The organism is Azospirillum sp. A26 (assembly GCF_042604635.1).
GTDB classification, from domain to species: domain Bacteria; phylum Pseudomonadota; class Alphaproteobacteria; order Azospirillales; family Azospirillaceae; genus Azospirillum; species Azospirillum palustre.
Genome location: NZ_CP170477.1, coordinates 1 through 57,671, shown reverse-complemented (window position 1 = coordinate 57,671; position 57,671 = coordinate 1). Strand labels below are relative to the sequence as shown.

General features: G+C 68.6%; 42 protein-coding genes (1 of these 42 running past the window's edge). 24 read left to right on the top strand and 18 right to left on the bottom strand.

From position 1 onward, the window contains the following. Positions 1–216, top strand: the final stretch of a protein-coding gene (locus ABNQ39_RS35230; RefSeq protein WP_376967443.1) for a UdgX family uracil-DNA binding protein. Its footprint begins 1,203 nt before the window's first position; the window shows 216 of its 1,419 coding nt (coding positions 1,204–1,419); the start codon falls outside the window, past its left edge; the stop codon is at positions 214–216. Positions 217–464: 248 nt separating this feature from the next. Here the strand turns inward: ABNQ39_RS35230 and cysN are convergent, their stop codons facing one another. The 3 genes from cysN to ABNQ39_RS35215 all read right to left on the bottom strand — a co-directional run bounded on the left by cysN (position 465) and on the right by ABNQ39_RS35215 (position 4,217). Then, entirely contained in the window at positions 465–2,396 is a 1,932-nt protein-coding gene (cysN, locus tag ABNQ39_RS35225; protein ID WP_376967441.1) for a sulfate adenylyltransferase subunit CysN, read from the bottom strand. Further along, the gene (gene cysD / locus ABNQ39_RS35220; RefSeq protein WP_376967565.1) at positions 2,396–3,247 is read right to left on the bottom strand and encodes a sulfate adenylyltransferase subunit CysD; all 852 of its coding nucleotides are present in this window, start codon (positions 3,245–3,247) and stop codon (positions 2,396–2,398) included. The genes cysN and cysD overlap by 1 nt, the downstream gene beginning before the upstream one ends. A 145-nt stretch (positions 3,248–3,392) precedes the next feature. After that, positions 3,393–4,217, bottom strand: a complete 825-nt coding sequence (locus ABNQ39_RS35215) for a sulfotransferase family protein (protein ID WP_376967439.1) — start codon at positions 4,215–4,217, stop codon at positions 3,393–3,395. Between the two features lie 30 nt (positions 4,218–4,247). On the opposite strand from ABNQ39_RS35215, the gene ABNQ39_RS35210 reads away from it, so the two are divergent. The 11 genes from ABNQ39_RS35210 (at position 4,248) to vapC (ending at position 16,219) form a co-directional block, all read left to right on the top strand. Beyond that, a complete protein-coding gene (locus ABNQ39_RS35210) occupies positions 4,248–4,592 on the top strand; it encodes a hypothetical protein (protein ID WP_376967437.1) in 345 nt (114 codons plus the stop codon). Positions 4,593–5,028: 436 nt separating this feature from the next. Continuing rightward, positions 5,029–5,877, top strand: a complete 849-nt coding sequence (locus tag ABNQ39_RS35205) for an ABC transporter permease (protein WP_376967435.1) — start codon at positions 5,029–5,031, stop codon at positions 5,875–5,877. 4 nt (positions 5,878–5,881) lie between these two features. Continuing rightward, complete coding sequence (locus ABNQ39_RS35200) at positions 5,882–7,306, top strand: ABC transporter ATP-binding protein (protein WP_376967433.1); 1,425 nt, start codon at positions 5,882–5,884, stop codon at positions 7,304–7,306. A gap of 213 nt (positions 7,307–7,519) precedes the next feature. Continuing rightward, a complete protein-coding gene (locus ABNQ39_RS35195) occupies positions 7,520–10,987 on the top strand; it encodes a glycosyltransferase (protein WP_376967431.1) in 3,468 nt (1,155 codons plus the stop codon). A gap of 3 nt (positions 10,988–10,990) precedes the next feature. Next, entirely contained in the window at positions 10,991–11,542 is a 552-nt protein-coding gene (gene rfbC, locus ABNQ39_RS35190; RefSeq protein WP_376967429.1) for a dTDP-4-dehydrorhamnose 3,5-epimerase, read from the top strand. Positions 11,543–11,639: 97 nt separating this feature from the next. Continuing rightward, complete coding sequence (gene rfbB / locus ABNQ39_RS35185; RefSeq protein ID WP_376967427.1) at positions 11,640–12,722, top strand: dTDP-glucose 4,6-dehydratase; 1,083 nt, start codon at positions 11,640–11,642, stop codon at positions 12,720–12,722. Beyond that, on the top strand, positions 12,719–13,609 hold the full coding sequence (rfbD, locus tag ABNQ39_RS35180; protein ID WP_376967425.1) for a dTDP-4-dehydrorhamnose reductase: 891 nt from the start codon (positions 12,719–12,721) through the stop codon (positions 13,607–13,609). Before rfbB ends, rfbD begins: the two co-directional genes overlap by 4 nt. An 11-nt stretch (positions 13,610–13,620) precedes the next feature. Continuing rightward, the gene (gene rfbA / locus ABNQ39_RS35175; protein WP_376967423.1) at positions 13,621–14,484 is read left to right on the top strand and encodes a glucose-1-phosphate thymidylyltransferase RfbA; all 864 of its coding nucleotides are present in this window, start codon (positions 13,621–13,623) and stop codon (positions 14,482–14,484) included. A gap of 46 nt (positions 14,485–14,530) precedes the next feature. Next, positions 14,531–15,487: a UDP-glucuronic acid decarboxylase family protein gene (locus ABNQ39_RS35170; RefSeq protein ID WP_376967421.1), complete on the top strand. Its 957-nt coding sequence runs from the start codon at positions 14,531–14,533 to the stop codon at positions 15,485–15,487. Between the two features lie 100 nt (positions 15,488–15,587). Next, positions 15,588–15,812: a type II toxin-antitoxin system VapB family antitoxin gene (gene vapB / locus ABNQ39_RS35165; protein ID WP_376967419.1), complete on the top strand. Its 225-nt coding sequence runs from the start codon at positions 15,588–15,590 to the stop codon at positions 15,810–15,812. After that, a complete protein-coding gene (gene vapC / locus ABNQ39_RS35160) occupies positions 15,812–16,219 on the top strand; it encodes a type II toxin-antitoxin system tRNA(fMet)-specific endonuclease VapC (protein WP_109047041.1) in 408 nt (135 codons plus the stop codon). The genes vapB and vapC overlap by 1 nt, the downstream gene beginning before the upstream one ends. Positions 16,220–16,324: 105 nt before the next feature. Here the strand turns inward: vapC and galE are convergent, their stop codons facing one another. From galE to ABNQ39_RS35120, 8 genes are all read right to left on the bottom strand, one after another. Next, positions 16,325–17,335, bottom strand: a complete 1,011-nt coding sequence (gene galE / locus ABNQ39_RS35155) for a UDP-glucose 4-epimerase GalE (protein WP_376967417.1) — start codon at positions 17,333–17,335, stop codon at positions 16,325–16,327. A gap of 162 nt (positions 17,336–17,497) precedes the next feature. Next, the gene (locus tag ABNQ39_RS35150; protein ID WP_376967415.1) at positions 17,498–18,898 is read right to left on the bottom strand and encodes a DUF2142 domain-containing protein; all 1,401 of its coding nucleotides are present in this window, start codon (positions 18,896–18,898) and stop codon (positions 17,498–17,500) included. A gap of 468 nt (positions 18,899–19,366) precedes the next feature. Then, the gene (locus ABNQ39_RS35145) at positions 19,367–19,810 is read right to left on the bottom strand and encodes a hypothetical protein (protein WP_376967413.1); all 444 of its coding nucleotides are present in this window, start codon (positions 19,808–19,810) and stop codon (positions 19,367–19,369) included. Positions 19,811–19,941: 131 nt separating this feature from the next. After that, positions 19,942–21,453, bottom strand: a complete 1,512-nt coding sequence (locus tag ABNQ39_RS35140; RefSeq protein WP_376967411.1) for an HlyD family type I secretion periplasmic adaptor subunit — start codon at positions 21,451–21,453, stop codon at positions 19,942–19,944. Between the two features lie 3 nt (positions 21,454–21,456). Then, the gene (locus ABNQ39_RS35135) at positions 21,457–23,661 is read right to left on the bottom strand and encodes a peptidase domain-containing ABC transporter (protein WP_376967409.1); all 2,205 of its coding nucleotides are present in this window, start codon (positions 23,659–23,661) and stop codon (positions 21,457–21,459) included. A 3-nt stretch (positions 23,662–23,664) separates the two neighbouring features. Next, the gene (locus tag ABNQ39_RS35130) at positions 23,665–24,072 is read right to left on the bottom strand and encodes a hypothetical protein (RefSeq protein WP_376967407.1); all 408 of its coding nucleotides are present in this window, start codon (positions 24,070–24,072) and stop codon (positions 23,665–23,667) included. Positions 24,073–24,276: 204 nt separating this feature from the next. Then, complete coding sequence (locus ABNQ39_RS35125) at positions 24,277–25,398, bottom strand: pre-peptidase C-terminal domain-containing protein (RefSeq protein WP_376967405.1); 1,122 nt, start codon at positions 25,396–25,398, stop codon at positions 24,277–24,279. Between the two features lie 456 nt (positions 25,399–25,854). Further along, positions 25,855–27,327: a mannose-1-phosphate guanylyltransferase/mannose-6-phosphate isomerase gene (locus ABNQ39_RS35120; RefSeq protein WP_376967403.1), complete on the bottom strand. Its 1,473-nt coding sequence runs from the start codon at positions 27,325–27,327 to the stop codon at positions 25,855–25,857. Between the two features lie 763 nt (positions 27,328–28,090). On the opposite strand from ABNQ39_RS35120, the gene ABNQ39_RS35115 reads away from it, so the two are divergent. Beyond that, positions 28,091–29,035 carry a replication protein RepA gene (locus ABNQ39_RS35115; protein WP_042695567.1) on the top strand — a complete coding sequence of 315 codons (945 nt, stop codon included), beginning with the start codon at positions 28,091–28,093 and terminating at the stop codon, positions 29,033–29,035. A 244-nt stretch (positions 29,036–29,279) separates the two neighbouring features. Here the strand turns inward: ABNQ39_RS35115 and ABNQ39_RS35110 are convergent, their stop codons facing one another. Next, the gene (locus tag ABNQ39_RS35110) at positions 29,280–29,786 is read right to left on the bottom strand and encodes a hypothetical protein (protein ID WP_376967401.1); all 507 of its coding nucleotides are present in this window, start codon (positions 29,784–29,786) and stop codon (positions 29,280–29,282) included. Beyond that, positions 29,783–31,633: an ABC transporter ATP-binding protein gene (locus tag ABNQ39_RS35105; protein WP_376967399.1), complete on the bottom strand. Its 1,851-nt coding sequence runs from the start codon at positions 31,631–31,633 to the stop codon at positions 29,783–29,785. The genes ABNQ39_RS35110 and ABNQ39_RS35105 overlap by 4 nt, the downstream gene beginning before the upstream one ends. A gap of 233 nt (positions 31,634–31,866) precedes the next feature. Between ABNQ39_RS35105 and ABNQ39_RS35100 the strand changes: the two genes are divergently transcribed. The 8 genes from ABNQ39_RS35100 to ABNQ39_RS35065 all read left to right on the top strand — a co-directional run bounded on the left by ABNQ39_RS35100 (position 31,867) and on the right by ABNQ39_RS35065 (position 41,906). Next, entirely contained in the window at positions 31,867–33,120 is a 1,254-nt protein-coding gene (locus ABNQ39_RS35100) for a glycosyltransferase family 4 protein (protein WP_376967397.1), read from the top strand. Between the two features lie 237 nt (positions 33,121–33,357). Further along, positions 33,358–34,383, top strand: a complete 1,026-nt coding sequence (gene pseB / locus ABNQ39_RS35095) for a UDP-N-acetylglucosamine 4,6-dehydratase (inverting) (RefSeq protein ID WP_376967562.1) — start codon at positions 33,358–33,360, stop codon at positions 34,381–34,383. Next, positions 34,383–35,645 carry an aminotransferase class I/II-fold pyridoxal phosphate-dependent enzyme gene (locus ABNQ39_RS35090; protein ID WP_376967395.1) on the top strand — a complete coding sequence of 421 codons (1,263 nt, stop codon included), beginning with the start codon at positions 34,383–34,385 and terminating at the stop codon, positions 35,643–35,645. The genes pseB and ABNQ39_RS35090 overlap by 1 nt, the downstream gene beginning before the upstream one ends. Before the next feature lie 231 nt (positions 35,646–35,876). Continuing rightward, on the top strand, positions 35,877–37,457 hold the full coding sequence (locus ABNQ39_RS35085) for a flippase (RefSeq protein WP_376967393.1): 1,581 nt from the start codon (positions 35,877–35,879) through the stop codon (positions 37,455–37,457). Between the two features lie 132 nt (positions 37,458–37,589). Then, complete coding sequence (locus tag ABNQ39_RS35080) at positions 37,590–37,886, top strand: hypothetical protein (protein ID WP_376967391.1); 297 nt, start codon at positions 37,590–37,592, stop codon at positions 37,884–37,886. Between the two features lie 97 nt (positions 37,887–37,983). Beyond that, a complete protein-coding gene (locus ABNQ39_RS35075) occupies positions 37,984–40,392 on the top strand; it encodes a calcium-binding protein (RefSeq protein WP_376967389.1) in 2,409 nt (802 codons plus the stop codon). A 21-nt stretch (positions 40,393–40,413) separates the two neighbouring features. Next, the gene (locus ABNQ39_RS35070) at positions 40,414–41,004 is read left to right on the top strand and encodes an IMPACT family protein (protein ID WP_376967560.1); all 591 of its coding nucleotides are present in this window, start codon (positions 40,414–40,416) and stop codon (positions 41,002–41,004) included. A gap of 176 nt (positions 41,005–41,180) precedes the next feature. Continuing rightward, entirely contained in the window at positions 41,181–41,906 is a 726-nt protein-coding gene (locus ABNQ39_RS35065; protein WP_376967387.1) for a hypothetical protein, read from the top strand. 27 nt (positions 41,907–41,933) lie between these two features. On the opposite strand, the gene ABNQ39_RS35060 is transcribed toward ABNQ39_RS35065, so the two are convergent. Further along, positions 41,934–42,740, bottom strand: a complete 807-nt coding sequence (locus tag ABNQ39_RS35060) for an SGNH hydrolase domain-containing protein (RefSeq protein ID WP_376967385.1) — start codon at positions 42,738–42,740, stop codon at positions 41,934–41,936. Between the two features lie 473 nt (positions 42,741–43,213). Between ABNQ39_RS35060 and ABNQ39_RS35055 the strand changes: the two genes are divergently transcribed. Next, positions 43,214–47,884, top strand: coding sequence for an Ig-like domain-containing protein (locus ABNQ39_RS35055; protein ID WP_376967383.1), 4,671 nt, complete (start codon positions 43,214–43,216; stop codon positions 47,882–47,884). 248 nt (positions 47,885–48,132) lie between these two features. On the opposite strand, the gene ABNQ39_RS35050 is transcribed toward ABNQ39_RS35055, so the two are convergent. From ABNQ39_RS35050 to ABNQ39_RS35040, 3 genes are all read right to left on the bottom strand, one after another. Continuing rightward, on the bottom strand, positions 48,133–49,371 hold the full coding sequence (locus tag ABNQ39_RS35050; protein WP_376967381.1) for a glycosyltransferase: 1,239 nt from the start codon (positions 49,369–49,371) through the stop codon (positions 48,133–48,135). Positions 49,372–49,569: 198 nt separating this feature from the next. Next, positions 49,570–50,838, bottom strand: a complete 1,269-nt coding sequence (locus ABNQ39_RS35045; RefSeq protein WP_376967379.1) for an MFS transporter — start codon at positions 50,836–50,838, stop codon at positions 49,570–49,572. 224 nt (positions 50,839–51,062) lie between these two features. After that, complete coding sequence (locus ABNQ39_RS35040) at positions 51,063–52,070, bottom strand: hypothetical protein (protein WP_376967377.1); 1,008 nt, start codon at positions 52,068–52,070, stop codon at positions 51,063–51,065. Positions 52,071–52,358: 288 nt separating this feature from the next. Between ABNQ39_RS35040 and ABNQ39_RS35035 the strand changes: the two genes are divergently transcribed. Further along, positions 52,359–54,641, top strand: coding sequence for a type I secretion system permease/ATPase (locus ABNQ39_RS35035; protein WP_376967375.1), 2,283 nt, complete (start codon positions 52,359–52,361; stop codon positions 54,639–54,641). Between the two features lie 15 nt (positions 54,642–54,656). Then, on the top strand, positions 54,657–56,165 hold the full coding sequence (locus tag ABNQ39_RS35030; protein WP_376967373.1) for an HlyD family type I secretion periplasmic adaptor subunit: 1,509 nt from the start codon (positions 54,657–54,659) through the stop codon (positions 56,163–56,165). Positions 56,166–56,210: 45 nt separating this feature from the next. Here the strand turns inward: ABNQ39_RS35030 and ABNQ39_RS35025 are convergent, their stop codons facing one another. Then, positions 56,211–57,671, bottom strand: coding sequence for a carbohydrate-binding domain-containing protein (locus tag ABNQ39_RS35025; RefSeq protein WP_376967371.1), 1,461 nt, complete (start codon positions 57,669–57,671; stop codon positions 56,211–56,213).

The window sequence follows — 57,671 nt, the reverse complement described above, 5'->3', positions numbered from 1 at the left end:
ACGCTGGGCGCCACCGCGGCCCTGGCGCTGACCGGACGCAGCGTCTCGGTGCTGCGGGAGCGCGGGCCGACGGGGTTCGGCGACTGGGAGGGGCTGGTCACCGTCCACCCGTCCTACCTGCTGCGCCTGCCGGCGGGGGAGGGGGCGGAACAGGCCTATCGCGACTTCGTCGCCGACCTGCGGCGGGCGCGGGGGATGGTGGAGGGGACGGCTTGACGACCTCTCCGATGACCACAAGGGTTTACGGCGCTGTTTTCTAGGAAAGCCGGACGGCGTCGGACAAGATCGACACGGATTTCACGGATTTGAACACGGATTTCACGGATGTTTTCAATACTTCGGTGACGTTCGCAAAAATACGGCTTCTATGAGAAAATAAAAATTCGTGAAATCCGTGTCTAAATTCGTGAAATCCGTGTCGATCTTTTCACGAAACCCACCAGGACACCAAGGATCCGCCCCCCTCAGATCACCTCGCGCCGCCGCAGCTCCTCGATCACCTGGGCGACCATCGCGTCGGTGCCGTGTTCGGCGCCCTTCAGCGTGATCTCCGGCGCTTCCGGCGGCTCGTAGGCGCTGTCGATGCCGGTGAAGTGCGGAAGCTGACCGGCGCGGGCCTTCTTGTACAGGCCCTTGGGATCGCGGGCCTCGCAGACCTCCAGCGGGGTGTCCATGAAGATCTCCAGGAACTCGCCGTCCTCCACCAGGGAGCGCGCCATCCGGCGCTCCTCGCGGAAGGGGGAGATGAAGCTGACCAGCACGATCAGCCCGGCCTCCACCATCAGCTTCGACAGCTCGGCGACGCGGCGGATGTTCTCCACCCGGTCCTCGTCGGTGAAGCCCAGATCCCGGTTCAGCCCATGGCGGACATTGTCGCCGTCGAGGATCATGGTGCGGCGGCCGAGACGGTGCAGTTCCTGCTCCAGCCGGTCGGCGACGCTGGACTTGCCGGAACCGGACAGGCCGGTGAACCACAGCACGCAGGGCTTCTGCAGGCCGCCGGCCCGCGCCGCCTTGTCCAGCTTCGAGGCGTGGCGGTGGATGTTGGAGGCCCGGCGCAGGGGGAAGCGGATCATGCCGCAGCCGGCGGTGGCGTTGGTCAGCCGGTCGATCAGGATGAAGCTGCCGGTCTCGCGGCTGTCGGCATAGGCGTCGAACGGGATCGGCCGGTCGAGCGCCAGATTGCAGAATCCGACGTCGTTGAGATCCAGATGCTTGGCGGCGGCATGCTCCTGGGTGTTGACGTTGATGGCGTGCTTCAGCTCGGTCACCTGGGCGCCGACCGTCGCCGTGCCGGCGCGCAGCAGATAGGAACGGCCGGGCAGCAGCGGCTGCTCGTCCATCCACACCACATGCGCCGCGAACTGGTCGGCCACCTCCGGCCGGCCGGCGGCGGCGACGATCATGTCGCCGCGGCTGGCGTCGACCTCGTCGGCCAGCACCAGCGTGACCGCCTGTCCGGGCAGCGCCGTCTCCAGATCGCCGTCCATGGTGACGATCCGCGCCACCCGGCTGGTCCGGCCGCCGGGCAGGATGGCGACCTCGTCGCCGGTGCGCAGCGCGCCACCGGCCACCGTGCCGCAGAAGCCGCGGAAATCCTGGTTGGGCCGGTTGACCCACTGCACCGCCATGCGGAAGGCGCCGAGCTTTTCCTCTGCGGAGGCGTCGACGCTCTCCAGATGGCCGAGCAGGGTGGGGCCGCCGTACCAGACCATCTGCTCCGACGGCTTGGTGACGTTGTCGCCGGTCAGCGCCGAGACCGGGATGCAGGTGACCTCGTCGATGCCGATACGCTGGGCGAAGACGCGGTAGTCGGCGGCGATCCGCTCGAAGGTCTCGCGGTCCCAGCCGACGGCGTCCATCTTGTTGACCGCCAGCACGACATGGCGGACGCCCAGAAGCGAGACGATGGTGCTGTGGCGCCGGGTCTGGGTCAGCACGCCCTTGCGCGCATCGACCAGCAGGACCGCGGCGTCGGCGGTCGACGCGCCGGTGACCATGTTGCGGGTGTACTGCTCGTGGCCCGGCGTGTCGGCAACGATGAACTTGCGGCGGTCGGTGGTGAAGAAGCGGTAGGCGACGTCGATGGTGATGCCCTGCTCGCGCTCCGCCGCCAGCCCGTCGACCAGCAGGGCGAGGTCGAGCTGGCCGGCGCCGGTGGTGCCGAAGCGACCCGAATCCGCCTCCAGGCTGGCCAGCTGGTCCTCGAACAGGCATTTGCAGTCGTAGAGCAGCCGGCCGATCAGCGTCGACTTGCCGTCGTCGACCGAGCCGCAGGTGATGAAGCGCAGCAGGTCCTTGCCGTTCTGGCGGGCGAGATACGCCTGCACCTCGTTCACGATGTCCGAGGGGGCGGCATCCGAGGGGGCGGTGATGGGATCGAGATCCGTCAGCATCAGAAGTAGCCTTCCTGCTTCTTCGCTTCCATCGAGGCGGCGGCGTCCTGGTCGATCACCCGGCCCTGCCGTTCCGAACTGGTGGACAGCAGCATCTCGCGGATGATCTCGGGCAGGGTGGCGGCGGTGCTGCGCACGGCCCCGGTCAGCGGATAGCAGCCGAGCGTGCGGAAGCGCACCCAGGCCATCTCCGGCACCTCGCCGGGCCTCAGCGGCAGCCGGTCGTCGTCGACCATGATCAGCGTGCCGTCGCGCTCCACCACCGGGCGCGGCTTGGCGAAATAGAGCGGCACCACCGGGATGGCCTCCTGGTGGATGTATTGCCAGATGTCCAGCTCGGTCCAGTTCGACAGCGGGAAGACGCGGATGCTCTCGCCCTTGTGGATGCGGCCCTGGTAGAGGCTCCACAGCTCCGGCCGCTGGTTCTTCGGCTCCCAGCGGTGGGAGGATGTCCGGAAGGAGAAGATGCGCTCCTTGGCGCGGCTCTTCTCCTCGTCGCGGCGCGCCCCGCCGAAGGCGGCGTCGAAGCCGTGGGCGTCGAGCGCCTGTTTCAGCGCCTGGGTCTTCATCACGTCAGTGTGGACGGCCGAGCCGTGGCTGAAAGGGCCGATGCCCTGGCGCACGCCGTCCCGGTTGATGTGGACCGTCAGGTCCAGCCCGAGATCCTGCGCCATGCGGTCGCGGAACTCGATCATCTCCCGGAACTTCCAGGTCGTGTCGACATGCAGCAGCGGGAAGGGCGGCTTCGACGGGTAGAAGGCCTTCATCGCCAGATGCAGCAGGACCGAGCTGTCCTTGCCCACCGAATAGAGCATGACCGGCTTGTGGAACTGCGCCGCCACCTCGCGCATGATGTGGATGCTCTCCGCCTCCAGCCTTTGCAGGTGGGTGAGGCGGGCAGGCGTGGTCAGGATGGCGGGCAAGCTGGCCTCGGAGCCGGTGACGGGCCCGGAGCCGGGAATCTCCCTGGCCGCGGGGCGGGTGTCGAGAAGCGGATCAAGAAGCATAGCCGGCCTTCTTCTGCATGTCTCCGGCCACGGCATCGAACACGGTCCGACGCTTGCGCGACCATTGGATCGGGCGCTTCGACGGGTCGAAGCCTTCGGGTTTGCTGACGGGGGTCCAGCTGACCTCGCCGTTGCTGCGCGAGGCGCGGGACGATCCCAGGATGGGCAGGTCGCCGATCCGCTCGAACGGATAGCGCCCCTCGTCCAGGTCCAGAAAGCGCATAAGGTCGCGGGCCGTGCCGTCGGGGGTGGCCACCGCATCCTCGAAACGGATCAGCCGGCAGGCGTCGGCGCTCATCCGGCTCTGCGCCTCCAGCGCCGCCTCGGTGCCGAAGCTCCATTCCCGGCAGACGTCGGCGAAGGTCCGGCCCAGGAAGCGCAGCGGCCAGGTGTCGATGGTGGACTGCACGGCGCGGCGGCCGTCGCGCAGCACGATCAGGCAGCGTTCCGCCGGGAACAGGTAGGGGAAATAGCGCATCATCCGGGTGTGGGGAGACTTGATCACCACCGTCTTGCCGGCCGGGAACTCGGCTTCGATCCGGCGCAGGAAGCCGTTCACCATATAGCAGAAGGTTTCCAGATCGTTGAACGACTCACTGTTGCGCCGGTAAAGACGCAGGAAGCGCCCCTCGTAGGTCCGCGCATCCTCCAGCGTGTTCAGGAAGGGAAGCTCGCGGATGCCATAGGGATTGACCAGGACGTCGGGATGCAGCTCCAGCAGGCTCTGGAGATAGTTGGTGCCGCTGCGCGGCATCACGCCGTGCAGGAAGACGATGCGGGGGGCCGGCGCCAGGGCCGGAGCGTCGGACGTCATCCCGCGGACGGACCGGGCGACCGACCGCAGATGGCGTGCGTTCTCCTCGGTGAAGCAGGGATCGAAGAAGGCCGATCTTTCGGTGCTTGGAAGTCGAAGAAGCCGTTTCCCAACGAACCCGATCTCTTTTTGAAGACGATGAACCGCACCGTCACCGAAATGATGCCTCAACGATGTGGCATAATGATCGGCTGCCAGGGTCTTTCCATTCCAAAACACAACAGCCTCCTTTTGCGTCACCGCGTCTCCGGGCGATCCGCTTTTCCCGTGGACCCGGCAATCGGTGCGTCTTTCCTGAAAATCGGCCAAGCGCCCTCTCTCAAGGCTAGTTATGGTCCTGCCGGATACGCTTTTTTAGCTCTAATCCGGATCTAACCCCATGGGCTTACAAATATACGGATGCAATCCTCAATGGTGGACCGCAGGATACGTGGAAACCACATGAGAAGGCATGTCTCTATCTTCACAATAGAGAAGTCGTGTTTGATCGATACTCGTCATTTACTGATACGCATAGAGCGACACTCTCCTGCTTTGTCTGTGGAATTAGCCCTTACAGCACGAATTACTCGAATGTTTATTTTATTGTTTTCGTTCGTGATAACGAAAATTCCTGGACTGTTTCACTACCTATCCGATCTTTCGGGTAAACGAGGGAAACCGAAGGTCCGTTCCCCCACCCGCTCTTTTTCGGCCCCAACCGCCTCTTCCGCGCTCTTCCGCCACCCCTCCGGCCGGGCCGATGCTTTCGCTTGAACGCCGCCGGAGCGGGGGTTATGGTCGGCCGGCCGCAGACGGGGAATACTCTAAATTGTTTAACTCTCAGTCGGGAAACCCTACGGTAGCGGGTTTCGGCGCCGGTCCCTTTGCCCTTTTCCAGACCGCCTGGCATCACAGGTCGCTGATCCTGCGGCTGGCCCGGCGGGAGATCGACGCCCGGTACCGCGGGTCCGTGCTGGGCATCGTCTGGGCGGTGCTGAACCCGATCCTGATGCTGGCTGTCTACACCTTCGTCTTCTCGGTGGTGTTCCAGGCGCGCTGGGGTGCGACGGGGGGAAGCAACACCGAATTCGCCCTGCTGCTGTTCTCCGGCCTGATCCTGTTCAACGTGCTGGGCGAATGCCTGAGCCGGGCGCCCGGCCTCCTGCTGGAGAATGTCAGCTACATCAAGAAGGTGGTCTTCCCGCTGGAGATCCTGCCGCTGGTGTCGCTGGCGGTGGCACTGTTCAATGCCGGCATCGGCTTCGTCATCCTGGTGGTCTTCCATCTGCTGGTGGCCGGGCTGCCGCCGCCGACGGCTCTGCTGCTGCCGCTGATCCTGGCGCCCTTGTGCCTGACCACGCTGGGGCTCAGCTGGTTCTTCGCCGCCGCCGGCGTGTTCCTGCGCGACCTGCGGCAGGTGGTGACCGTGGCCGTCACCGTGCTGATGTTCCTCAGCCCGATCTTCTATCCGATGACGGCGATCCCCGAGCGCTTCCGCGCCATCCTGCACCTCAATCCGATGACCGCGATCCTGGAGCAGTCGAAGGATCTGCTGTTCTGGGGCCGCGTCCCGTCGCCGGTCGAGTGGGGTCTGGCGACGCTGGGCGCCTGGGTGGTGGCGTGGCTCGGCTATCTCTGGTTCATGAAGACCCGCCGGGGGTTCGCCGATGTCGTCTGAGCCCATGTCGTCTGAGACCGACAGCCCCACGAAGGCCCCGGCAGCCAACACCCCCGTCGTCATCCGCGCCGAGGGGCTGGGCAAGGCCTACGCCATCTTCAAGCGCCCGCAGGACCGGCTGAAGCAGATGCTGGTGCGCGGCCGGCGCAAATATTACGACGAGTACTGGGCGCTGCGCGGCGTCGATCTGGAGGTCCGCCGCGGCGAGACGGTCGGGCTGATCGGCCGCAACGGCTCGGGCAAGTCGACCTTCCTCCAGCTGCTCTGCGGCACGTTGACGCCGACCTCCGGCCGCATCGCGGTGGACGGGCGCATCGCGGCGCTGCTGGAGCTGGGCGCCGGCTTCAACCCCGAATTCACCGGGCGCGAGAACGTCTATCTCGCCGCCTCGGTGCTGGGCCTGTCGAACGCGCAGATCGCCGAGCGCTATGAGTCCATCGCCGAGTTCGCGGGCATCGGCGACTTCATCGAACAGCCGGTGAAGCTCTATTCCAGCGGCATGTACGCCCGCCTCGCCTTCGCGGTGGCGGCCCATGTCGACGCCGACATCATGATCGTCGACGAGATCCTGGCGGTCGGCGACGCGTCCTTCACCCAGAAATGCATGCGCTTCATCCACCGCTTCAAGGAGCGCGGCACCCTGTTCTTCGTGTCGCACGACACCGGACAGGTGGTGAACCTCTGTGACCGGGTGGTGTGGCTGGACAACGGGTCGGTGCGGGCCATCGGCCCGGCACGGGAAGTCTGCCACGACTATCTGGCGGCGCTGTACAGCGACCAGGACACCTCGCGCGGCTTCCGCATCGGCGGGGCGCGTCAGGCGCTGCCCCAGGCCAGGCGCGAGGAGCCGGTGGAGGACGCCCGCGCCGAGCTGCTGAAGGGCTCGCAGCTCCGCAACGCCATCGAGCTGTTCGACTTCAACGACAGCGGTCCCTGGTTCGGCAACCGCGGCGCCACCATCACCAACGTCTCGATCCTGGATGCCGAGGAGCAGCCGCTCAACGTGCTGGAGGGCGGCGAGGTCATCGTGCTGAAGGTGGATTGCCGGGCCGACCAGCAGGTCTACCGCCCCATCGTCGGCTTCTACGTGAAGGACAAGCTGGGGCAGAACCTGTTCGGCGACAACACCTTCCTCAGCTACCAGCTCGACCCCGTCACCATCCCGGCCGGGCAGGATTTCGCCGCCCGCTTCCGCTTCCAGATGCCCTACCTGCCCAGCGGCGACTTCTCCATCACCGTGGCGCTCGCCGAGGGCACGCAGGAGGACCACGTCCAGCACCATTGGGTCGAGGACGCGCTGATCTTCAAGGTCCATGCCAGCCACGTCGTGCGCGGGCTGGTCGGCATGCCGATGCTGGCGATCACCCTGGAAGCGGAAGGGGCGTCATCCCCCCGGGCAACGTCCCAACCGGCCCCCGCGACAAAATAGCGACAGGCCGCGGATCCCCCCGGACTGAGGCAGGAAAACCGCAGTTCTGGGCATTGTTGGGCACCGCAAAGCGGGCTCCGGACAGCGGCTTGCATTCCGGCTTGGTGTCAGCGTATGTGTGTCGGCGGCTGTGACGGGACCGTCCGCCGGGCCTGAAAGGGTGTCCCGATGGACCGCTCCCCGCCGCGAAGCCAGGCAGAAGAAGAGGCACAGGTGGATTCGTTTTTGAAGGACCAGGGATCGGACGCTCTCCGTCGTATCTGCCGGCCGATCACGCTCCTGACCCCGGATCTCGTCACGGCGCCGGCCTCCTGGCTCGGCCATGTGCCCTTCGCCTTCTGGATCGTCGAGGCGCTCCGCCCGGACAGCCTGGTGGAGCTGGGAACGCACACCGGCAATTCCTACGCCGCCTTCTGCCAGGCGGTCCGCCATGTCGGGCTGCCGACCTCCTGCTACGCCGTCGACACCTGGGCCGGCGACCCGCAGGCCGGCTTCTATGGCGACGACATCTACAACAAACTCGCCGCCTATCATGACCCGCGCTATGCCGGCTTCTCGCGCCTGCTGCGGATGACCTTCGACGACGCGCTGCTCCATTTCGCCGACGGCAGCGTCGACCTGCTGCACATCGACGGGCTGCACACCTACGAGGCGGTGCGCCACGATTTCGAGACCTGGCTGCCGAAGATGAGCCGCCGCGGCGTGGTGCTGTTCCACGACGTCAACGTGCGCAAGGACGATTTCGGCGTCTGGCGCCTGTGGGACGAGATCACCCGCGACCGCCCGTCCTTCACCTTCCTGCATTCCAACGGCCTCGGCGTGCTGGGCGTCGGCGAGGATCTGCCAGAATCGGTGCGCGAGCTGTTCGCCCTGCAGCAGGCCGGCGGGGAAGGGCTGCGCGCCGTCCGCAACTGGTTCGACCGGCTGGGCGACGCCGCCATCGAGGCCGAGACCATCCAGCGCCTGGAAGAGCAGGAAAAGCACCTGCGCACCGAGGTGGCGATGGTCCGCAAGGTGCTGGACGACCAGATCGCCCACAGCGGCGAGCTGAAGGAGATGATCGAGACCCGCGACCGCGACATCGCCGTCATCCAGGGCTGGTTGCGCGACCATCAGGCCGAGATCGAGCGCCAGCACACCCTGCGCCTGGAGGAGGACGCCGCCCACGGCCGGACGATTGCCGAACGCGACCGCGACATCGCCGTCCTCCAGCAGGACATCGCCGGCATGGAGCAGACCGTCGCCGCGCTGCACCGCGAGATCGCCGGCCGTGAGCAGGCCATCGCCCACCTGCACGGCGTGGTGGCCAGCCGCGACCAGCACGTCCACAGCCTGGTCAACTCCACCTCCTGGAAGCTGTCGGCGCCGGTGCGCAAGCTGGGACGCCTGACCCAGAAGGCCGGGCGTTTCTACCGCCGCCGCCTGCACGCCATCACGCTGGAGCCGCTGCACGACGTGGTGCCGAGCCCGCAGGGCGGCTACGAGGCCACTGGCAGCGATCCCGCCTTCCTGCTGCGCTCCGACCGCGGCCGGCTGCCCGGCCACTGGTGCGTGATCTCCTACCGGGTGGTCCGCGCGTCGGCCCCGCTGGTGCCGGTGATCTATGTCGACGACGGCAACGGCTTCGACGAGCGGACGATGATCCGCCTGCCGGTCGACACGGTGGGCGAGTTCCGCCAGCTGGCATTGCTGCCGCAGACGGTCAAGGCGCTGCGCTTCGACCCGGCGACCCGGCCGTTGTCCTTCGAGATCGCCGACTTCACCATCCGCGAGATCGGCAAGACCAACATCCTGCTCGACTATGTCCAGCAGAACCCGCCGGGGCGCGTGCTGGACTATCTGCGCCGCCACGGCTGGCAGGCGACCAAGCAGCGCGTCCTGCAGGAGCTGCAGCCGAATCGCTGGTCGGCCGACTACAAGTCCTGGGTGCGGATGTACGACACCCTGACGCCGGAGGACGCGGCGGCGATCAAGGCCGACATCGCCCATCTGCCGGCGCGCCCGCGCTTCTCCGTCGTCATGCCGGTCTACAACACGCCGGAGACCTACCTGCGCGAGGCGCTGGACTCCGTGCTGGCCCAGTTCTATCCGGACTGGGAGCTGTGCATCGCCGACGATGCCTCGACCGCCCCGCACGTGCAGACGGTGCTGGCCGAGTACAAGGCGCGCGACAACCGGATCAAGATCGTCCGGCGCGAGACCAACGGCCACATCTCCGCCGCCAGCAACAGCGCGCTGGATCTGGCGACCGGCGATTTCGTGGCGTTGATGGACCATGACGACCGGCTGCCGCCGCACGCCCTCTATGCGGTCGCCGCCGAGCTGGCGCAGCATCCCGACACCGATATCCTCTATTCCGACGAGGACAAGATCGATGCGGACGGCGAGCGCTACGACCCGCATTTCAAGTCCGGCTTCAATCTGGACCTGCTGCACGGCCAGAACATGGTCAATCACCTGGGCGTCTTCCGCCGCTCGCTGATCGAGCAGGCCGGGCGCTTCCGCCTGGGCTTCGAGGGCAGCCAGGACTACGACCTGACCCTGCGCGCGGTCGAGGCGACGGAGCCGGCGCGCATCCGCCACATCCCGGCGATCCTCTACCACTGGCGCGTCTTCCCCGACTCCGCGGCCTTCTCCACGGTCGATCTGCCGCGCGCCACCGCCGCCGCCCACAAGGCGCTGACCGAGCATTTCCAGCGCCGCGGCGTCGACGCCACGGTGGAGACCTCGCCGTCGACCGCCCGCTTCACCCGCATCCGCTACGCCCTGCCGGCCAAGCTGCCGCGGGTGTCGCTGATCGTGCCGACGCGCGACAAGGTGGAGCTGCTGAAGGGCTGCGTCGACGGGCTGCTGCACCGCACCGACTACCCGGATCTGGAAATCCTGATCGTCGACAACAACAGCGAGGAAGCGGCGACCTTCGCCTATTTCGACACGCTGAAGGACGAGCCGCGGGTGCGGGTGCTGACCTACAAGGCGCCCTTCAACTACTCCTCGATCAACAACTTCGCCGCCGCCGAGGCGACCGGCGAGGTGCTGGGCCTGATCAACAACGACATCGAGGTGATGGAGCCGGGCTGGCTGGCCGAGATGGTCTCCCACGCCCTGCGGCCGGAGGTCGGCGCCGTCGGCGCCAAGCTCTATTACGCCGACGGCACCATCCAGCATGCCGGCGTCGTCACCGGCATCTGCGGCGTGGCCGGCCATGTCCACAAGGGCCTGACCCGCGACGCCTACGGCTATTTCAGCCGGGCCCAGCTGACCCAGGACCTGTCCTGCGTCACCGCCGCCTGCCTGATCCTGCGCAAGGAGATCTTCGACGAGGTCGGCGGGCTGAACGCCGAGAATCTCGCCGTCGCCTTCAACGACGTCGATTTCTGCCTGCGCATCCGCGAGGCGGGCCATCTGGTCGTCTGGACGCCCTTCGCCGAGCTTTACCATCTGGAATCGGCCTCGCGCGGGCCGGACACCGCCCCCGACAAGGTCAAGCGCTTCATGGGCGAGGTGGCCTACATGCAGGAACGCTGGGGCGACAGCCTGCTGGAAGACCCCTATTACAACCCGAACCTGACGCTGGACGCCGAGAATTTCGGGCTGGCCTTCCCGCCGCGCACGGTCAAGCCCTGGCTGCGCAAATCCTGCCCCGAGCTGCGCAAAGAGCGCCTGAAGGAAAGCATCTGAGCCATGGACGTCGTCTCCCTCGACATTCCCGACGTTAAGATCATCCGTCCGAAGAAGTTCGGCGACCATCGCGGCTTCTTCTCGGAAACCTACACCAAGAAGACGTTCGAGGCGGCCGGGCTGCACTACGACTTCGTCCAGGACAACCAGTCGCTGTCGGCCGAGGTCGGCACCATCCGCGGCCTGCATTTCCAGCTGCCGCCCTTCGCCCAGGACAAGCTGGTGCGGGTGGTGCGCGGCGCCATCCTGGACGTGGCGGTCGACATCCGGAAGGGCTCCCCCACCTTCGGCCGGCATGTCAGCGCGGTGATCAGTGCGGCGGAATGGAACCAGATCCTGGTGCCGGTCGGCTTCGCCCACGGCTTCTGCACGCTGGAGCCGGACACCGAGGTCATCTACAAGGTGACCAACTATTATTCGCCCGAGCATGACCGTGGCCTGCTGTGGAACGATCCGGAACTCGGCATCGACTGGCCGGTGTCGGCGGACAAGGCGCGGCTGTCGGACAAGGATTACAAGCATCCGACCCTGGCGCAGCTGACCGACCTGTTCTGATGGCGGGTCGGGGTTGGCGGCTCCGGGTTCGGGCGCTCAAAGCTTTTGCACAACGGGGGCCGCGAACGGCCCCGCTTTTCGGCGGTAAGGTGGTTTGATGACGCGCATTCTCGTCACCGGCGGCGCCGGTTTCATCGGCTCGGCGGTGGTCCGCCAGCTTCTCGCCGAAACCGACGCCTTCGTCGTCAATGTCGACAAGCTGACCTACGCGGCCAACCTGTCCTCCCTGCCGGGGGCCGAGGGCAATCCGCGCTATGCCTTCGAGAAGGTCGACATCTGCGACGCCGCCGAGCTGAGGCGGGTGTTCGACACCCACCAGCCCGACGCGGTGATGCATCTGGCCGCCGAATCCCATGTCGACCGCTCCATCGACGGGCCGGGCGAGTTCATCCAGACCAACGTGGTCGGCACCTTCCGCCTGCTGGAAGCGGCGCGCGGCTACTGGTCGGCCCTGCCGGCGGAGCGCAAGGCGGCCTTCCGCTTCCACCACATCTCGACCGACGAGGTGTTCGGCACGCTGGGCGACGACGGCTTCTTCACCGAGACCACCGCCTACAGCCCCAACTCGCCCTATTCGGCCAGCAAGGCGTCGAGCGACCATCTGGTCCGCGCCTGGCACGAGACCTACGGGCTGCCGGTGGTGCTGACCAACTGCTCCAACAATTACGGCCCCTACCATTTCCCGGAGAAGCTGATCCCGCTGATGATCCTGAAGGGTCTGGCCGGCGAGAAGCTGCCGGTCTACGGCAAGGGCGACAACATCCGCGACTGGCTCTATGTCGAGGACCATGCCCGCGCGCTTCGGCTGGTTCTGGAGAAGGGCAAGGTCGGCGAGAGCTACAACATCGGCGGCCACAACGAGCGCACCAACCTGGAGGTCGTCCGCGCCATCTGCGTGCATCTCGACGAGATGGACCCGGCCGGCGCCCCGCACGACCGGCTGATCAGCTTCGTCACCGACCGCCCCGGCCATGACAAGCGCTATGCCATCGACGCCGGCAAGATCGAGCGCGAGCTGGGCTGGACCCCGCAGGAGACCTTCGAGAGCGGCCTGCGCAAGACGGTCGCCTGGTATCTGGAGAACCGCGACTGGTGGCAGGCCATCCTGAACGGCTCCTACCAGGGCGAGCGGCTCGGCTTGAAGGAAGAGGGCCTGACGGACGAAGGAGCGGCGTCGTGAAGGTTCTCGTCCTTGGCAGCAACGGCCAGCTCGGCTTCGAGCTGATGCGCGCCAGCTGGGCGCCAGGCACCGATGTGGTGGGTCTGCCCTATCCCGAGTTCGACGTGACCCGGCCGGGCGACGTGGAAAAGGCGGTCGCCGCCCACGCGCCCGACCTGCTGGTCAACGCCACCGCCCACACCGCCGTCGACAAGGCCGAGAGCGAGGTGGATCTCTCCTTCGCTATCAACCGCGACGGGCCGGGCGCCATGGCGGCGGCCTGTGCCGCGCGCGGCATCCCCTTCATCCACGTGTCGACCGATTACGTGTTCGACGGGACGAAGGACGGCGTCTACAGCGAGGACGATCCGATCAACCCGCTGGGCGTCTATGGCGCCAGCAAGGCAGCCGGCGAAGAGGCGGTGCGGACGGCGACGCCTGAACACGTCATCCTGCGCACCTCCTGGGTCTACAGCGCCTACGGCAACAACTTCGTCAAGACGATGCTGCGCTTCGGCAAGGAGCGCGAGGAGATGCGGGTGGTCGCCGACCAGCACGGCTCCCCCACCGCCGCCGCCGACCTCGCCGCCGCCATCGTGCAGATCGCCGGGACGATTGAGAAGACCGGCGCCGCCGCCTGGGGCACCTATCACCTGACCGGCAGCGGCTACACCAACTGGCACGATTTCGCCGAGCACATCTTCCGGCGGCTGGAAGAGCGCACCGGCAAGCGGCCGCGCCTGACCGCCATCGGCACGGCCGACTACCCGACCCCGGCGCGGCGCCCGGCCAATTCGCGGCTGGACTGCGGGCGCGCCAGGGAGCGTCTCGGCGTCGCCTGCCCGCCGTGGCAGGAGAGCGTCGACCGCGTGATCGACGAGCTGTTCACCAACCCGCCGCAGGCGTGAGGACGAAGACCATGAAGGGCATCATCCTGGCCGGCGGGTCCGGCACCCGGCTCTACCCCGTGACGCGGGCGATCAGCAAGCAGCTGCTGCCGATCTACGACAAGCCGATGATCTATTTCCCGCTCAGCACCCTGATGCTTGCGGGCATCCGCGACATCCTGATCATCACCACGCCGCACGACCAGCCGCTGTTCCAGACGGTGCTGGGCGACGGGTCCCAGTGGGGCCTGAACCTGACTTACGCCATCCAACCCTCGCCCGACGGGCTGGCCCAGGCCTTCATCATCGGCCGCGAGTTCGTCGGCAACGATCCTTGCGCGCTGGTTCTCGGCGACAACATCTTCTACGGCCACGGCCTGACCAACATCCTGCGCGCCGCCGGCGAGAAGACCGAGGGCGCCAGCGTCTTCGCCTATGCCGTGCGCGATCCCGAGCGCTACGGCGTGGTGGAGTTCGACGGCGAAGGCCGGGCACTGAGCATCGAGGAGAAGCCGGTCGCGCCGCGCTCCAAATGGGCGGTAACCGGCCTCTATTTCTACGACAACGACGTGCTGGACATCGCCGCGGCGGTGAAGCCGTCGGCGCGCGGCGAGCTGGAGATCACCTCGGTCAACGCCGCCTATCTCGATCAGGGCCGGCTGTCGGTCGAGCAGATGGGCCGCGGCTATGGCTGGTTCGACACCGGCACCCACGACAGCCTGCTGGAGGCGGCGGAGTTCGTCCGCACCATCCAGCATCGCCAGGGCCTGCAGATCGCCTGCCCGGAGGAGATCGCCTACACCTCCGGCTGGATCGACGCCGAGCAGGTCAGCCGTCTGGCCGAGCCGCTGAAGAAGAACGACTACGGACGCTATCTGCTCGGGCTGCTGGGCTGACGCCGTTCCAGCCGGACAGAGCGGCCGACCGGACAGGATGGACGCCATGCAGGCCCTGACAAACCGCAAGCGCGTCCTCGTCACCGGCGGCGCCGGCTTCCTGGGCTCGCACCTGTGCGAGCGGCTGCTGGCGGCCGGCAACGACGTGCTGTGCGTCGACAACTTCTTCACCGGCAGCCGCGACAACGTCCTGCACCTGCTGGACAACCCGCATTTCGAGCTGATGCGCCACGACGTGACGTTTCCGCTCTATGTCGAGGTCGACGAGATCTACAACCTCGCCTGCCCGGCCTCGCCGATCCATTACCAGCACGACCCGGTCCAGACGACCAAGACCAGCGTCCACGGCGCGATCAACATGCTGGGGCTGGCCAAGCGGGTGGGGGCGCGGATCATGCAGGCCTCGACCTCGGAGGTCTACGGCGACCCGGCGGTGCATCCGCAGCCCGAGGAATATTGGGGCAACGTGAACACCATCGGCCCGCGCGCCTGCTACGACGAGGGCAAGCGCTGCGCCGAGACGCTGTTCTTCGACTATCACCGCCAGCACAAGCTGGACATCAAGGTGATCCGCATCTTCAACACCTATGGCCCGCGCATGCACCCCAACGACGGGCGCGTGGTGTCGAACTTCATCATCCAGGCGCTGAAGGGCGAGCCGATCACCATCTATGGCGACGGCCAGCAGACGCGGTCCTTCTGCTATGTCGACGACCTGATCGAAGGCTTCCTGCGCTTCATGGACACGCCGGCCGGCGTCGCCGGCCCGATCAACCTGGGCAACCCCGGCGAGTTCACCATGCTGGAGCTGGCGGAGAAGGTGATCCGCCTGACCCGCTCGGCCTCGACAATCGAGCACATGCCGCTGCCGCAGGACGACCCCAAGCAGCGCCGCCCCGACATCGCCAAGGCCCGCGCCTTGCTAAATTGGGAGCCGGCCGTACCGCTGGACGAGGGGCTGGACCGCACCATCGCCTATTTCCGCGGACGGTTCTTCGCCTGAGGAGGCGAGGGGCAGCCGGACATACGGTCTTGGATATACAATTGACATATACTTTGTTGGGATATACGGTCTGGATTTCCTGAAGCCTTGCGAGGGCGCCATGGCCGTCCGCACGACCTTGTTCCAGTCCAACCGGACCCAAGCGGTTCGCCTGCCGAAGGATGTCGCCTTCCCTGGAGATGTGCGCGAAGTGCTGATCGTCCGCGAAGGCGACCGGCGCGTCATCGTCCCCGCCGACCGTGCATGGGACGACTTCTTCGACTCTCCTGGGGTCGCGTTTCCGGATCGGGACCAGCCGGCAATGCAGGAGCGCGAAGCGCTGTGATGCTGCGGTACATGCTGGACACCAACCTGTGCATCCGCGTGCTGCGTGACCGGCCTCCTGGCCTGCGGGAGCGGTTCAACGCGGAAGCGGGCGCGCTCTGCATCTCCACCGTCACGTTGGCTGAGCTGCTGCATGGCGCAGCCAAATCGGCACGACCGGTGGAGCAGCGTCACGAGGTCGAGCGCTTGGTTGGCCGGTTGGAGGTGCTGCCGTTCGACGAGACGGCAGCGGGGCATTATGGCGAGATCCGCACGGATCTGGAACGACGTGGAACGATCATCGGCCCGTACGACTTGATGATCGCAGGGCACGCGCGCAGCCGGGGCCTGACCGTCATTACCGGCAACCTGGGTGAATTCCGACGCGTCGATGGTCTGATGTCCGAGGACTGGCTCAGCGACGCATAATCCAGAGAAAAAGATTATCGGGAAAGCACGCACTGCATCCCCTTAACCCCGCTTTCAGCGGACCGGAGGTCCGCCTGTCGCGTCAGCGCAAACTTCGTTTGCGCGTTAGCGGGAGGGAGAGGGGCTCATGAACCGCTCCTCCCAGGAAAGCGCTGAGGCGACGATGGTTTCCAGGTCGGCGTGGCGCGGGGTCCAGTCGAGCGTGCGGCCGATGCGCTCGACGCCCGCCACCAGGGCCGGGGGATCGCCGGCGCGGCGCGGGCCGATGCGCATCGGCAGCGGCTTGCCGGTCACCCGCTCCACCATCGCCAGCACCTCGCGCACCGAATAGCCGCGGCCGTAGCCGCAGTTCATCACCTCGGACGCACCGCCCGCCTCGAGATGGCGGAGTGCGGCGACATGGGCGTCGGCGAGGTCGCTGACATGGATGTAGTCGCGCACGCAGGTGCCGTCCGCCGTGTCGTAATCGTCGCCGAAGATCTGCAATTCAGCCCGCTGGCCGGTGACGGTCTGGGCGGCGATCTTGATCAGGTGGGTGGCGACCTTCGACACCTGGCCGGAGCGGCCCTGCGGATCAGCGCCGGCGACGTTGAAATAGCGCAGCGCGACATAGCGCAGATCGTGCGCCGCCGCGGTGTCGCGCAGCATCCACTCCGTCATCAGCTTGGAGGAGCCGTAGGGGTTGATCGGGTTGGTCGGCGTCTGTTCGTCGATGGGCAGCCGCTCCGGCATGCCGTAGACGGCGGCGGTGGAGGAGAAGATGAAGCGGCCGATCCCGGCCTCGACGCAGGCCTCCACCAGGGCGTGGCTCTTCACCGTGTTGTTGCGGTAGTAGGCGAGCGGCCGCTCCACCGACTCCGGCACGACGATGCTGCCGGCGAAATGCATCACGGTGCCGATGCCGTGGCGGGCGAAGGTATCGGCCAGCAGGGCCTTGTCGCCGACGTCGCCCTCGACCAGCGGCACCCCTTCGGGCAGGGCCTGGCGCCGGCCGGTGGAGAGATCGTCCAGCACCACGACGGCGCGTCCCTGGTCGCGCAGGGCCAGCACCACATGGGAGCCGATATAGCCGGCGCCGCCGGTCACCAGCACGGTCGCGTTGTCGCTCGTGGTCATGTCCGCTCTTCGTCTTCGATTGGGGTCGATGGGGCAGAGTCGGAAGATAGTCGCCCGCCCATGCTGCACTGCGGGCTTTTCCGCCGAACGGGCGACATCATTCGAACGGCCTCCAACGCCCCGTCCTGCCCCGATGGGCGGGCCGGATGGAGAGCGGGGGCGCTAGTCGAGGTAGTAGCGCAGGATGACCGTCCGCTGGACCACCAAGATGCTGACGATGGGGAAGAGCCAGACCATCCAGGTCAGGCCGCGCTCCAGCACGCCCGGAACACCAGAGGACCAGCCGGCTCCCGCGTCCTGCCGCCCGCCGGCGAAGGCCAGCGGCAGCAGGGCCGCCAGCGGCAGGAAATAGCGTCCCTGCACGCCGTCGACCCACAGCTGGCCGACCGGCGTCCACACCATGTAGAGCGCCCCGAACAGCAGCGCCCCGGTCGCCAGCACGACGGCCGCGGTCACCGCCGAGGCCCGCGCCGGCGCGCCGGAATACCAGTCCGCCGCCCGGCGGCCGAGCAGCAGCGGCAGGAAGGACAGCAGCAGGACCAGATAGGCGGCGGCGTAATAGGGCTTGGGCAGCCTTGTATCGACCCAGCCGAGGATGCCGACGAACTGCTGGTAATACTCGTCGCCCCAGACCTGGAAGGTCTTCACCGCGATGGTGAGGACGGCCAGCGGGTTGTCGAGCAGGAAGCGGAGCTGCCCCATGGCGTCGGTCGGGGCATCCTGGCGGATCAGCGGCGTCTGCACGACGAGCGCCATCCACACCGCCCAGCCGACGGCGGCGGCCAGCGAGGCGGCGACCGCGAGGCGCTTCACCGCCGCCCGCTCGGCCGGGACCGCCAGCGGCATCAGGCAGAGCAGGGCGTAGGGCTGCTTGGTCATCCCCACCAGGGCGAAGCAGACGGCACTGGCCCAGACCTCCCCGCTGCGCAGCGGCCGGCCTTCGGACAGCGCGCGGGCCAGGAAGGCGATGCCGAGCGCGGTGACGGTGATGACCAGCCCGTCCTGGCTCATCGAGGCGTAGAGCGAGACCGACATCGGCAGCAGCAGCACCGCGAACAGCGGCAGATGCGCCCGGCCGGCCAGCAGCAGGGCGAAGAAGCCGACGACGATGCAGGTCAGCGCGTTGGCCGCCCGCGCCAGATAGAGCGTCTGCACCACCGGCAGGTCGATGGCCTTGCCGAGCGCGATGGCGGCGGCCTGCGGCAGGTAGAAGAAGGGCGGGTAGGGGGCGGTGTTCTCCGCCGCGACGTTGAAGACCCGGCCGTCCCAGCGGGCGGTGAAGGACTTGGCGAAATCCTCCAGATTGGCCCTCTCGTCCGGTTTGAAGGGGACGTGGTGGAAGGGGAAATAGGCCTCGATGATCGCGACGTCGGACGGGCCGCCCGCCGCGATCCGCCCGTCGGTCTGGACCTTGGCGGCCACCCAGTAGCCATGGGTGATCATGTTGGCCCGGTAGATGTGGGCGGGCTCGTCGGCGGTCTGGAAGGGCGGCAAGCTCCAGACCAGAAAGAATGCCGAGATGGTTGCCAGAACGGCAAAGAGGAACGGACCTATCCGCTGCATCACCAGACCTGTCGCTGAAGGGGCTGGTGGGTGGGTACCCCATCCGCCGGACAGGCGCCACTTGGAAACTTTGACGCAGCCGTAAGAAGGGAAAGCGCCGGGCGCAGGTGGATGCCGCCGGCTTGGAATGCCGATTGCCTGCCGGCCCAGTTCCGGCCTTTCATTCGGATGCAGGCAGGAAATGATGGCTTTCGCCGAACAAGAAAAGATTTGCCGGAACCGGCAGTCCAGCCCCTGACCAGCGGGAAGATTGACAATCCCTATCCTTGGATCGATATTCTTCCTGTGGCCACAAGGCACGAGCCCAAGCGCCCAAAGGGTACCAGCCGCATCACCGGCGACAGCCGGTGTCTGGACCCGGAGTAAGAGGGCCGGCCGTGCGGAAGCCGGTGATTGCTGTTCGCATCAATCCTGCGTGCCTCGTGGCCACCAACCCCATCCCACCTTTCGATGCCGCTGTTCCGGGAATCATCTCTCCCAAATCAGCTTGGCGCCACGCTTGTTGAAATCGGGCAGGCGAACGAGCGGATAGCCGGTTATCACCTTGTATTGGGCAGAAGAAATCCCGGCCAAGGGTGCATGGCTGTACTCGGCAACCACCACCGTCTTGACGATGCCGTTGAATTTCAGAAGCCAGAGCCTGCCATCCCGCTCCAGGTAAAGTTTCTGGTAGCCGCTTGCCGCAATCTGCACATAGTGCTCTACCCTCATGTTCCGGTAGTAGTGCTCGATCTTCGCCTTGTGCTTCCATTCGATATGGGTGAAGCCGAACGACCTGTCGCCGACCGGCAGGATCACCGTGCCGGCTTGGCATAAAACGGTACCGCGATGATCCGCCACATATGGAATGTCCCCGAAGGAAAACGACCCGCCCGGTGCCATGACCGGGGTTTCCTTGGACGGCACCAGCATCGATTCCTGCCTTACCGAATACACCGGGACGGGGTGCGCAACCATCCCAGGGGTGGTTCCCAACCCGTCCTTATACTACCTTTCTGTGACGCAGCCCCGCCACCCGCATCCTCCGGAAATCATCGTCCCCCTTACGGCTCGCGGATGCTTTCGTCCAGTGCGCGGATGACGGGGTAGAGGAAGTAGGACAGGACCGAGCGGGTGCCGATGCGGATCTCGGCCGAGGCGACCATGCCGGGGCTGAGCAGCGTGCCGGCGGGCACCCCCTCCAGCTGGGTGTCGGTCAGGCGGATGCGGGTGCGGAAGACGGCGCCGGCGGCCGGACGGGGACCGTCCGGGTTGATGGCGGCGGCGCCCTGGGAGCCCGAGGGATCGTGGGTGAAGGCGTCGGCGCTGATGGTGCGGATTTCGCCGGGCAGGGTGCCGTGGCGCTGGAAGGGAAAGGCGTCCAGCTTCACCCGCACGAAATCGCCGACCCGGATCAGGCCGATGTCGCGCGACGGGATCTCCGCCTCCACCTCCAGCGGCACGTCGGCGGGGACCAGGGTAACCAGCGGCTCGGCCTCACGGATGACGGAGCCGACGGAGCGCTTGGCCACCTCCAGCACCACCGCATCGACCGGGGCGGTCAGGGTGACCAGCGAGCGGCGGCGCTCGGCCTTGGCGATCTGCTCCACCAGCGTCGCCCGCTGGCGGGTCTGCTCCACCAGCTCCTCCGCCGTCTTGCGCCGCCATTCGTCGACGAAGGCGGCGCGGTCGGCCTGGACGCCGCGCAGCTCGTGCGCGCTCGCCTGCTCGCGATCCTGGAGGGCGGTCAGCTCGTCGCGCATGCGCAGCCGCTCGACCCGCGCCTCCAGCCAGGTCAGGCGGGAGCCGGTCTGGCGCTCCTGAAGCTGGCGGCGGATGTCCTCGACCTCGCCCACCACGGCGAGGCGCTCGGCAAGCCCGGCCTGGGCGCGGCGGCCGGCGGCGAGGGCGCTGTCCAGCTGCCCGGCCTTCTCGTCGAGCGAGGCGAGGCGGGAGCGGTATTCGGCGCGGCGGCGCTCCAGGATGGCGGCCTGGACGGCCGCATCCGGATTGCCGGCGGCGGGGAGGAAGTCGCCGCCGTCCAGCTCGGCGCGCAGCCGGCCGATCTGCGCCTCGACGCTGGCGAGCTTGGCGGTCAGGTCGGCCAGATCCGCCGCGGCGAAGGTGGGGTCGAGCGTCGCCAGCCGGTCGCCGGCCCGCACACGGTCGCCGACCTGCACGTCGACGCCGCGCACCACCGCGGTCTCCAGCGGCTGGGCCACCACCAGCGGCGCCGTGGTCACCAGCCGGCCGCCGGCGGTGACGATGCGGTCGACCTGGGCGAAGCCGGCCCACAGCACCAGCGCCACCAGCAGCCCGGCCAGCACATAGAGGGTGGAACGCGCCGCCCGCGGCAGCGGCGCATGCTCGATGGCCGCCCCGTCCGGCAGATAGTCCAGCGCGAAGCCCGGCGGCGCCGCCGACGGGGCAGGCAGGGCGGCGCGGCGCCGGGCGGGAGCGGGAGGAGGGGCAGGTTCGGGCTTGGCCGGGACGACCTCGCGGCCGGTCTCCGCCTGCGCGGCGTCCCGGCTGTCGATTTCGGGCATCCCTGCTTCGGGCATCTGCGTGTCGGGCATGGCTCAGCGCCCCCGGTTCTGCTGCTGCCACAGATGCCGGTATTCGGCGCAGCGGTCGAGCAGGATGGGATGGGGGGCGAGGTCGAGCAGGCGGCCCTGCTCCAGCACGGCGATGGTGTCGCAGCCGGTCAGGGTGGAGAGCCGGTGGGTGACGATCAGCACGGTGCGGCCATGGGCGATACGCCGCAGGTTGGCCATGACGATGGCCTCGCTGTCGGGGTCGAGCGCCGAGGTCGCCTCGTCCAGGATCAGCAGGCGCGGCTGGGGCAGCAGGGCGCGGGCGATGGCGATGCGCTGCTTCTGGCCGCCGGACAGGTTGCTCGCCCCCTCCTCCACCAGCGTGTCGTAGCCGTCGGGCAGGCGGTGGATGAACTCGTCGGCGCCGGCCAGCCGGGCGGCCTCGACGATCTCCTCGCGGCTGGCCTCGGGCATGGTCATGGCGATGTTGTCGCGGATGGTGCCGCGGAACAGGAAATTCTCCTGAAGCACCACGCCGATGGAGCGGCGCAGATGGGCCAGATCCAGCTCGCGGATGTCGAGCCCGTCATAGCGGATGCTGCCCTCCTGCACGGGGTAGAAGCCCTGGAGCAGCCGCATCAGCGTGCTCTTGCCCGAGCCGCTGCGCCCGACCAGTCCGACGACGGAGCCGGCCGGCACGGTCAGGGTGACGCCGTCGAGCGCCGCCGGCCGGTTGCGGTCGTAGCGGAAGCCCAGCCCCTCGATCTCGATGCGGCCGATCAGGGCGGGGCAGGCGCCGCTGCCCTCGCGCCGGAGTTCGGCCGGGTGGTTCATCACCTCGCCCAGCATGCGCACCGACAGGGCGGTCTCCTGGTACTGGTGGATCAGAGAGACGATCTGGACCAGCGGCGTCACCACCCGGCCCGACAGCATCTGGAAGGCGATCAGGGCGCCGACCGACAGCTGGCGGTCGAAGACGTCGAAGGCGCCGACGGCGACCACCGCCACCATCATCGCCTTCTCCAGGAACTCCGTCACCGTGCGGGCGGCGATGGAGATGCGGCCGACCCGGTAATGGCTGGTCACCGCGCGGGCGGCCTTGCGGTCCCAGCTGCGGCGCTGCTGCGGTTCCAGCGCCGAGGATTTGACGGTGCGCATGCCGTGGATGGTCTCCACCAGCATGGCCTGCCGCTCGGCATCGGCGTTGTAGAGGTCATGCAGGCGGCTGCGGTAGACCGGCACCAATGCCACCACCACCCCGGCGATCAGACCGGCGAACAGCAGGGCCACCAGCGTCAGCTTGACCGAATAGAAGAACAGCACCGGCAGGAAGACCAGCAGCACCAGGCTGTCGAGCACGGTGGACAGCAGGTTGCCGGTCAGGAACTCGCGGATGCGCTCCACCTGCTGCATGTGGCGCACGGTGACGCCGGCCGAATGCCCGTCGAAGAAGGTGATCGGCAGGTCGAGCAGATGGCCGAAGGTGCGGTTCAGCAGGCGGATGTCGATGCGGTTGGCCGCCGCCAGCAGGATGAACTGGCGCAGGAAGCGGAAGCCCGCCTCGAACAGCAGGGCGCCCAGCACGCCGATGGTCAGCACCTGCAAGGTGGCGATGCTCTCGTTCACCAGCACCTTGTCGATCACGATCTGGAAATAGACCGGGACGACAAGGGCGAGCGCGTGCAGCACCAGGGCCGCCACCACCACGTCGCGGAAGGCGGATTTCTGACGCAGGACTTCCGGCACGAACCAGCGCAGGCCGAAGGGCTGGCGGGGATCGGACAGGCCGCGGCGCGGCTTGAGGAAGACCAGCTCGCCGTCCCAGCGCTCCAGGAAGCGGTCGCGCGGCACGTCGATCGGTTCCAGCCGGTCGGCCAGCGGGTCGACGACGCCGACCATCGGCTCTTCGTCGGGACGGGTCGGACGCGACAGGCCGATCAGGATGACGGTGTTGCCGTTGGACAGCCGCGCCAGCAGCGGGAAGACGGGGGGGAGGGACTGCAACCCCTTCCAGTCCAGCCGGCGGACGGTCGCCTTGAAGCCGGTGGCGGCGGCAATGCGCAGCAGATCGGCGGTGGACGGTTCGCCACGGCCAGGAGCGACGCGGGCGCGCAGGGCCGATGGCGAGGCCGACAGGCCGTGATGGCGCGCCACCAGCGTCAGGCAGCGCAGCGCGGTGCTCTCGTCGTGGGTCGGCGCAGCCTCGGGGCCGGGGGGCGGGGCCGGGACGGTGGTGCTGGCGTCCGGCATCGGTCAGCCGAAATTCGGCGAGCGGGGCCGGGTGGGCGGAGCGGCCGGTGCCGCCTGGGAGGGGGCCTGCGAGGGGGAAGCCGGCTGAACCGGGGCCTGCGCCGGGCTCTGGAAGGCCGGAGCGGCGGACGGGGCGAGAGGAGGAACCGGCGCGGCACCGGGCGGCAGCACGCCGGCCGCCTCAAGCCGCTGGCGCATGCCCTCCAGGGCGGAGAGGCTGGCGAGGAAGCCGGGCAGGCTCATCACCACCCGCTGGCGGATGGCGGGCAGCGGCTGGCCGTTGCCGTCCTTGCGCAGGGCCGACAGGCTGAACAGGTCGATGCGGACCATGCCGTTGCCGAAGCCGATGTCGAAGACCCCGTCGGCATAAAGTTCGGGGATACGGTCGTCCGGCGGCGGATCGATGGTCATGCGTGTCTCGGCAAGGAGTGAAGTCAAAGGAAAAGGCTGGGTAAGGCAAAAGCCTGGAGGCGCCCCGACCGTTTTACCCGAAAGACGGGAAAACCACCAAGTCGGAGCGCCTGCAGGACATTTCCGGCACGCAGAAGTCACAACACTATCAAAGCCCGCTCTCGAAAGGCGGGATGAACGATGCCCAACCGACGGGAAGGGCGATCAGCCGAGCTGCGTCACCGCCAGCGTGTAGGTGCCATAGCGGGAACCGACGCCCGCCACCTGGAGGGTATAGTTGCCGGTCGTGGTCGGGGTGAAGGTCAGCTGCGAGTTGAGGCCGGTGCCCGAATCGTCGTCGTAGCGGAGCAGCGTGCCGCTGCTGTCGAAGACACGCAGATAGGGATCGGTCAGGGTGCCGCGGTTGGTGTCCGCGCCTTCCACGTCGATCTGGTAGCGGGTGCCGCGGGTCAGGGCCACGTTGAAGCTGTCGCGCTCATACGGGAACGACAGGACGTCGGACACCGCCGGGAACACCTCGGTCTGGCTGGACTGGCTGACGCTGACCTGATAGGTGCCCGTGCCGCCGCTGGCGAAGCTGCCGGCGGACAGGTAATAGGTCCCGGTCTGGGTCGGGCGGAACTGGATCAGCGCATCGCGTCCGGTGCCGCTGTCGTCGTCCTGGGCCACCACGTTCCGGTTGCTGTCGAACAGACGCAGATAAGGGTCGCTCAGCGTGCCGCTGTTGGAGCTGGCACCGCTCTCGCGCAGCGTATAGAGCACACCCCGCTGCAGGGTCACGGCATACATATCCGTTTCACCGACAATGCTGAGCGCGTCGGTGACCGGGGTGCCGGTGGTCGGGAGCGTCGGGATCCCGGTGGCCGGGTTCGCTGACTGGATCGGAACGATGCGGCGCCCTTCGTAAATGCCGAAGTTCCGGTAATGGTCCAGGGCCGCGCGATACCGGTCGCTGCTGCTGCTGCCGAAAGCCGCCTGCAGGTCGGTGTTGGTCGTCAAGTAGGACGAGATGTCGACGCTGGAGAAGTCGTATGTGGTGCTGCGGGTCTCGCGATAGCCGAAGGTGATGTAGTGCTGAACCGCCAGCGAGGACGAGGAGAAGCTGAGATCGGTGTTCGCGGCCATGTAGCTCGACGCGTCGAAGGTCGTCGTCCGGGTTTCGCGATAACCGACGGAGATGTAGTGCTGGACCGCAGTGCTCGTGCTCACCCCGGCCCGGAGCAGGTCGGTGTTCGCAGCGAGATAGCTCGACGAGTCGAAGGTCGTGGAGCGATTTTCGGTGCGACCCGCAACGAGATAATGGCTCTCGGCATTGCTCAGGGTCACACCAGCCTGAATAAGATCAGGATTGGCAGCCAAATAGCTTGCAGCATCAAATCCGGCGATAGGCATTCTTCTACCCCCCTTAAAGAGTCCTGCCGCGATCCTTTCGGACCCACAGCACATAAAGCTTATTTTTAGATAATTCGATAATATCAATCTTATATTATGACGCATCTATCTATGAATAAATCCTAGATCTATATTTTTTAAAGGAATTCTTTGGAAACTCACTCATTTGTATTTCAAAAAATCTTTGGCTTTGACTGCTTTTGTGTGTATTTTATCGCTTGGCGATACTATGATTTCAGGCTTTTCCCTTTGGAAAAGACTTGGGAAATGGAATTTTGAGATATCTCCCGAATCATTTGCATTGAAAAGAAAACAGCCCTTGATGAACGAGCATCAAGGGCTGTGGACCAGAAGAGCCGGGCAGAATGTCGGAAGTCCGGGTGCCGCCGCTCAGTTGCGGCCGTAGACGTCCTCGAGCCGGACGATGTCGTCCTCGCCCAGATAGGAGCCGGACTGCACCTCGATGATGGTCAGCGGCACCTTGCCGGGGTTCTCCAGCCGGTGGACCGTGCCGATCGGGATGTAGATCGACTGGTTCTCGTAGACCATCACCTGCTCCTCGCCGCGGGTGACGAGCGCGGTGCCGTTGACCACCACCCAATGCTCGGCGCGGTGATGGTGCTTCTGGAGCGACAGGCGCGAGCCGGGGGCGATGGTCAGGCTCTTCACCTGGAAGCGGTCGCCGGTGTGCAGCGACTGGTAGGACCCCCAGGGGCGGTGGACCCGGCGGTGGCTGACCGACTCGCTGCGCCCCTCGGCCTTCAGCCGGTCGACGATGCGCTTGACGTCCTGGGCCTGGGAGCGGTCGGCGACCAGCACGGCGTCGTCGACCACCACCACCACGGCGTTCTCCACCCCGACCACCGCGGTCAAGTGGTTCTCGCTGCGGACGTAGCAGTCACGGGCGCCCTCCAGCAGCACGTCGCCGACGATGACGTTGCCCTCGCCGTCCTTGTTGCCGACGTCCCACAGCGCCGACCAGGCGCCGACGTCGGTCCAGCCGATCTCGCAGGGGACGACGGCGGCGCGGTCGGTGCGCTCCATCACCGCATAGTCGATGGAGATGCTGGGCGCCTTGGCGAAGGCGGCGGCGTCCAGACGGAAGAAGTCGAGATCCTTCGAGCCCTGCTCCAGCGCCTCGCGGCAGGCGGCCAGCACCGCCGGGGCGTGGCGCTCCAGCTCGGCCAGCAGGCGGGAGGCCGGGAACAGGAACATGCCGCTGTTCCAGGCATAGGTGCCTTCGGCGAGGTAGCGCTCCGCCACCTCCAGCGACGGCTTCTCGACGAAGGCGGCAACATTGTAGGCGCCGTCGGCCTCGTCCATCGAATGGCCGCGGCGGATATAGCCGTAGCCGGTCTCCGGCCGGGTCGGGGTGATGCCGAAGGTGACCAGCCGGCCGGCCTGGGCGGCGCGGGCGGCAATGCCGACGGCGCGGCGGAAGGCCTCGGCGTCGCGGATCTCGTGGTCGGCCGGCAGGATCAGCAGCAGAGCGTCCGGATCGTCCGCCGCGACCGCCAGGGCGGCGAGCGCGCAGGCGGCGGCGGTGTTGCGGCCGGCCGGCTCCAGCACGATGCCGCGCGGCGTGCAGCGCGACTGGCGCAGCTGCTCGGCGGCGAGGAAGCGGTGTTCCTGGTTGCAGATCACCAGGGGAGCCGCGAAGACGGCCTCTGCGGCCGCCCCGGCAGCAGCCTGGGAGCCAGATTGCGCGCTGACCCGCAGGGCGGTGTCCTGGAGCATCGTCCGGTCGGAGCAGAGCGGCAGAAACTGCTTGGGATACAGTTCGCGCGACAAGGGCCACAAACGGGACCCCGTACCGCCGGACAGCAGCACCGGGACGATCTTCTGCGCGGAATTGCCGTTCATCCTGCCGCCATCTGTTGTGTGAGCATGTGGTCGGGCGCCGGAAACCCCTGCAGGGCAAAAGCTGAGGGCCGGCGCCATGGCGGTTCGTTATAGACCGTGCTTTCCGCCCTTCACAAGCACCCCTCCGAGACCCACCCGACCGGAGCGCCTCTTCCGGGAGGGGGCGGGCAGGGGGCTGGGCAGGGGACTGGGAGGGGGGCGAGACAAGACTCCAAACATCTCCCCCTCCGGCCTCTGTCCGCGGGGACCGGTCAACGTTGAGGCCAGGGCCAAGGTTGGAGTCTTGTCGCGCCCCCCTGCCGTCCGGCCCCCGCGGACAGGGGCGGAAGGCGGCCGGAGGCGGATCGGACAGGCAATCGGGGGAAAGTCGGGCAGGGCGGGGCGCGACAGAACTCCAAATCCGGGTCCGAACGGCATAGGCGCAGAGGGCGAATCACCGGCGAGTCGGGGTCGATTTGCCTCCGCGACTCGGAAATAAGCGAATCGGAAGCGATTCGGGGTCGAATCGAAATGTCCCGGCTGGAGTCTTGTCGCGTCTGCCGAAAAATCCACAGGCAACACGGACTATCCGCTGGAGTCTTGTCGCGGGAGTTCTGGAGTTTTGTCGCGCGACTCGCGATTCTCTACTGGAGTCTTGTCGCGCAAACTATTAACTGAATCAAATAACCGTACAAATAGTTTGAGCGACAAGACTCCAAATTGCTGGGCACCAACCGACCGTGATATAGCGTTGACCGCAAAGTCGTGCCAAGGTCAGCTCGATATGGGACAGATACACACCCTGATTACCCAGCTGGGACGCGACCAGGCAAAGGCGCTCCAGACGGATCCGGATCAGCGTTCGCTAGTCGATGTGGCTGCTGCCGTCCTCGAAGAGGAGCGGCAGGAGCTTGGCATCACCTATTCGGGTTTTGCTCTGACGGCTCTGCCGCATCGTCGTCTTCCCGATGACCAGCCGTGGGAGCGGCGCGGACATAAGATCCGCTTGCTGATCGAGCCTGGACGACTGCCGATCCGCAACGGTGGCTTTAAGCTTTACGGGGTTCCGTACGGCAGCCGCGCGCGGATGATCCTGCTGTATCTGCAAACCCGGGCGATCCAGACCGACAGCCGCGAGGTCGAGCTGGGCCGCAGCATGCACGAATGGCTCGACCGCATGGGCCTGTCGGTGGGCGGCCAGACCTACCGCGACATCCGCGAGCAGGCCTCGCGCATCGCCGCCTGCAACCTGACCTTCGCCTGGGAGGATGCCCACAGCATCGGCTTCGAAAAGGGGTCGATTGTCAAGGGCGGCATCCATTTCTCGACCAATGCCGGGGCGGAACCGGGCCAGGGGTCGCTGTGGGAAGACCGCGTCCTGCTGTCCGAGGCCTTCTTCCGCGAGCTGAAGGCCCATCCGGTGCCGATCTGGGAGCCGGCGCTGCGCCACATCCAGAACAACAGCACCAGCATCGACATCTATATCTGGCTGGCCTACCGGCTGCACAGCCTGAACCGCTCCACGCCGATCACCTGGCCGGCGGTGTTCGAGCAGTTCGGCGCCGGATACAGCCGCCTGCGCGATTTCAGGAAGCGGTTCATCGAAGCGCTCCAACTGGCGCTTGCGGTTTATCCGGACGCACGGGTCGATGTGGAAGAGCAGGGGCTGATGCTTCATCCCTCGCCGCCGCCGATCCCGGAGCGCAAGTTCGCGCAGCTTTGCCGGTAATTTCGCGGGTGAATTTCGAAGATCGGGCGCTGACGCAAAACACGTTCAGCGCCCGATCCACGTCTGCATCCTATCCGTGCAGCCGTCACCGCCCATGCAGGCGGGGATCCAAGTCTCCTGTTCAAGTATCTGATATGGCTGGATTCCCGCCTTTGAGGGACTGACGGCTTCCAAATATTCTGGACTGGAACGAGAGCCCCACCCCCCTGCGACAAGACTCCAAACTCCTCCGCCCCCCAACCGCTCAGGGATTGGCGCGCAGCGCTCCGCCCAACGGGGTCAGCAGGCGGCGAAGCGCTGCATCCAGAAGGCTTTCATCGAGGCTGCCGGACAGGGCCAATGCCTGGGGCGGCATCATGAAGAACGGGGCATCGCCGGTAGTCCCGCTGCGCTGAAGGGTCGCGGCGAGCGCCAGCAGACGGCGCCCCTCCTCATGCCGCAGCGTGGCATGGACCAGCACCAGCAGGGTGCCCGGCTCGGCGATGCGGGCATCGTTGGGGACGAGCGCCGTGACCGCCGGACCGGAGGCCAGCAGCCCCGACAGCACCGCGGCGGCGCGCCCGCACAGCGCATCGTCTCCGACGACATCCATGGCCGGGCCGCCGTCGGCATCCACCGCGCAGAGCAGGCCGACGCGCTCGATCCGCTGGAAGAAGGGCAAGGGCGACATCGCAGTGGCCTCCATGGGGAGTGTAAGCAGGCCGGCGGCGATCAGCAGCGCCAGGCGTAACCGGCTCAGGAGCGGCCTCATCGCGCCTCCTCCATATCGGCTGTGGAGCCGGCATCGTCCGGCAGGAAGCCGCCGACCTGACGGCGCCACAGCCGGGCATAGGGGCCGTCGCGGCGCAGCAGGGTGGCGTGGTCGCCGTCCTCCAGGATCCGGCCCTTCTCTATATAGAGGATGCGGTCCATGCCGGTGACGGTCGACAGACGGTGAGCGATGGCGATCACCGTGCGGCCCTCGAACAGGCCGAGCAGCGCGTCCTGGATCAGATGCTCCGTCTCGGAGTCGAGCGAGGAGGTCGCCTCGTCCAGCACCAGGACCGGCGCGTCCTTCAGGAAGGCGCGGGCGATGGCGACCCGCTGGCGCTCGCCGCCCGACAGCTGGATGCCGCGCTCCCCCACCACGGTGTCATAGCCGGCGGCGCGCCCCTCGATGAAGCGGTCGCAATGGGCGCGGGCGGCGGCGGCGCGGATCGCCTCGTCGCTGGCCCCCTCGCTGCCATAGGCGATGTTGTCGCGGATGGAGCGGTGGAACAGGCTGGGCAGCTGCGGCACCTCGGCCACCGCGCGGTTGAGCGAGGCGAGGCTGACCGTGGCGATGTCCTGCCCATCGATCAGGATGCGGCCCCCCTGCAGCGGGAACTGCCGGCGCAGCAGGCGGACCAGCGTGCTCTTGCCCGCCCCCGAAGGGCCGACCAGCGCCACCCGCTCTCCCGGCCGGATGGTCAGGGACAGGCCGTCGAAGACGGCCCCCCCTGTCCCGGGCTCGGAACCGGGATGGGCGAAACGGATGTCTTCGAAACGGATAGAGCCGTTGCCGACGGTCAGGTCGGGGCGGCCGGGCGGATCCGGGATCTCGTGCGGGCGGACGATCAGGTCCAGGGCGCCGGACAGGACGCCCAGCTGTTCGAAGAAGCCAAGCATGCGCGTCGACAGGCCCCAGACATTGGCGCCGACGATGCTGGCCAGCGAGAAGATCATGGCGAAGTCGCCGATGCTCATGCGGCCGGCCATCGCCTCCGACACGGCGAGGCCGATCAGGATGATCTGGAAGACCAGCAGGGCGTTGAACAGCCAGAACCACATCTTGGTCAGGAACCAGCGCAGCTCCTTCGACCGGTCGATCTCGCCGGTCAGCGCGTCGGACAGGCCGGCCAGCTCCTGGCGGCGGCGGGCGAAGGCGCGCACCAGCTCGGCATTGGCGATGATGTCGACCATGCGGCCGGTGGTCGACGACACCTCCTCCGAGAAGGCGTGCGACAGCCGCAGGCAGCGCCGGGCCAGCAGGGCCGACAGGCCCAGATGCGCCACGGTCCAGCCGACCAGCAGCCCGGCGAACAGGGTCTGCGCCGAGGCCAGCAGAGTCAGGCCGATGGCCAGGATGACGACGATGCGGATGATGTCGTTGGTCAGGATCTCCAGGATCTGGATGGCGCTCTGCCCGGCCTGCTTGACCTTCTGGCCCAGGTTGCCGGCGAAATTGTCCTGGAAGTAGCGCGGCGAGTGGTCGATCAAATGGTCGAACAGCCGGACCTGGATGGCATGGCGCAAAGCCGGCGAGGTGTGCAGGTCGACCAGCTCGCGCAGGCGGTTGAACAGGGCCGACGCGATCCACAGCCCGCCCAGCAGCAGGAACCAGCGCATCACCTCCGCCGTCCAGGCGGGGGAGCCGGAGGGATGGGTCCCCGATATCCCGGCCCCCGATATCCCGGTGAGCGCATCGACCAGACCGCGCATCGCCACCGGCTCCATCCCCATCAGCCCGATCCCACCGGCGGCGGCGAGGTTCAGCAGGATGGCGCGGCCGAGGAAGCCGTCGCGCACGAACATCCACAGAAAGCGCCAGGGCGAAGAGGGCAGGGGGGAAGAGGACAAGGGGCGTCGGCGCTCCGTCGCGCGATGGGCCGGACGCTGCCGGCGGACAAAGACTTATAGGCGCAAGGCGGCGGGGGCGGAACGGATCCTTCCATGCCGGCCGGCTCTCTCATGGGGAGCCGGACCGGGCGGAGGACGGGCAAGGAGCCGGCGCTGCTCTTAGGCATCGACAGCCGTGACGGATGGTTGCAGGCTGTCGCCCCGTTCCTCCGTTTTCCGGGCATTGTCTTTCCATGCGTATCCTGTTCGTCCACCAGAACACCCCCGGCCAGTACAAGCATCTCGTCCGTCATTTCGCGGCGGATCCGGCCCACCGGGTCGCCTTCATCGGCAAGGTCCGGCGCGAACTGCCGGGCGGCGTGCAGATGGCGCTCTACCGGCCGACCCGCGAGCCGGGGGAAAACACCCACCCCTATATCCGCATGTTCGAAGGGCAGGTCCTGCATGGGCAGGGCGCGGTGCGCGCCGGGCTGGCTCTGCAGAAGGAGGGCTTCACCCCCGATGTGATCTGCGCCCATCCCGGCTGGGGCGAGGCCCTGTTCCTGAAGGACCTGTTCCCGGACGCCCGGCTGCTGCTCTATTGCGAGTTCTTCTATCGGGCCGACGGGTCGGATGTCGGCTTTGACCCGGAGCGGCCGGTGACGCTGGAGACGCGCTGCCGCATCCGCACCAAGAACACCTCCCTGCTGACCGGGCTGGACGCGATGGACTGGGGCGTCAGCCCGACCCTGTGGCAGCGGCAGCAGCATCCCGAGGCCTTCCGCCCGCGCATCTCGGTGATCCATGACGGGGTCGATACCGCGGTCTGCCGGCCGGATCCGGCCGCCACCGTCACCCTGCCCGACGGCCGCACCCTGTCGCGCGAGGACGAGGTGGTGACCTATGTCGCCCGCAACCTGGAACCCTACCGCGGCTTTCCCACCTTCATGCGGGCGGCGGCGGAGTTGCTGCGGCGCCGGCCGAAGCTGCACATCCTGATGGTGGGCGGCGACGAGGTCAGCTATGGCGCGCCGCCGGAGGGGGGCGGCACTTGGCGCGAAACCATGTGGCGGGAGACGATGCTGGACGCCGCCGGCACTCCCAGGCCGGAATCGGCGCGGCTGCATGTGCTGGGCAAGCTGCCCTATGACAGCTACCTGTCGGTCCTGCGCATCTCGCGCGCCCACATCTACCTGACCTTCCCCTTCGTCCTGTCCTGGTCGATGCTGGAGGCGATGGCCTGCGGCGCCGTCATCGTCGGGTCCGACACGCCGCCGGTCGCCGAGGTGATCGAGGACGGGGTGAACGGGCTGCTGACCGGTTTCCACGATCCCATGGCGCTCGCCGACCGGGTGGAGACGGCTCTCGACGATCCGGAGCTGCGCGCCGCCCTGTCGGCCGCCGCAAGGAGGACGGCGGTGGAGCGCTTCGACCTCGCCACCGTCTGCCTGCCGGCGCAGATCCGCCTGCTGGAGGATGTGCAGGCCGGCCGGGTGCCGACGGCCTGATCCGCGTCCCAACAGACCTTGCGCCGGGGGGCGGAGTGAATTAACCCGATCATCAGAAAGCACCGGTTACGGTCGGGGTTCATTTCGATCCCGACGCAGCACCTGTCCCGGATCGGGCCGGTGGGCACCGGGTGCGGCGTTCGAGCGATGCGGCTTTAAAGGACGGAACCGGCGGTGACCACACACTCCAGCAAGGCGGGCGCGACGAAGCCGGAACTTCCTGCGGATGGGTCCGACATGTCGGGCACCGGGCTCGAGGCGGGCTTGCGCATGCTGGACGGCCGGTCGGTGCTGGTGACGGGGGGAACCGGCTCCTTCGGGCGCCGCTTCGTCGAGACGGTGCTGCGCCACGCCAAGCCGCGCCGGGTCATCATCTTCTCCCGCGACGAGTTCAAGCAGTACGAGATGCAGCAGCGCATGCCGGCGGAGTGGGCGCCGACGCTGCGCTATTTCATCGGCGACGTGCGCGACCGCGAGCGGCTGGAGCTGGCGATGCGCGGCGTCGATTTCTGCGTCCATGCCGCGGCGCTGAAGCATGTGCCGGCCGCCGAATACAACCCGATGGAATGCATCCACACCAACGTCTACGGGGCGGAGAACGTGGTGCGGGCGGCGCTGTCGATGGGGGTGCGGCGCGTTGTCGCGCTGTCGACCGACAAGGCGGCCAACCCGATCAACCTCTATGGCGCCAGCAAGCTGGCGTCGGACAAGATCTTCATCGCCGCCAACAACCTGTCTGGCGCGCTCGACACCCGCTTCGCGGTGGTGCGCTACGGCAACGTCGTGGGGTCGCGCGGCAGTGTCGTGCCGCTGTTCCGCAAGATGATCGCCGAGGGCGCCGACCATCTGCCGGTCACCGACGAGCGGATGACCCGCTTCTGGATCACGTTGCAGCACGGCGTCGATTTCGTGCTGTCCTGCTTCGCCATGATGCAGGGCGGCGAGATCTTCGTGCCGAAGATCCCCAGCCTGCGCATTGCCGACCTCGCCCGCGCCATGGCGCCGGACCTGCCGCAGAGGATCGTCGGCATCCGGCCGGGCGAGAAGCTGCACGAGGTGATGATCACCGAGGACGATTCCCGCCAGACCTACGAGCTGGATGACCGCTATGTCATCGAGCCGGCCTTCACCTTCTGGCAGCATGCGCCGTACGAGCGGCTGAACGCCCGCCCGGTGGCCGACGGCTTCCGCTATGCCAGCGACGGCAACGACGACTGGCTCGATGGTGAGCGGCTGCGCACCCTGCTTACGGAAGCGCCCTGATGGCGGGCCCCTCGATGGGGGATTTGCCTTTCCTCCCCTATGGCCGCCAGTCGGTGGAGGAGGAGGACATCGCCGCGGTAGCGGCGGTGCTGCGCGGCGACTGGCTGACCCAGGGACCGGCGGTGACCGGGTTCGAGCGGGCGCTCGCCGCGAGGGTGGGGGCGGCGGACGCGGTGGCCTGCGCCAACGGCACCGCGGCGCTGCGGTTGGCCTATGCGGCGCTGGGCATCGGGCCGGGCGACGCGGTGGTGGTGCCGTCCAACACCTTCCTCGCCACGGCGTCGGCCGCCCGCCATGCCGGGGCCGAGGTCGCCTTCGCCGACGTCGATCCCGACAGCGGCCTGATGGGCGTCGCCGAGGCCGAGGCCGCCATCGCCCGCGCCCGCAACGCCGGCTGGCGCGTCCGCGCGCTTGCCCCCGTCCATTATGCCGGACAGACGGCGCCGATGGACGGGCTGGCGGCGCTCGCGCAGGCGGAGGGGCTGGCGCTGGTCGAGGATGCCGCCCATGCCATCGGCACGGCCTGTTTATCGGGGGGGGGGTTGCCCGGCAGCCGTGAGGTGCCGGTCGGCGCCGGCCGGCCGGAGGTGGAGGCGGGATCGCTGACCGTCTTCTCCTTCCATCCGGTCAAGACCATCGCGGCCGGCGAGGGCGGGGCTGTCACCGGCGGTGACCCGGCGCTGATGGCGCGGGTGCGGCGCCTGTGCAACCACGGCATGACGCGCACGCCCGATCCGGGGGAGGGCTTCGCCGATCCCGACGCCGCCCTGGACGCGGAGGGGAACGCCAACCCCTGGTACTATGAGATGGCGGAGCCGGGCTTCAACCACCGCCTGTCCGACATCCATGCGGCACTGGTGCTGAGCCAGCTCGGCCGGCTCGACCGTTTCGTCGAACGGCGGGCGCGGCTGATGGCGCTCTATGCCGAACGGCTGGCGCCGCTGGCCCCGCTGGTGCGGCCGCCGGCCCTGGTGCCCTGGTGCCGGCCGGCCTGGCACCTGTGCGCCGCGCGCATCGATTTCGCAGCGGCGGGGCGGACCCGTGCGGCCGTGATGGCGGCCTTGCGCGCCCTGGGCGTCGGCACCCAGGTGCACTATATCCCGGTCCATCGCCAACCCTACTGGCGCCGCCGCTACGGCGACTTCGCCCTGCCCGGCGTCATGAGCCATTACGCCCAGACGCTGTCGCTGCCGCTGTTCCCGGCCATGGCCGACACAGACGTCGACCGGGTCGCCGCGGCGCTGGAGCGGGTCCTGTCCTGACGGGTGCCGGCCCGGAACCCCATCGGTCTTCCAGGCGGTCGTCCAGGCGGCCATTCAGGGTCCGGACCGTTTCGCCCAAGCGATTCCGTTAGCGTTTTGGACAGGATGGACCGATAACAATGGCGTCGTCAGGAGGGCATAGACCTAGGTCGAACGGCTGGAAAGCCGGATGACCGGGGTCGGGTCGTCCCGAACGCCTCTTCACAGTGTTTCGCGTACGGACCTCCGAATTTGCTTCGCAACACGCTCTGGAATCTGCTCGGCGAGGGGCTGCCCATGGCGGCGGCCCTGCTGTCGATTCCGTTGCTCATCTCCGCCGTCGGGATGGAGCGTTTCGGCGCGCTGACCCTGATCTGGGCGCTGCTCGGCTATCTGGGCGTGCTCGACCTCGGGCTGGGACGGTCGCTGGTGCAGGTCGTCGCCGACCGGATCGGCCATGCGGGCGGGTCCGGTGAGACGCCGGAGGAGACGCAGGCGGGGCAGGGCTCGGCCAATACGGCAGGGATCGCCGGGCCGGCCATCGCCCTGATGGGCGCCATCGGCATCCTGACCGGCGGGGCGGTGGCGGTGGGCGCCGGGCTGCTGGCCGACCGCTTCCAGCTGGAGACCGGCACCTCGCCGGACGAGATCCGGTTCAGCCTGCTGGTGGCGGCGGCCATCGTGCCGGTCGCGCTGATCTCCGCCGGCCTGCGCGGCGTGCTGGAGGCGCACCAGCGCTTCCGCCCGATCAGCCTGGTGCGGATGACGGTGGGGGTACTGAACTATCTGAGCCCGCTCTTCGTGCTGCCCTTCAGCCAGAGCCTGGTGCCGGTGATCGCCGCCATCGCGGTCGGGCGCTTCATCGGGCTGGTCGGCTATGGCGTGCTGGCGGTGCGGCAGGAGCCGGATCTGCTGCGCCCCGCCCGCTGGGGACGCCCGTCCCTGCGCGGGCTGTTCACCATGAGCGCCTGGATGATGCTGAACAATCTGGTCGGCCCGGCGATGCTCTATGCCGACCGCTTCATCCTGCTCAGCCTGGTGCCGGCGGCGATGGTCGCCTTCTACACCACCCCGTTCGAGCTGCTGTCGCGGCTGATGGTGATCCCCGGCGCCCTGTCGCTGGCGCTGTTCCCGCTGGCCTCCAGCCTGTTCCGGCGCGATCCGCCGGCGCTGGGCCGCATCCTGGATGCCGGCGGCCATCTGACGCTCGCGGTGTTCCTGGTCATGCAGGCCGCCACCATCGTCGGCGGCGAGACGGCGCTGGAGCTTTGGCTGGGGCCGGCCTTCGCCGCCAACAGCGCCTCGGTGCTGTCGATCCTGATGCTGGGCGTCTTCTTCAACGCCACCGCCTATGTGCCCAACACGCTGATCCAGAGCGTCGGCCGCGTCGACGTCACGGCGCGCCTGCAGCTGGCCGAGCTGCCGGTCTATCTCGGCGTGCTGTGGCTGCTGGCCGAGCGCTATGGCGCGGTCGGCGCCGCCGCGGCCTGGAGCCTGCGCACGGCGGTCGATTGCGGGCTTCTGCTGGTCCTGCTGCCGCGGCTGGCGCCGGGAACCGGGACGGTGGCGCTGACCATCGGCCTGCGCGCCCTGCTGGCCGGGGTCGCCGGGCTGGCCGGCCTTCTGGTCGGCGGACCGGTCGGGGCGGCGATCAGCCTGACCGGCCTGCTGGCGGTCGGGCTGGGGGTCGCCGGCCGGCTGCTGCGCACCCGGTCCTGGGAAAAGCTGGCCGCCCCGCTGCGCAAGAACCGGGCCGTCCCGCTGCCCGCCGCGCTGCCGGCGCCGCGGATGAACGGGCAGGCCATCGACGGAGCGGCGGCCGACCGCTCGTAACATCCTGATCGGGGCATCGCCGGCCGGGTCCGGCCATGCCCGGCCGCTGCGGCGCGCAGGTGGTTCCTTTGCCGCCGAAAATGCGCTATGTGAGCGGAAACTCTGTGCAACGCTGGTTGGAGTTCGAAGGCCATGGCCGAGGGTACTGTGGACTATTACGCGATGGTCGAAGAGGCTTGGCAGCTCAGCGACACCGCGCGCGATTACGTGAAGAACGCCGGCCGCGAGGTGGACAACACCGAGCTGTGGGAAAAGCTGTTCGCCTCGTCGCCGCTGATCGACCTGGAGCGCACCCGCGCCGAAGGCGGCCAGCCGCTGCAAAAGATCTTCTTCAAGAACCCCTACGGCCTGCAGTACCGCGCCGACCACAAGGACTGGATCCCGTTCCGTCACGGCGCGCTCGACCCGGCCTATCTCCAGGTCATCTGATCGCGTCATTTGATCGCGTCATCCGGTTGACGTTGCCTGATCGGCCCTGACCCGGCGGCCGGTGCCGTCCTGCGGCAGGGGTTTTGGGGGAGCGTGCATGGCACGGCTGGTGGCGGGGCAGGGCTTCGCCCTCGATCTGGATGAGGCCCGGCTGGCGAACGGCTTCGTCGCCGATGCCTTCACCACCGTGCCGGATGCCTCCTTCATCGCCGCCGGCGCCGGCAGCCAGACCGTCGCGCGCACGGTCGCCGGCCGGGCGCATGCCGCCACGCTCGACTATGCCGCCGCCGGCAGCGGGGCGGAGGCGTCCGTCCGCTTCACCGGCCTGACCGACCGCGATGCGGCCGGGCTCCTGCGCTACCGCATCGAAGGGCTGGATGTCGCCCTGACCGGCGGGACGCTCGACCGGCTCGGCGCCCGCATCTTCCAGCAGATCGACGGCTTCGTCGGGGCGGACGGCAACGACAGCGTCTATCTGGGAACCCCGAGCGGGCGCAGCTTCGACGGCGGCGCCGGCACCGACCGCGCCATCTACACCGCCGACCCGCGCCGCTATGCCGCCCAGGGCGGCAGCTACCGTGCGGAGACGCCGGTGGTGGTGGCGCTGGACAGCCGGCGCTATGCCGTGGTGTCGAGCCGCAACACGGATATCCTGACCGATGTCGAGCTGCTGACCGTCGACGGCCGCACCGCCGCACCGGCGGCCTTCGCCTTCGATGCGCGCAGCTATCTGGCGGCCAACCGCGACCTTGCCGCCGCCTTCGGCGACAACGCGATTGCCGCGGCGGCCCATTACGCCTGGAACGGCCGGAACGAGGGGCGCAGCCTGGGCGGTTTCGACGCGCTGGGCTATCTGGGCGCCAATCCGGATGTGCTGGCGGCGGTCGGCCTCGATGCCGGGGCCGCCATCCGGCATTACTTGGCCTATGGCGCCCGCGAAGGGCGGACAGCCGGCTTCGACCCCTACGGCTATCTCGCCTCCAACCCGGACGTGCTGGCCGCCGTCGGCATCGATCCGGCGGCGGCGGTGGTCCATTACGCCCGCTTCGGCCGGGGCGAGGGGCGCAGCTTCACCTTCGATGCCGCCGCCTATCTGGCGGCCAACACCGACGTGGCGGCGGCCACCGGCGGCGACGCCACCGCGGCCAAGCTCCATTACCTCTCCTTCGGCCGCAGCGAGGGCCGACCGCTGCGGGTGACGCCCGGCCGGTCCGTGACGGCCGCCGCCGAAGGGCTGGCCATGGCGCAGGCCGCTCCCGCCTGGGCGGCGGACCTGCTGATCCCGCAGGGTGCGCCGGTGGCGGTGACCGGCACGACCGGCAACGACACGCTGAGCGGCAGCGCCGCCTATGACGCGCTGGGCAACCCGATCAGCGACGCGGTGGACGGGCTTGCCGGGATCGACAGCTTCGTGCTGACCGGCGCGCTCGCCTCCTACAGCCTGTCCTTCGACGGCAACGGCACCCTGCGGATCAGCGGTCCCGACGGCACCGACACGCTGACCGGCATCGAGCTGTTGCAGGCCACCGACGGGGTCTATCCGCTGGGGTCGCTGGCCGGTTTCTCCCAACCCTCGCTGAGCGGGCTGACCGTCTCGGCCGCGGCCACCGCCGGCAACGACTATCTGGTGGGCGGCATCCAGAACGACGCCATCGGCGGCGGCGGCGGGAACGACACCATCGCCGGACTGGCCGGCAACGACACGCTGTTCGGCAATGCCGGCAACGATGTCCTGCTGGGCGGCGACGGCGCCGACCAGCTGGAGGGCGGGGCCGGCAACGACCTGATGTTCGGCGGGGCCGGGGACGACCTGATGCGCGGCGACGTGATCGACGTCGTCGGCAACGACACCCTGCTGGGCGAGGACGGCAACGACTGGCTCGACGCCGGGGCCGGCAACGACTGGCTGGACGGCGGCGCCGGCAACGACACGCTCTATGGCGGGCTGGGCAGCGACGTGCTGCGCGGCGGCAGCGGCGACGACGTGCTGTTCGGCGACGTCTATTCCGACCGCAGCCACGAGATCTCGGTCAATCCCAACGACACCGTCACCGGCTATGAGGACGTGCTGCTGGGCGGCAACGGCAACGACACGCTGATCGGCGGCTATGCCGCCGACCTGCTGGACGGCGGTGCCGGGGCCGACGTCTTCTCCATCCGCAACCTGAACGAATCCACCCTGGCGGCCCCCGACGTGATCCTCAACTTCAATGGCGCCGTCGTGGCGGCGGAGGCGTTGAGGGGGCTGGCGAGCTATGCCACCGCCGGCGCCGAGGGCGACCGCATCGACCTGTCGGAGATCGACGCCATCGCCGGCACCACCGCGAACGACGCCTTCACCTTCATCGGCACCGCCGCCTTCAGCGCGGCGGGCCAGCTGCGCTATCAGACCTCCGGCACGGTGACGCTGATCGAGGGCGATGTGAACGGCGACCGGACGGCCGATTTCCGCATCCAGGTCAACATCGCCAACTACAGCTTCTCCGCCTTCGACTTCGTGCTGTAGGGGGCGGCGGTCACCCTCATGATGTTCACCCTTGTCAGGACCGAGCGGTTCGAGCAGGAGATCAAGAAGAGCCGTTTCCTGGCCCAGGCCGCCCCGGCCGGCAGCGAGGAGGAGGCGCGCCGCTTCATCGCCACGTCCAGCCTGCCGGATGCCGGCCACAATTGCTGGGCCTTGCGGGTCGGCGACGTCTATCGCTTCAGCGACGACGGCGAGCCGGGCGGGACGGCAGGGCGGCCGATCCTCCAGACCATCGAAGGACAGGGGATGGACCGGGTGGCGGTGGTGGTCAGCCGCTGGTTCGGCGGCATCCTGCTGGGGGCGGGCGGGCTGGTCCGCGCCTATGGCGGCACGGCGGCAAGCTGCCTGAAGGCGGCGGAGCGCGAGCCCATCGTTGCCTATGCCACCCTGTCCATCGCCTGCGGCTTCGCCGAGGAGGCGCGCATCCGCTCCAGCCTGGGCAGCTTCCCCGGCACGCGGGTGGAGACCACCGGCTTCACCGCCGACGGGGTCCAGCTTCTGGTCACGCTTCCCCAGGACCGGTCCGATGCCTTCGTCCGGCTGGTCACCGACATTTCCCGCGGTCAGGCGGTGGTCGAGCGCGGCGGGGAATGAGCGGGCGCAGACCGATGGAAGCATATTTTTCCATAAGCATTCTTATGTGTTTTTCGTCTGCGCGGCGGGCCGGGGTTCGCAATTCTGTCGTTTTGCGTGCATGACATGGCGGGCGGGTCCGTTGCCACGCCCAAGCGTGGGTTGCTATTGTTTTTCCGGTAGTATCCGGAGGATGAATGACCGCCGCGGCATTGCACGCTCTGAACCGCCTGTCCGATACGGCGATCAGCACCGATCCTTTCCCCCATCTGATCGTGCCGGATTTCCTGCCCGCCGATCTGTACGCCCGGGCCTGCGCCCAATGGCCGGAGCCCGCTGCCTTCGGTGTTCTTCAACCCGGTGAGCTGCCGTCGCGCCATCAGGTACCGCTGACCGAAAGCTGGCTGGCCCGGCGCGACGGGGAGCAGGCGGCGGTGTGGCGCGACGTGCGCGACTGCCTGTTCAACCCCGCCATCGTCGCGTCGATGGCCGAGCGTTTTCCCCAGGTCCGCGACAAGCTGGGCTGGGTCGATGCGCTGCCGGTGCCGAACATACGCATCGTCGAGGACCATACCGGCCACGCCATGCTGCCGCACACGGACATCGAGGCGACGATGTTCTCGATGCTGCTCTACATGCCGGCGGACGGCGGCCCGTCCAACCCGCAGGCATCGTCTCTGGGCACGGCGCTGTACCGGCCCCGCGATCCCGATTTCCGCGGACGGGGGATGGACCGCTACCCGCGCGCGGATTTCGAGCTGGTGGCCCAGGCTCCGTACCGTCCCAACCATCTGCTGGCCTATGCGCCGTCCGACCGCTCGTTCCATGGGGTGGAGCCGGTTGCGGCCCCCTGTGAGCGGCGGTTGCTGATTGCCTTCGCGGTGGTGGAGACCCGCCAGCCGTCACGGCGCGGCGCGGTCTGAGGCTGGTCCGCCGTCAGTGCAAGGATGTCAGCACTCTGCCGGCAGCCTGTCCAACCGGGCTTCCAGGCCATTCTCCAAGCCATTGATCGCCTCGGCCCAGGCGTGGGCGCCCCGGATCGGATGCAGATGGTGGTCGCGCGGGTTGGGGCTGCGGTAGGCGTCGGCGATCAGGCCGGTTCCGGGATCGAGGACATGGGCGGAAAGGTCGATATAGGGGAGTCGCCGCCGGGCCGCCTCCGCCGCGAGCAGCCGGTTGTAGCGCATCGTCAGCTCGGTGCGGTCGCGCAGGCTTGCGGTCACCATGTGGCGGGCGCGCGCCACGGCACCTTGGCGATGTCCATCGGGAATGGTGGGAGGAACGGCTCCGGTCACCACGATCCGGCGGTAGCCGGCATCGGTCAGCGTGTCGATGAAACAGGCATAAGCCTCTATGGACTCTGCCAGTTGTGCCTCCACCGACTCGCCCAGCGTCTGCGCCCGCCACCAGATGACGAAGCCGCAATCGACCTCGCCGAGCTGGAGGACCGGCACGACGTCCGGCAGGGCGGGCAGCAGCGCCTCCCGGAAATGGGCGATGGCCTGGGTGTGGCTTTCAGGATTGCGCAGGCCGACGGCCGTGGCGCCGGGGACGATGAGGAACCGGGACGGGCGGCGGAGCAGACCGAGCGTGGCGGCAATCTCGAAAGCCTGAACATGACTGTCACCGACGAAATACCAGCTGTGCATCGCCCGCCTCTGCCTGTCTTGCCGATCACCATACCGGCATCCCGGCAGAAGCCAACGATCCGGGTTGCGGATCGGCGTCCAGGACCGGCGATGTGCTACGGGGGGCATTGTCTGTGCAACCCCCGATGGGGGTGGGGCTGGATATTGCGCCGCTGAACCTTGGAGCCTTGTCGCGGCCCCTCTTTATTTCGGTTTCCCTTGTCGCGGTCCGCCCTGTGGCGGTTCCGGACCAGGCCTCCGGCTGGAAATACGCTACCACTTTCTCGTGTGGGAAAAAAGGTTCCCTATCAGAAGGCGGATTTTTTGGAATAGCTCTGGGTGGTATGGAGAAAAGACGAAATACCCGCCTGCGTATGAGCCTGCCTTCTTTTTATTTAACTGCAACTCTCCCCCGTTCTTGCCGGAGATACTCCGCTTTATTGAGTTGTTAGCGGCGTCTTCCTCCTCACATTTGGGTGAATACGGCCGTTCGGCCTCAATAATCATCACCGGAGTGCGGTGTGGACCGACGGCCGATGGACTGCCCTGTTCCAGCTCCTCTGCCGGTTTCTCTGCCCTGCCGCCATCAAGGAGGATCATCCGTGCGCGACGTACTGATTGCGGACGCCAGGCTCGACGATCTCGATCTGCTGCTCGACCGTTGCCGGCCCGATGTCCGGATCGTCCGGGTCGCGGCCGATGAGGATGGCGGGGCGGCGCTTGCCGACGCACTCGCCGACCGTCCCGCCGCCATCCATCTGCTGGCCCATGGCGAGCCGGGCGCGGTCCGGCTGGGTGCCGGCCGGCTCGACATCGCGGCGCTGTCCGGCCGTGAGGCGGATGGACGGGCGTGGCCGCAGGCCCCCGGCACCGAGATCCTGATCCATGCCTGCGACACCGGCGCCGACGGCGGCCGGTTCGCCCAGGCGCTCGCCCAGGCGACCGGCGCCCGCGTCGCCGCCGCCAGCCATCCGGTCGGCCATCCGTCGCTCGGCGCCTCCTGGGACCTCGACGTGACCACCGGGCCCATCGCCGCGGCCCTGCCCGTCTCCGACACCGGCGCCTGGGTCCAGCGGCTGGCCTACACCGGCACGCCGAGCGACGGCGACGACACGCTGATCGGCGACGACACCGGCAACACCATCAATGGCGGGGCCGGCAACGACAGCATCGTCGGCGGCACCGGCAACGACAGCCTGATCGGCGGCCTGGGCGACGACACGCTGGTCGGCGGCGGCAACAGCGGCCAGTCGGCCGGCGACACGCTGAACGGCGGGCTTGGCGCCGACCATTATGTCGGCGGCAACGGCTTCACCATCGTCACCTACGAGAACGCCACCACCGGCATCACGCTGGACCTGACCAACGGCGCCAACAACACCGGCGAAGCGGCGGGCGACACCTTCGTCGACATCCAGCGCTGGGTCGGATCGGAGCATGCCGACAGCCTGATCGCCGGCGACACCGCCGTCTGGTTCTGGGGCCATGGCGGCGACGACCTGGAGCATGGCGGGGCCGGCAACGACACGCTGGAGGCCGGCGACGGCAACGACACCGTCTTCGGCGGCGGCGGCAACGACCTGATCTATGGCCGCGCCGACAATGACGAGCTGCACGGCGACGCCGGCAACGACACGGTGGCCGGCGGCGGCGGTGCCGACCTGATCTATGGCGGGGACGGCAACGACCTGCTGAAGGGCGACTGGGAACGCGACACCATCCATGGCGGCGACGGCGACGACACCATCCTCGCCGGCATCGTCAGCGCCGGCAGCTATGGCCAGGCCCAGGCCGACCAGATCTTCGGCGAGGCCGGCAACGACCGCTACATCGTGGTCAGCCAGTACGATGCCGGCACCGTCAGCTTCGACGGCGGCGAGGGCACCGACACGCTGGAGATCCGCTCCGACGACCTGACCAGCTACAACGGCTACGATCTGGAATATTACACCGCCGTCGCCTCCCCCGCGATCGACCTGACGGGGATGACGCTGACCGGGGTGGAGCGGCTGGAGCTGACCGGCAGCAAGGCGCATGACGTCACCCTGACCGGCGCCCAGGCGGCCGGCTTCGAGGTCATCGCCGGCAGTGCGGCGTCCGACACCCTGCGCATTGCCGGCAGCGCCGACCTGTCCGGGGTGGCGATGTCCGGCATCGAGGCCATCGAGGTGACCGGCAGCAACGCCACCCTGACGCTCGCCGCTTCGCAGCTGGCCGGGCTGGCCCTGACCAGCACCGGCTCCGGCAACGGCAACGCGCTCGCCGTGACGGCGTCCGGCACAGGAGCCTCGGTGGATCTGTCCGGCGCCACTGGCTTCGGCCGGGTCGCCCTGACCGGCACCGCCGGGGCCGACGACCTGACCGTCGGCGCCGGAGCGACCGTCACCGGCAATGGCGGCGACGACGTCATCCGCATCGCCGCCGGGACCACCGGCGCCGTCACCATCGCCGATGCCGCCGTCGGCGACCGGCTGGTGATGACGGGTGCCGACCTGAGCACCATGCAGATCGAGACGGGCGCCACGTCCACCACCCTGCGGGTCGGCAACGATCTGGCGGTGACGCTGACCGGCAGCTTCGCGGCCAGCCAGTTCCAGGTCGGCAGCGGCGGCAGCGTCACCATCGTTCAGGCCAACAACGCCCCGGTGGCGGAGGCCGGCAAGACGGTGATGGCCCAGGCCGGCGGCACGGTCGCTCTCGGCATCGCCGCCCCGACCGACGCCGACGGCGATGCCCTGACCGTGACGGTCACCGGCCTGCCGGCCGGCGGCGCCATCCAGCTGGCCGACGGCACGGCCGTCACCGCCAACCAGAGCCTGACGCTCGCCCAGCTGTCGGCCCTGACCTTCACTGCCGCCGCCGGCACGGCCGGCGATGCCGGCTCCTTCGCCTACACCGTCACCGACGGCCATGGCGGCACCGCCGGCCAGACCGTCGCCCTGACGGTGAACGCCGCCCCGGTGGCGGAAGCCGACAAGACGGTGACGGCGCAGGCCGGCACCCCGGTCGCTCTGGGCATCGCCGCTCCGACCGACGCCAACAACGATAGCCTGACCGTGACGGTCACCGGCCTGCCGACCGGCGGCACGCTGGCGCTCGCCGACGGCACGGCGGTGACGGCGAACCAGAGCCTGACCGCCGCCCAGCTGTCGGCCCTGACCTTCACCGCGGCGGCTGGCACGGTCGGCGACGCCGGCTCCTTCGCTTACAGCGTTGCCGACGGCCATGGCGGCACGGCAGCCCAGACGGTCGCCCTGACGGTGAACGCCGCTCCGGTGGCGGAAGCCGACAAGACGGTGATGGCGCAGGCCGGCACCCCGGTGGCTCTGGGCATCGCCGCTCCGACCGACGCCAACAACGACAGCCTGACCGTGACGGTCACCGGCCTGCCGACCGGCGGCACGCTGGCGCTCGCCGACGGCACGGCGGTGACGGCGAACCAGAGCCTGACCGCCGCCCAGCTGTCGGCCCTGACCTTCACCGCGGCGGCTGGCACGGTCGGCGACGCCGGCTCCTTCGCTTACAGCGTTGCCGACGGCCATGGCGGCACGGCAGCCCAGACGGTCGCCCTGACGGTGAACGCCGCTCCGGTGGCGCAAGCCGACAAGACGATGACGGCCCAGGCCGGCGGCACGGTCGGGCTTGGCATCGCCGCCCCGACCGACGCCAACAACGACGCCCTGACCGTGACGGTGACCGGCCTGCCCGCCGGCGGCACCATCCGGCTGGCCGACGGCACGGCGGTGACGGCGAACCAGAGCCTGACCGCCGCCCAGCTCGCAGCATTGACCTTCACCGCGTCCGGCACGGTCGGCGACGCCGGGGCCTTCTCCTACAGCGTTGCCGACGGCCATGGCGGCACGGCGGCCCAGAGCGTCGCCCTGACGGTGGAGGCCGCGCCGGTCGTCTCGCCTCCCCCGCCGCCGCCTCCCCCGCCGCCGCCCGTCACCTCTTCGCCGGATCCGGTCGTGGATCCCGTCATTGAGCCGGCCGTCAACCATGCTCCGACGGTGCAGGCCGACAAGACGGTGAGCGCCCAGGACCGGACGGCGGTGTCGCTCGGCATCGCGGCCCCCGCCGACATCGACGGCGACGCGCTGACGGTGACGGTGGCCGGCCTGCCCGGCGGCGGCATCGTGCGGATGGCCGACGGCAGCACCGTGACGGCGAACCAGACCCTGACGGCGGCCGACCTACCGGGGCTGACCTTCCTGCCCACCGGCACGGCCGGCGATGCCGGGTCCTTCGCCTACATCGTCGCCGACGGCCATGGCGGTGTCGCGGCGCAGAGCATCGCCTTGCAGGTGGTCCCGGCGGCCGATCCCGCCTCCACCACCCCGCCGGCCGCCGGCGGGCTGCCGGCCGGCTTCAACGCCCTCGCCTACATCGCCTCCTATCCGGATCTGATCGCCGCCTTCGGCACCAACACCGACGCCGCGACCCAGCATTACCTCCAGGCCGGGCAGGCGGAGGGGCGGACGGTGACCTTCAACCCGCTGGCCTACACCGCCTCCTACCCCGAGCTGATCTCCGCCTTCGGCACCAACACCGACGCCGCCACCCGCCATTACATCGAGCACGGCTATGCCGAGGGCCGGCACCCCAACTTCAGCGGGCTCTCCTACATCGCCTCCTACCCGGACCTGTCGGCGGCCTTCGGCGCCAACGCCGATGCCGGCACCCGGCATTACATCGAGAGCGGCTATGCCGAGGGGCGGGCCGCGACCTTCGACGGCTACAATTACCTCGCGGCCAACCGCGATCTGGCGGTCGCCTTCGGCACCAATGCCGATGCCGCCGCCCGCCACTACATCGAGCATGGCCAGGCCGAGGGCCGGCCGGCCCAGGGCTTCGACGCGCTGCGCTACATCGCCAGCAACCCGGACCTGATCCAGGCCTTCGGTCCCGACGTCCAGGCGGCGGAGATCCACTATGTCCAGAGCGGCTACGCCGAGAACCGGTCGCTGACCGCCTTCGACCCGGCGGCCTATCTGGCGAGCAATCCGCAGATCGCCGCGGAGTTCGGCACCAGCGCCGCCGCGGTCGAGCTGGCCTACATCAAGCGCAGCACCTCCACCGCGGCGGAGGCCGTGGCCGCCGCCAACGGAGAGGCGCCCATCGCCGTCACCATGCTGGCGGCCGGGATGACTGGGTCGCAGGCGCAGGGCATCGATGGAGGCTTCCACGATGCCTCGTCGGGCACGGCGTCCGGCCTGCTGGCGGCGGGCGACGGCGGGCTGTCCAACCGGCAGCGGACGGAGCTTCCGGCGTAAACCCCCTCCCGCCTGTCCACCGGCAGCCCATGGCCGCCGGTGGACATCGGGTGGATGTCGGTTGGACTCATCGTGTTGGACCCATGGGGGGCGGCGGCAAGCCGCCCTTTTTTTGGGAGGTCTCCGTCTCAGCCGATGGGGCTGCGCGAATGCCTCAGTGCTTCCCATCCGGGCGGGAGGGAGGCGGCATAGCCAAGATATGATTTAATCATCATATATAATGATTTCATGAATATATGGCGGACCGCTTACCCCCGGCTGTCCGCCAACTCATCGATCCAGGCGAACTGGCGCGGCAGGCAGACGCTGTGCAGATCGTGGTTGGCGCGGATGAAGGCGCGGGCCTCGGCGCCCAGCCGGTCGCGCGCCGCCCGGTCCGCCAGCAGGTCGGCCACGCTGTCGGCCAGTCCGCGATGGTCGAAGAAGTCCACCAGCCGCCCCGTCCGGTCATGCTCGATGACCTCGCGAACCGGAGCGGTGTTGCTGCCGACCACGGCGGCGCCCGCGCTCATCGCCTCCATCACGCTCCAGCTCAGCACGAAGGGGTAGGACAGATAGACGTGGGCGGAGGAAAGCTGGAGCAGCGGAATGAAGTGGTCGTAGGGAATGTTGCCCAGGAAGAACACCCGTGACCAGTCGGCGTCGGGAATGGAGCCGCGCACCTCGTCGATGAAGATGTCCCGCCAGCTTCCCGACGGCGGCGGCGTGCCATAGGTGACCCCGGCCCCGCCGATGATCAGCACATGGGCCCGGGGGCGGCGGGCCAGCAGCCGCGGCAGGGCGCGCATGAAGCTGTGATAGCCGCGATAGGGCTCCAGGGTCCGGTTGACGAAGGTCACCACCTCGTCCGCCCGCGTCAGCGTGAGGGCGCCGTTCAGGATGGCCCGGGCGTCGGGTTTGGGAGCCACCGCCCCGGTGTCGACGCCGTCATGCACCACGGTGATGCGGTCGCGGAAGAGAGAGGGAAAGCCGTCGGCCTGCCAGCGGGTGGGAGACAGGCCGGCGTCGGCGCTCTCGAACTGCAGCAGGTTCACGGCGTTCTTCAGGCGCAGGCGGCATGGATCGCCGGCATCGGGCACCGGGAATTCGGGATCGAAGCCGGCATCCGCGCCACTTCCATGGAAATAATATTCGCAATAGATGCCCAGCCTGGCCTGTGGCCAGACATCCTTCACGAACAGGCTGTCGCCCCAGCCGGGATGGGCGACGATCACGTCGGGAACATAGCCCTCCGCCTTCATCGTCAGCGCCCGCCGGAACAGCGCCTCGCCATGGATCGCGTTGGTTTCGAATTCAGCGGCCCAGGGATGGACGCCAAAGGCCTGCGGCCGCAACGGGGCGCAGAGGGCCACGGTGACCCCGCCCCAGCCGGCCGGAACCTCCATCGTCCGGCTCAGGGCATGGACCGTGTGTCCGCGCCGCACCAGGCCCGGCGCCAGAGCCTTGAACTGGCCGGGAAAGCTGGGATGGATGAACAGGATCTTCATGGAGGGCGTCACGGTTCGGCGGAGAGGGCTGCGGGGGGCGATCATGCCACGGCGCCAGGGAAAAGCGCCGCTGGAATTTCCCGCTTTCGGTGTGGCGCTCTGAAACCCCGGCCTTTTACGCTTCAAACCTGTCCCTGTTTCGCGGGATCGGATCAGGCCTCCGGAAACGGCCTTGAGGTCGCCGTCTCGAGATCGCCGTCAGGCCGGCGGGGGGCTGGCGGCAACCAGGGTCCGGCGCATATGGAGCGCGGTCAGGAAGCCGACCGCCGCCGCGGCCCCGCCCAGCAGGAAGACGCTGCCATAGCCGGCCCGGTCGGCGAGCAGGCCGGCCACCGGACCGGTCAGGCCATAGGCCACGTCCTGGAAGGCGGCGAAGGCGCCGAGCGCCGTCGCCCGCAGATGCGGCTGCACCAGATGCACCACCTCCCGGCCCATGGCGGGAAAAACCAGGGAGCAGCCGAGCCCGGTCAGGAAGGCGCCGGCAAGGGCCAGCGTGGGGTCGCCGGCGCTCCAGACCAGCAGCTGGCCGACCGCTTCGACCGCCAGCGACCCCATCGCCACCGGCAGGCCGCCGATGCGGTCCGGCAGATGGCCGAAGGCGAAGCGGACAAGGACGAAGCCGACCCCGAAGGCGGTCAGGCCGAGCCCGGCGAACGGCCAGGATTCATGGACGAAGTGCAGGGTGAAGAAGGCGCCGATGGCGGCGAAGCCGATGCCTTGCAGGCTGACGACGGCGCCGTGCAGCCAGATCCGGCCGAGCACGCTGCGGAAGGGCGGCCGCTTGGCGCCAGGATGCGCCGCGACCCCCGTCAGCGGGCGGATCGCCAGCAGCCCCAGCGCCGGCAGCAGGGCGCCGACCGCCATGGTGCCGGCGAAGCCGATGCCGTCCAGCAGCAGGAGACCCAGCGGCCCGCCCGCCGCGAAGGCGCCATACAGCGCCGCCCCGACCAGGGCCAGCACCTTGCCCGAGCGCTGCGGCCCGACGATGCCGATCCCCCAGGCGATCACGCCGACGCCGACGAGGCTTTCGCCCAGCCCGATCAGCAGGCGCCCGGCCACCAGCACGGCGAACGCCGCCCAGGGTCCGGCCCAGGGCAGGGACGGCAGCATGCCGGCGCCGAGCGAGACCAGCCCGCCGGCGATGTAGAGCGCCAGTCCGCGGGCGACCGCCGGCTTGGCGCCGCCGCCGTCCACGAAATTGCCGGCGAAGCTGCGGGTGAGGATGGTGGCGAGGAAGGCGCTGCCGACGCCGAGCCCGGCCCAGAAATTGCCCAGACCCAGGGTCTGGGTCACGAACAGCGGCGTCACCGGAAGGGAGATGGCGACGCAGAGATAGGAGAGGAACAGGATGGCGGCCAGGATGAACAGGCGGGCCTGGGACCGGTCCGGCGATTTGTCGTGCGAGGAATTTTGCGAGGGGGCTTGCGGCTGGCCGCGTGCCGGATCGTGTGTCGGCTGGGGACGCATGGTGTGCTCCACACTGGTCCGCGGTCGACGCGCGTTCCGGACAAGCGAACGCACTCCGACCGCTGGGGATCGTTGAGTGCGTTGGTTGACGTTGAACGCTTACGGCCAGTGTGACTGACGACTGACAGACAGCTAACCGATCCGTCCGGACGGCACAACCCCGAAGACAATGGGGGTATGGCCGCGGCCAAGCGCCGCCGGCACAGCTTGGCCCAGCGGGTGTTTCAGCGGCTCTTGCGGTCGGGCTTCGCCGTGGAGGACGCCATGGAAGGCAGCATCAGATCGATCACCAGACGGTGGCCGCGGTCCTTGTCGGGGGCCAGGGTGGAGACGGCGAGAAGCCGGACCGCTTCGCCCTTGGCGCCCCCCTTGCCATCCGCCTTGCCATCCGCCTTGCCGTCGCTTCCGCCATCCTCGTCGCTGAACAGCAGGCGGGTGCCGCTGCCGGTGCGCTCCGCCCGGTAGCCCAGCGCCGTCGCCGGCAGGCGGCCCGCCGCCGGGGCCTGCCACTGCGTGCCGGGAAGCGTCATCTCCAGCCGGCCGTCGGGGCGGCGCACCGGCGTTTCGAAGCGCGGTTCCTGGTCGAAATCCATCACGACGCGCAGCCCGTCGCCGCCGTTGGCGGTGCGGATGCGCTCCACATGGCGAGGGGCCGCGGTGCTCGCCACGGTCTGGATCGGATTCGGGCGGGCGGGCGCGTCGGGGACCGGCTTGACGCCGGGGCGCAGGATTTCCACCGCCGGCTCCGTCCGCGGGGCGGGGGCGGCGTCCTGCGGTTCGGGCTTCGCCGCCGGCAGCGGGGCAGCCGGGACGGAGGCGGGAGACGGAGCCGGTTGGGGGGGAGCCGTCTGGGCCGGAGTTTCCTGGCTGGGAGCAGCCTGAACGGGAGCCGGCTGGCTTGCGGCGGGCTGCGCCTCCGCCGGCTTCTTCACCTGCTCCACGAAACCGCCGCGGCGGCCTTCCGCGCGGCCCTGCTGGACATAGTGGGCGTAGCCGCTGGAAAGCTGTCCGCTGCGGACGGCGGCGGCGACGTCGGGGTTGGCGGCCAGATAGGCGCGCTCCCGCCAGCCGGTCGGCTGCGCCGTGGCGGTGTCCACGTCCGCGGGGCGGCGCCAGCTGGACAGCAGCGACGGCATCGACCCGTACAGGCCCAGCCCCTCCACCGCCAGCGACAGCCAGAAGGGCATCAGCAGCAGGATCAGAAGGCGCAGGAGCTGGGGAATCGGCGACAAGGCGGCTTCTGTCCGGCGTAGGGAAAACGGCGCCGGTCCCGCTGGCCCGGCTGTCCTGCATGCGTACTCCCAAGCACCGCACCGGGTCTAGGAAAAGCGGACTGTCAAATTGGACCATAGGGGAAACCACGGAAGAGCGTCCGGCGGCCCTTCGGTCCCCTCCCTTCGAACAGCAACGATGCGGGGTACCCCATCGTTCGGGTGGCCGCGCGGGGACCCGATGCTCACCTTCGGTTGGCCGCAGCCGTTCGGCGCCACCCCTTAGAGTTTCGGAACCGGGAAGCCTTCATGGAACAGATGCGAGACGGATCGCCGGCCGATCCGGCGCGGGACCCCTCCCCCCCTCCCCCTGGCGCCCAAACCGGAGCCAATCCTGGCCCGAACCCCAATTCCGGCCCTCCCCCCGGCCCCCGTCTCGATCCCGGCATCGCCGGGCTGGTGTCGGCGCTGCGCATCCTCGGCATTCCGGCCGATTACGACGGCGTGCGCCATGCCTGCGGCGGCGAATCCCCCGACCTGACCGGGCTGGTCCGCCAGGCCCACCGGCTGGGCGCCAAGGCCCGGGTGGTGAAGACCAAGTGGGAACGGTTGGAGCGCACGCCGTTGCCGGCGCTGGTCCCCGGTCCCGACGGCGGATTCCTGGTGCTGGCCAAGGCCGGCGGCGACCGCGTGCTGGTGCATGACGCGGCGACCAACCAGACCCGCATCCTCGACCGCGAGGGCTTCGAGCCGCTGTGGACCGGCCGGCTGATCTGCCTGGGCCGCAAGGGCACGCTGGGCATGGGCCAGCCGCGTTTCGACGCCCGCTGGTTCGGCGCGGTCGCCTGGAAATACCGCGGCATCCTGGGCGAGGTGCTGCTGGCCTCCTTCTTCATCCAGCTGTTCGCGCTGGTGACGCCGCTGTTCTTCCAGGTGGTGGTCGACAAGGTGGTGGTGCACCGCAGCCTGGGCACGCTCGACGTGCTGATGGCCGGCATGCTGGCCGTCATCCTGTTCGAGGCGGTGCTGGGCGGCCTGCGCACCTACACCTTCGCCCACACCGCCAACCGGCTGGACGTGGAGCTGGGGGCCAAGCTGTACCAGCGGCTGCTGTCGCTCCCCATGGGCTATTTCGCCTCGCGCCGGGTCGGCGACAGCGTCGCCCGCGTGCGCGAGCTGGAGACGATCCGCAACTTCATGACCAGTTCCACCATCACGCTGGTGCTGGACCTGCTGTTCACCGTGGTGTTCCTGGGCGTCATGCTGGTCTACAGCCCGATGCTGACGGCGATCGTCGCCGCCTCCTTCCCCGTCTATGTCGCCATCAGCCTGGTGGCGACGCCGATTTTGCGCCGCCGGCTGGACGAGAAGTTCGCCCGCGGCGCCGAGAACCACAGCTTCCTGGTCGAGACGGTGTCGAGCATCGAGACGGTCAAGGCCATGGCGGTCGAGCCGCGCATGCAGCGCCGCTGGGAGGACCAGCTGTCCGGCTATGTCCGCGCGGGTTTTCGCGCCGGCAACCTGAACAACGTCGCCAGCCAGTCGGTGCAGTTCGTCTCCAAGATCTCGACCATGCTGGTGCTGTGGCTGGGGGCCAAGCTGGTGATCGAGGGCAGCCTGACGGTGGGCGAGCTGGTGGCCTTCAACATGTTCGCCGGCCGCGTCGTCCAGCCGGTGCTGCGCATCGCCCAGCTGTGGCAGGACTTTCAGCAGGTGCGGCTGTCGATGCACCGCATCGGCGACATCCTGAACACGGCGCCCGAGCCGTTGCAGAGCGCCGGCCGCGCCGCCATGCCGGCGATCAAGGGCGACCTCAGCTTCGACCACGTTACCTTCCGCTACCGCCATGACGGGCCGGAGACGCTGAGCGACGTGTCGCTGCATATCCCGGCGGGGCAGGTGGTCGGCATCGTCGGCACGTCCGGCTCGGGCAAGAGCACGCTGGCCAAGCTGCTCCAGCGCTTCCATGTGCCGGAGCGCGGGCGGGTGATGGTCGACGGCACCGATCTCTCCACCGCCGACGCGGTGTGGCTGCGCCGGCAGATCGGCGTGGTGTTGCAGGACAATGTCCTGTTCTCGGGCACCATCCGCGAGAACATCGCGCTGACCGACCCGACCATGGACATGGCCCGCGTCGTCGCCGCGGCGAAGCTGGCCGGCGCCCACGACTTCGTCGTCGAGCTGCCCGACGGCTACGACACGGTGGTGGGGGAGCGCGGCGCCAGCCTGTCGGGCGGGCAGCGGCAGCGCATCGCCATCGCCCGCGCGCTGGTCACCAACCCGCGCATCCTGATCTTCGACGAGGCGACCTCTGCCCTCGACCATGAATCCGAACGGATCATCCAGGCCAACATGCGGCGCATCTGCGCCGGCCGCACCGTGCTGATCATCGCCCACCGGCTGTCCACCGTCGCCATCGCCGACCGCATCGTCACGGTGGAGCGCGGCCGCATCGTCGAGGACGGCGCGCCCGATGAGCTTCTGCGGCGCGGCGGGCGGTACGCCACGCTGTTCCGTGGCCAGATGGGGCAACTGCCGGGTGCGAACCCGCCGCCCACCGACGGGCTGATCGAACAGCGGGCTGCGGGCTAAGGGGGAATGAACGCCATGAGCAAGACGACCGCCGCGGTGAAGACCACCCCTGCCACCTCCGCTCCGACCCCTCCTGGGATCAAGCCGCCGGCCAACGCGCCGGGCACGCCCGGCGGCCCGCGTCCGCCGACCAAACTCCAGGGCCGTCCGCAGAAACGCCGCCGCGACGAGATGGATTTCCTGCCCGATGCGCTGGAAATCCTGGAACGGCCGCCCTCCCCCACCGCGCGGACCTTCACCGCGGTCATCATGCTGGCCTTCACCGCCGCCTGCGCCTGGGCATGGTTCGGCCATGTCGACGTGGTGGCGGTGGCGCAGGGCCGGGTGGTGCCGAGCGGCCGGACCAAGACCATCCAGCCGATGCAGACCGGCGTCGTCCGCGCCATCGCCGTGGAGGACGGCCAGCTGGTCAAGGCCGGCCAGACCCTGATCGAGCTGGACCCGACCGAGGCCGCCGCCGACCGCGACCGCATCCGCTCCGACCTGTCGGCGGCGAAGGCCGAGGCGGCGCGGCTGCGGGCGGCGCTGGAGGTGGTGAACGGCAACCCCGCCGCCGAATTCGCCGCCCCGGCCGGCCTGTCGCCCGAACTGGCGCGGATGCAGAGCCAGCTCCTCGCCAGCCAGATCGCAGAGCAGCGCGCCAAGCTGGCCGCACTCGACCGCGAGCAGGCCCGGCGCGAGGCCGACCGCGCCACCGTGGTGCAGACCATCGCCAAGCTGAACGCCACCCTGCCGCTGATCCGCGAGCGGGCGGAGGCGCTGTACGACCTGTCGAAGCGCGGCACCTCGTCCCGCTTCCAGTATCTCCAGCTCCAGCAGGATCTGGTCGGGCAGGAGCAGGAGCTTCTGGTCCAGAAGATCAAGCTGACGGAGTCCGACGCCTCCATCGCCGCCACCGTCGAGCAGCGCCGCCAGACCGAGGCCGAGTTCCGCCGCCAGCTCTACACCAACCTCGCCGAGGCCGAGCGCAAGGCCGCCTCGCTGGAGCAGGAGCTTGCCAAGGCCGACCAGCAGGTCGGGCTGCTGCGGCTGACCGCGCCGGTGGACGGCTATGTCCAGCAGCTGGCCGTGCATACGGTGGGCGGCGTGGTGACCACCGCCCAGCCGGTGATGGTCATCGTGCCGGAGGACAGCCGGCTGGAGGTCGAGGCCTTCATCCCCAACAAGGACATCGGCTTCGTCCAGACCGGCCAGGTGGCCGAGGTGAAGGTGGAGGCCTTCTCCTTCACCAAGTACGGGCTGATCCCCGGCCGCGTCGCCTCGCTGTCCAGCGATGCCGTGCAACAGCAGCAGCAAACCGACAAGGGGACGGACAAGAGCGCGGCGAAGACGCCGGAGGCCGGGTCGGTCTATGCCGCCCGCATCGCGCTGGACCGCGACACGCTGGAGGTCGACGGCAAGCAGACGCGGCTGCAGCCGGGCATGACGGTCAGCGCCGAGATCAAGACCGGCCGCCGCCGCATCGCCGACTACCTGCTCTCCCCCCTGTCGCGCAGCGCCCAGGAGGCCATGCACGAGCGGTGAGTTTCTCCCTCTCCCGGGGCGGGAGAGGGCTTGCTCTTGCCCGCTTTACGCCGCCATGTCGTGTGCGTCGTGCCAAGCGTACAGGCCATGGTCGGCATACTGGAAGGCCGGGAGCAGGTCCGGCGTCCAGCCGGCGACATCCGCCGTCTCATGCGCGTCCGTCCCGTATGTGGCCGCATTGGCCGACACCGCGTGACCCAGCAGGTCGCCGGCCTGAAGCTCCGCCACCTGCGCCTGCGCGGGGGCCTGTACACCGAACAGGCTCTTGTCGGCGGCGACCACCAGCGTGCCGTTCCACCACAGGCCGCTCTGGCCCTTGACCACGTCGTGCCCGTCGAGCGCGCCCTTGTCGTAGGTCACCGCGGCGTCGGTGGCGGCATAGCTGTGGCCGTTGACGCTGACGCTGTTGACGAACAGGTTGCGGTCCTGGCCGCCGGCGAAGCCGTCATTGTCGTACTGGATCTGCACCTTGTGGGCGCTGTCGGCCGACACGGTGGCGGTGAAGGCATAGTTCTTGGCCGCGGCACCCACCGTGGCGCTGCCGACCGCATGGCCGTCGACCAGCAGGGTGAAATGGGCGTTCACGCCGGCCGCCGCGGTGCCCTTGGCGTTGACCAGGATGGCGGCCGTGGCGGTGGCCGGAGCGCCGGGGCCAGGGGTGGGGTCGGGAACCGTCGGCGTCGCCGTCGTGCCATAGAGCTGGCCGATCTTCGCCAGCAGCGCCTGGGTGTTGAGGTCGGTGTAGCCGGTGCCGGCGATCGGCGTGCCGGTCTGCTTCGCCAGCGACAGGAACTCGTCCTGGGTCAGGGCGCTGCCGCGCAGCGCGATGGCCTCCTGCTGGGCGAGCGCCACCGCGGCGGTCACCGAGGGTGCGGAGAAGGAGGAACCGTTGGCCGTCACCGTCCGCCCGGCCAGATCGGTCAGCCGGATGTCGGTGCCGTCGGCGCAGAGGTCGGTGATGCCCGGATTGCGCTGGGCCCAGCCCGGCATGGTGCCGTCGCCGCCCGACGCGCTGACGCAGATGGTGTTGTGGTCGGCGGCGAAATAGGACACGTCGGTCGCCGTCCCGTTCTGCCCGGCATTGCCGGCGGCGGCCGACACCAGCACCCGCTTGGCGGCGAGGCTCGCCAGCTCGTCCGACAGCAGGGTCGTCATCTCCGACGTGGCGGAGCCGCCGGCCAGCGACAGGTTGACGCCGACGACGTTGTAGTCGGAGGCATGGGCGACGACCCATTGCAGCGCCTGCTCGATGGCCGCCCCCGACGCGGTGGAGGTGCCGTCCGGGATCACCTTCAGCGCGACGATGTTGAGGTCCGGCGCCTGCGACAGGATGCTGGAGGTCACCAGGGCGCCATGGGTGTCGGCGTTGGGGTTGCGCGCATCGGCGTCGTTGTTGGCGTAGTCGTGCTGATAGACGATGCGCGCGGCGGAGTCCCAGGTCGGCGACCATCCGCTGTCGATGACGACGACCGTCTCGCCCCGGCCGGTGTAGGTGCTGTTCGCCAT

Bases quoted from the DNA above. Each gene is read 5' to 3' on its own strand.
- cysN (WP_376967441.1), bottom strand. From the start codon at position 2,396: ATGCTGACGGATCTCGATCCCATCACCGCCCCCTCGGATGCCGCCCCC.
- cysD (WP_376967565.1), bottom strand. From the start codon at position 3,247: ATGCGCGAGGTGGCGGCGCAGTTCCACAAGCCGGTCATGCTCTATTCG.
- ABNQ39_RS35215 (WP_376967439.1), bottom strand. From the start codon at position 4,217: ATGACGTCCGACGCTCCGGCCCTGGCGCCGGCCCCCCGCATCGTCTTC.
- ABNQ39_RS35210 (WP_376967437.1), top strand. From the start codon at position 4,248: ATGGCGTGCGTTCTCCTCGGTGAAGCAGGGATCGAAGAAGGCCGATCT.
- ABNQ39_RS35200 (WP_376967433.1), top strand. From the start codon at position 5,882: ATGTCGTCTGAGACCGACAGCCCCACGAAGGCCCCGGCAGCCAACACC.
- rfbC (WP_376967429.1), top strand. From the start codon at position 10,991: ATGGACGTCGTCTCCCTCGACATTCCCGACGTTAAGATCATCCGTCCG.
- rfbB (WP_376967427.1), top strand. From the start codon at position 11,640: ATGACGCGCATTCTCGTCACCGGCGGCGCCGGTTTCATCGGCTCGGCG.
- rfbA (WP_376967423.1), top strand. From the start codon at position 13,621: ATGAAGGGCATCATCCTGGCCGGCGGGTCCGGCACCCGGCTCTACCCC.
- ABNQ39_RS35170 (WP_376967421.1), top strand. From the start codon at position 14,531: ATGCAGGCCCTGACAAACCGCAAGCGCGTCCTCGTCACCGGCGGCGCC.
- vapB (WP_376967419.1), top strand. From the start codon at position 15,588: ATGGCCGTCCGCACGACCTTGTTCCAGTCCAACCGGACCCAAGCGGTT.
- vapC (WP_109047041.1), top strand. From the start codon at position 15,812: ATGCTGCGGTACATGCTGGACACCAACCTGTGCATCCGCGTGCTGCGT.
- galE (WP_376967417.1), bottom strand. From the start codon at position 17,335: ATGACCACGAGCGACAACGCGACCGTGCTGGTGACCGGCGGCGCCGGC.
- ABNQ39_RS35150 (WP_376967415.1), bottom strand. From the start codon at position 18,898: ATGCAGCGGATAGGTCCGTTCCTCTTTGCCGTTCTGGCAACCATCTCG.
- ABNQ39_RS35145 (WP_376967413.1), bottom strand. From the start codon at position 19,810: ATGCTGGTGCCGTCCAAGGAAACCCCGGTCATGGCACCGGGCGGGTCG.
- ABNQ39_RS35140 (WP_376967411.1), bottom strand. From the start codon at position 21,453: ATGCCCGACACGCAGATGCCCGAAGCAGGGATGCCCGAAATCGACAGC.
- ABNQ39_RS35135 (WP_376967409.1), bottom strand. From the start codon at position 23,661: ATGCCGGACGCCAGCACCACCGTCCCGGCCCCGCCCCCCGGCCCCGAG.
- ABNQ39_RS35130 (WP_376967407.1), bottom strand. From the start codon at position 24,072: ATGACCATCGATCCGCCGCCGGACGACCGTATCCCCGAACTTTATGCC.
- ABNQ39_RS35120 (WP_376967403.1), bottom strand. From the start codon at position 27,327: ATGAACGGCAATTCCGCGCAGAAGATCGTCCCGGTGCTGCTGTCCGGC.
- ABNQ39_RS35115 (WP_042695567.1), top strand. From the start codon at position 28,091: ATGGGACAGATACACACCCTGATTACCCAGCTGGGACGCGACCAGGCA.
- ABNQ39_RS35110 (WP_376967401.1), bottom strand. From the start codon at position 29,786: ATGAGGCCGCTCCTGAGCCGGTTACGCCTGGCGCTGCTGATCGCCGCC.
- ABNQ39_RS35100 (WP_376967397.1), top strand. From the start codon at position 31,867: ATGCGTATCCTGTTCGTCCACCAGAACACCCCCGGCCAGTACAAGCAT.
- pseB (WP_376967562.1), top strand. From the start codon at position 33,358: ATGTCGGGCACCGGGCTCGAGGCGGGCTTGCGCATGCTGGACGGCCGG.
- ABNQ39_RS35090 (WP_376967395.1), top strand. From the start codon at position 34,383: ATGGCGGGCCCCTCGATGGGGGATTTGCCTTTCCTCCCCTATGGCCGC.
- ABNQ39_RS35080 (WP_376967391.1), top strand. From the start codon at position 37,590: ATGGCCGAGGGTACTGTGGACTATTACGCGATGGTCGAAGAGGCTTGG.
- ABNQ39_RS35075 (WP_376967389.1), top strand. From the start codon at position 37,984: ATGGCACGGCTGGTGGCGGGGCAGGGCTTCGCCCTCGATCTGGATGAG.
- ABNQ39_RS35070 (WP_376967560.1), top strand. From the start codon at position 40,414: ATGTTCACCCTTGTCAGGACCGAGCGGTTCGAGCAGGAGATCAAGAAG.
- ABNQ39_RS35065 (WP_376967387.1), top strand. From the start codon at position 41,181: ATGACCGCCGCGGCATTGCACGCTCTGAACCGCCTGTCCGATACGGCG.
- ABNQ39_RS35060 (WP_376967385.1), bottom strand. From the start codon at position 42,740: ATGCCCCCCGTAGCACATCGCCGGTCCTGGACGCCGATCCGCAACCCG.
- ABNQ39_RS35050 (WP_376967381.1), bottom strand. From the start codon at position 49,371: ATGAAGATCCTGTTCATCCATCCCAGCTTTCCCGGCCAGTTCAAGGCT.
- ABNQ39_RS35045 (WP_376967379.1), bottom strand. From the start codon at position 50,838: ATGCGTCCCCAGCCGACACACGATCCGGCACGCGGCCAGCCGCAAGCC.
- ABNQ39_RS35035 (WP_376967375.1), top strand. From the start codon at position 52,359: ATGGAACAGATGCGAGACGGATCGCCGGCCGATCCGGCGCGGGACCCC.
- ABNQ39_RS35030 (WP_376967373.1), top strand. From the start codon at position 54,657: ATGAGCAAGACGACCGCCGCGGTGAAGACCACCCCTGCCACCTCCGCT.
- ABNQ39_RS35025 (WP_376967371.1), bottom strand. From the start codon at position 57,671: ATGGCGAACAGCACCTACACCGGCCGGGGCGAGACGGTCGTCGTCATC.